The following is a 53,128-nucleotide window of genomic DNA, read 5'->3' as shown; positions in this document are numbered from 1 at the left end:
GCCCGGGCGGCGGGGCTGCACGCCGAGCAGTGGGACTTCACCCAGGGGCACGCCGCCCTGCATGCCCTGTTCGCGGATCACGGCGTGGATGCGAGCGTCACCGCTTCCTGAACGACCTCGACGGAGATGTTGCCGGCAGTCGCGCGCGAGTACGGGCAGGTGTTGTGGGTTGCCTCGAGCAACTTCGTGCCGGTCTCGCCCTGAAGGTGCTCGGGCAGTGCGACCCGCAGTACGGCGGCCAGGTCGAACCGTCCTTTGCCCGGCACGAGGCTGACCTCGGCGGTGACGGCGACGTCCTTGGCGTCGAGGTGCTGCTGCTCGGCGAGGATCTGCAGCACGGTCGAGAAGCACGCGGCCCAGCCGGCTGCGAGGAACTGTTCGGGGTTGAGACCGTCGCCGGTACCGCCCAGCTCCTTCGGCATGGCGAGCTGTACGTCGAGCTTGCCGTCGGCGGTGACGGCGCGGGCATTGCGGCCGGTCGAGGTGGCGACGGCTGTGTAGACGGGGTTCATGGTGCTGCCTTCCCGGTTGACTACCACCAACGATCGGGGCACCAGGGAGGCGGCTCAATTACCTCCTTGTTAATGGCTGCGCCGCGGAGCATCGCCGTACGCTGAGCTCGTGACCGTGCTCGAGGAGAACGTGGGGGAGCTGCTGCGTTTCTGGCGGACGCACCGGCGGCTGAGCCAGCTCGACCTGGCGCTCGAGGCCGAGGTGTCGACGAAACACCTCAGCTTCGTGGAGACCGGCCGTGCGCAGCCGAGCCGGCAGTTGCTCGTGCACCTGTCGAACCATCTCGACCTTCCGATCGCCGAACGCAACCGGCTGCTGCTGGCCGGCGGCTTCGCGCCGCTGTACCTCGACGAGCCGTACGACTCCGAGTCGATGCTGCCGCTGCGCGCCTCGCTGCACGCCCTGCTCGACGCGCACCTGCCGAACCCGGCGCTGATCGTCGACGGCCTATGGAACCTGATCGACGCCAACGCGGCCGCCTCCCTGCTCTGGGAAGGCGTCGACCCGGAACTGCTGAAGCCGCCGATGAACATGCTGCGCCTGTCCGTGCATCCCGGCGGCCTGCCGAGCATCTCGTCGATGACCGCCGCCTGCAGTCTCGGGCTGATCCACCAACTCAAACGCAAGAGCCGCGACACGGCCGACGAGGCGCTGTCGAACCTTGTCACCGAGGTCGAGGCCTATCTCCCGGACCAGGCGCCGACGGCCCCTGCCCAGCAGCCCATGGTCACCCTCGACCTGAACACCCGCCTCGGCCCGGTCCGTCTCTTCACCCTGATCGCCACCATCGGCGCGCCCCTCGAGGTCACCGCCGCCAACCTCGCCATCGAAACCTTCCTCCCCGCCGACCCCACCAGCGCCACCCGCCTCCACGACCTCGCCTCCTGACCCGATATGCGGTTGCGACGCTGTGAGGTCCGGCGTTGACTGCTCGGCGTGACTGATCACGTGGCGCGGAATCAGGCGGTGTGGGCGGGGCATCACAGCGATTGGTTCGGCAGTCGCGCCGAGCTGCAATGGACGGCCGAGCCGCATTGGGGGATCTGGGCGACGCCCGAGTCGGAGCTGCACGTCCTACCCGAGTTGAAGGACAAGGACGTGATCGACCTCGGGTGCGGTACGGCTTACATCGGGGCGTGGGTGACGCGTGCCGGTGGGCGGCCCGTCGGTGTGGACACGTCGGGGGAGCAGTTGGCGACGGCTGCGGGGCTTCAGGAGAAGTTCGGGCTGCGGTTTCCGTTGCTGCGGGCGAATGCCGAGAGCGTGCCGCTGCCCGACGACAGCTTCGACGTGGCGATCAGTGAGTACGGCGCCAGTAGTTGGTGCGATCCCGCGTTGTGGATCCCGGAGGCGGCGCGGCTGCTTCGGCCCGGCGGTCAGCTGGTCTTCCTGCGCAATTCCACTCTCGTAGAGCTCTGCACACCGCCTGACGCGCCCGCCGCCACCCGCGAGTTGAGTCGCCCGTACGCCGACGTCGCCCGGATCGAACGCGCCGACGGCGGCACCCACTTCCAGCTCCCGACCGGTCGGTTGATCGGAGTCCTCCGCGCCGCCGGCTTCACGATCGAGGAGCTGACCGAGTACGTCGTACCGCCGGGCACCCGCTCGGAGTACGACTACGTCACGCCTGAATGGGCCGCGAACTGGCCGTCCGTCGAACTATGGAAGGCCACCTACCGCGGCTAGCGTCCTGATCGGCTCGGGCAGTGCGAGGGTCGGGTCCTCGGACTGTTTGTCCGCGATCGCGCGGCGCAGCAGCGGGAGGTCGAGGGCGGCCGGGTCGACGGCGGCAAGGGTCGCCGCGAGGCGGGCGTCCTGGTGTCGCGCGATCATAGTGACGAGCTGGACCTCCAGCGGGACGACCGGGATCGGCTGACCGTGACAGTCCAGGTTCTGTCGATGCGCCCACACCAGCGGGCTGCGGGTTTCGAGCATCAGGCCGTCGACAGCGGGTGCGTCGATGTGCGCCAGCTCGACCTTGACGCCGTCGATCATCCATCGGCCGAACGTCCACCGTTCCTCGGCGCCGCCGAAGTGCAGGACGGGTGCTGCCGCCGTACTGATCCAGTCAGCAGGCCCGTCTGCCGGGGCCGACTGCGGCGTCGGCAGGATCGCCGCCGCGCGCACGATGTCGTCCTCCGTGCGGCCGGCGATGTCGATGTCACCCGGCACCACGGCTGCACCCCGCAGCGCGGTCGCAGCGCTGCCCAGCAGCATCCAATCGACACCATGAGCGTTCAGCTGCTCGGCGACTCGTGCCAGCACCGTGGTCCAAGGGGCGGTCATGGCACCGAAGCTAGCCGCCACCACCGACACTTCCGCCGGGCGAGCGTGCCACAGCGTCTTTCCGGAACATTTCTGCCGCCGGGTGCAACATTGTTTCCGAAGAGGCGGGGGGTCACCCGAAACGCTCGGGGCGGAAGTCCGCGAGGAGGTTGTCCCGCTCGCCCGTGAGGATCTCGGCGGCGAGGAGCCGGCCGAGCAGTGGACCGAGCGTGATGCCGCTGTGCGACACGGCCTCGTAGTACCCGGCCAACGCTGCTCCCACCGATGGGAACGTATCGGCGGGGATCGGCCGTTCGACCGCACGCACCGCAGCGACGCGAGCCTCGCTCAGCTCCGGTACGACGGCGCCCGCCAGCGTGTGGAGCAGCTGGCCCAGATCAGCGTCCGTGTCGACGAGCGCATCGACCTCCCGGCTGTGCAGAACCACCGACGCATCGCCATCGGGGCGGATCTCGACGTGCGGCGTGTGCATCGCTCGTTCGATCGGGACCCGTTCACACGCGAGTCGAGCGACTGCGCCAGGCTCGCGACGCATCGGCAGGTGCCGCCCGACGAGTCCTGCAACCTCAGCAGCACCAGGTCCCGCGGCGTTCACGACGGCGTCGACCTCGAGCCGGGTCCCGTCGGACAACACAACGCTCGGATGGTGCCCGAGCTCGATGGCGCGAACGGCCGTACCGGATCGATGATCGGCGCCGGAGGCAACGGCTTCACCCACCAAACGCCGGACGAGACGACGCCCGTGCACCCAGGCTTCGTCCGGGTAGTGCACGACCGCGACCTCATCGGGCAGTACGAGTGCAGACTCCAGACAGCGACGTACCTCGGCGCCCGTCCACACCTCGGCCCGATAGTTCCGGCCGGCCAATAGCTCGGCCGTCGCCAAGAGCTCGCTCTCCGCCGCGGGATCGTCCGTCCAACGCACATGACCGGTCGGATGCCACCAGGAGCCGGGCCCGAGCGTCTTGACGAGCTCACCGTACGTGGTCATCGCGGCGACACTGAGGTCGAAGTACGATCGGCGGGCTGTTTTGGCGCTGGCGTTCACCCATGCGAACGACCAGTTGGTGACGCCCTCGCCCGGCGCGAGCAGGTCGACGAAGATCACCTCGGCGCCGCGACGGGACAGGTTCCAGCCGACGCAGGCGCCAAGGATTCCGGTGCCGATGACGGCTACGCGCGGCTTCATCGATCCCTCGTCACGGTGCGTACCCAGCGTTGTACGTCAGGGCCGAGCAGTCGGTCGGCGACGAATCCCATCAGGACAAGGAGAACCACGAATCCGGCGGTCAGGAGTAGTGCGAGCAGCATGTTCCGATCGTCGATGAGATTGACAGAGAGTAACAGTGGCAAGAATGCCTATCTCCGATAGATTATGGTCATGCATCGAGTGGCGGTGGTGGCGTTCGACGGGATCCATGCGTTCGACCTGGCGATGCCGCTCCAGGTTTTCAGTACGGCACACTCACAAGAGCGCGAGCCAGGTGAGCTGTTCGGACCGCGGTTGTACGACGTACGGGTGTGCGGCGACGGCCGTGACCTGACCGTCACGGGCGTCGGCGGCGTGGAGATGTACCGGTACACCCCGGCGTACCCGCTGGCCGATGCGATCGACGCCGACACGATCATCGTCGTCGGCGTCGCGGGCGGTGACGACCCGCCCACGGACGTACTCGATCTGCTCCGCGCGGCGCACGAGCGCGGGATCCGGCTGGCGTCGATCAGTTCCGGGGGAGCGCGGGTGATGGCGGCGTCCGGGCTGCTGGACGGCCGGCGGACGGCCACGCACTGGTCGCGCGCCTGGCTCCTCGCCGAGCGTTATCCACAGGTCCACGTCGACACAGACGTACTGTTCATCGATCACGGCGACATCCTCACCTCGGCCGGCGCCGCCAGCGGGATCGACCTGTGTCTGCACATGATCCACCAGGATTTCGGATCAGCCGTCTCCGCCGACGTCGCCCGGCACATGGTCGTGCCGCCGCAACGGGAGGGCGGCCAGGCCCCGTACATCGCGCACCCGGTCCCCGCGGACGACCACGGGTCACTCGAGCCGACGATGCGCTGGCTCCGCGAACGTCTGGGCGAGCCGGTGACGCTGGCCGAGATCGCGTCGTACCTCGGGACCAGCCCGCGGACCGTCAACCGGCGCTTCCGTGAGCAGACCGGCACCACCCCACTCCAGTGGCTACTCCGCCAACGCGTCCACCGCGCCCAGGAACTCCTCGAGACCACCGACCTCTCCATCGAAGCCATCTCCAGCCATTGCGGCTTCGGCACCTCGATCGCCATGCGCCAGCAGTTCAGCAAGCACATCAAAACGTCCCCCAGCACCTATCGCCAGAACTTCCGCACCCGCACCGACTAGCCGGCCCTCACAAGATGCGCGGGAACGGACTGGCGGTCGGGCCGTGGGCGAGGCGGTCGGCTCCCGCCGGGCAGAACGGTGCCAGCTCGTTGGTGACTGTGCGGCAGGCCTGGATGACTTGGGTGAGGAGGCGGTGGGGGAGCCGGGGGTCGGCTGCGGGGTCTTTGAGGAGCTTCCAGGGCTCAGCCGCGTTCAGGAGCTGGTTGGCACCGTTGACAGTGGCAACTAGTTGGGCGGTTGCCGCGCGGAAGTCGGCCGTGCTGAGGGCTGCGTCGATCTTCGAGGGCAATGCAGCCGTGGCTGCGTCCAGGGCGCGGCTGTCCCAGGTCGGACCGGTCACCGGCGCGTCGTCGAGAAGCAGGCGCCCGTCGTAGTGCTTGTGCAGCAACGTCGCCGTACGGCCGGCGAGATTACCGAGGCCGTTGGCCAGATCCGTGTTGTACGCCTGAACCAGACGCGCCTCGCTGAACTCCGTGTCGCCGAGCAGCGGGACCTCGCGGGTGAGCCACCAGCGCAGCGCATCCGTACCGTACGCATCGACCAACTCGACGGGATCGACGACGTTGCCGGTGCTCTTCGAGAGTTTGACGCCGCCGACGTTGACGTAGTCGTGCACGTGGATCGTCGTCGGCAGCGGCAGGCCGGCGGAGAGCAGCAGCCCGATCCAGTACACGGCGTGGAACCGGGTGATGCCCTTGCCGATCACGTGCACCCGTTCGCCGTCTCCCGCCCACCAGTACTGGTAGTCGCGACCGGGGCGGTCGACGCCGAGGGCGGTGAGGTAGTTCGTGAGAGCGTCCCACCAGACGTAGATCACCTGGCTGGGGTCGTTGGGGACAGGTATGCCCCAGCCGCCTGCCCGTACGGCCGGGCGCGAGACGCTGAAGTCGTTGAGGCCGGACTTGAGCAATGCGAGTACTTCGTTGCGCTTCTGCGGCGGGTTGATGGTCAGGGTGCCCGAGCCGATCGCATCCTCGATCCGATCGCGGTACTTGCTGAGCCGGAAGAACCAGTTGGTCTCGGTCACGTGCTCCGGCTCAGTACCGTGCTCGGGGCAACGTCCGCCGATCAGCGCGTCCTGCTCGTAGAACTGCTCGCAGCCAACGCAGTACAGGCCGGTGTAGCTCTGCTGGTAGAAATCGCCCGCCTCGGCGCAGCGCTGCCACAGATACTCGACGCCGGTTCGATGACGCGGGTCCGAGGACGTACGGATGTAGTCGTCACAGGTGAGATCGAGGACGCCGAGCAGCGACTGGAAACGGTCGGCGGCTGCGTCGACATACTGCTCCACCGGTTCGCCGGCGGTCCGGGCCGCGAGCACGTTCTTCAGCGCATGGTCGTCCGTACCGGACAGGAACCGGACGGGTTGGCCGCGCAACCTGCGATGGCGGGCGAGTACGTCAGCCTGCACGAACTCGAGCGCATGACCGAGATGCGGCGCCGCGTTCACGTACGGGATCGCTGTGGTGATGTAGTACGAATTCATGAGTGGGCCCTTCTTGTACAGGGCTCCACCTCGCGTCGAGCCCACTGGACGTGAGGCTCGACCGGCTGGAATCAGCGCACGACGAAATGCCCCATCGAGGGGCGCATCATTCGCTGAACGGTCTTCATGAACAGCCACTGTACGGGTGTACGCGGCGCGCGGCCACCGGGTTTCAGGTTGCGGAGTACTCGAGGAAGATCTCGTCGAGAGTGTGTTTCGCCCTCGCGAACACGGCAGCGTCCTCGGGATCGTCATGGGTGTACGAACAGGTGGCGAGTGCTTTCCACAGCGCCCAGCCGCGCCCGCGCGCCCAGGTGACCTCGTCGACCGACAGCCGGTCCCGGAACGCCTCGCGGCCGTCGGCGGTCAGCAAGGTCCACGCGATCGCGAGATCACACGCCGGGTCGCCGACACCGCAGGTCCCGAAGTCGATCACAGCCGTCAACTGCCCGTCGCCGAGCAGAAGGTTGCCTTCCGCAACGTCTCCGTGGAACCAACGGTCGACCCGGTCCCAGGAGGCGTCGAGGGCTGTCTTCCAGATCTCCCGCGCGAGCCCGACGTCGACCTGGCCGTCGAGTACCTCAACCGCGCTGTCGATGGTCTTGTCGTACGTACGCAGCGTGCCGCCGCGGAACCAGTTGTGGATGCCCGGCTGGGGACCGTCGCTCGCGTCGACGCCCTGCAGCGCAGCCAGGAAGCCGGCCAGGTCGAGAGCGAACTGCACCGGATCGGCGATGCCCTCCGGGGTCGCAGTCACCCCGTCGAGCCACCCGTAGACCGACCACGGATGCGGATAGTCCTCGCTCGGACGACCCATCGCCAACGGTACCGGGATCGGCAGGGGCAACTGCGGTGCAAGCACCGGAAGCCACCGGTGCTCCTTCTCGACCGCCTGGGCGTACTCCGATGCGCTCGGCATCCGTACGAGCAGGTCATCGCCGAGATGGAACGTCCGGTTGTCCCAGCCGCCGTTCGCCACCGACCGGACCGGCAGCCCGCTCCACTGCGGGAACTGCTGCTCCACGAGCCGGCGTACCTGCTCCGCCTCGACCTCGATCCGCTGCGGCACAGGCCCCATGTCCGGTACGTCGCTCATCCAGCCATCCTCTCTTCGCTGTTCGCCAGTGTTGGCTAGTGTGCTTCGCTATGAGTTCACGTGAGGCGATCATCCTCCCCGGCGGCCAATTCGGGCCGTACGCACCATTGCTGATGTTCTCCGCAGACGCCGCCGACCAACGCGGCGCCGCGCTGACGCGAGTGTGGTGGGACGACTACGACCGCCCACTCACGCTGTCGCCCGAAGAGCGTGGCCCGTGGGTCGTGGATCAGGTCGAGCGCACCGTGCCTTCACTCCGTAGTTCCGAACGCGCCCCGCTGCTCATCGGCAAGTCCCTCGGCTCGCACGCCGCCGTCCTCGCCGCCGAGCTCGGACTGCCCGCGATCTGGTTGACGCCCGTGCTGACGAGCGACTGGGTCGTCGACGCGCTCCGCCGGTGCACAGCGCCGTTCCTGCTGGTCGGCGGGACGGCCGATTCGCTGTGGATCCCGTCCCTTGCGCGCGAGCTGACCCGGCATGTGCTGGAGGTCGACGGTGCGGACCACGGCATGTACGTACCGGGGCCGCTGGCCGCGTCGACCGACGTACTCGGCCAGGTGGCGACCGCCGTCGAAGAGTTCCTGGACCTGGTGATCTGGCCGAACTCTGAGCGGGATGGCGGCGTCTGAGAAGGCGGAAGCTGTTCTCGCTACGCAAAGGAGCGCTCGGTGCCGAAGACCGACTACGACGAGTTCGCTGAGGCGTACTCAGCCGACAACGAGACCAACCTGCTGAACGGTCACTACGAACGGCCGGCGATGGTGAAACTCGCCGGCGACGTGGACGGCCGGCGCATCCTCGACGTCGGCTGCGGATCCGGTCCACTGACAGCGATGCTGCGTGACAAGGGCGCGATCGTGAGCGGCTTCGACCGCAGTACGGCGATGCTCGACCTGGCCCGTCGACGGCTGGGGGAGGACGCCGACCTGACCGTCGGCGACCTGGCCAAGCCGCTCCCGTACGACGACGCGGCCTTCGACGACGTAGTTGCCTCCCTCGTCCTGCACTACTTGAAGGACTGGGCCGAGCCGCTCGCGGAGCTCCGCCGCGTATTGAAGCCCGGCGGCCGCCTCATCCTGTCCGTCAACCACCCGATCGTCTACACGGCGCTGAACCCGGACGGCGAGTACTACGACCTCACCGAGTTCACCTACGACGCCGAGCACGCCGGCCGCACGGTCATCTACACCAACTGGCACCGCCCGCTCCAGTCGATGACCGACGCATTCACAGCCGCCGGCTTCCGCCTCACAGCCGTCACCGAGCCGCCGATCTCCCCGGACACCCCGGTCGAACTCCGCCCCCCCGAACCAACCCCACCCAGCACGCTTCATCTGCTTCATCTTCTTCACCCTCGAGGCCTGCTGACCTCGTCGTCCAGGACGCTTTTCAGAACGTTCGGCAGACCGGCCGGGTGCGCCAGCTTCAAGCCCGCAAGCTCGCCAGGCCGGAACCAGCGAAGCTCATCGTGCTCCTCAGGCGCGGCATTGACCGGCTCGCCCTCCCACCGCGTGACGAGGAACGCGTGCATCTCCAGCGCAGAGTCCTCGACAGTCATCGCGATGGGCACCGGGTCGAGGACGTACACCCCAACCTCCTCAAGGCACTCCCGCCGAACGGCCTCCTCCGGCAATTCCCCCGCCTCAACATGCCCACCGACAAACCCCCAACAGTCCGGATACGCCTCCCGCCCCGAATGCCGATGCGCCAACAGCACCAGCCCATCCCGCACCAACACACCCGTAGCAATCCGAACCCGCTCAACCATCCCAACACCCTAAACACCCCCACCGACAACTACTGGTCGTTCGCGAACGCGGGGAAGAGTTTCGGTGGGGGCTTGGTCGCGTCGGTCCAACGCTCGGTCATGGAGTCGGCCAGCTCGCGGCACCAGTACGCCAACTCCAGCAGGGCGTCTGCGCGGACGGCGAGCCGATTGAACACCTCGATCTGTTGTACGAGCTGAGCGCGGCGACGCCAACTGTCGTACGGAGATTGGTCGCTGCGGGCGATCACCGGGAGCCGGGTGACCCTGCTGGCAAGGGCGGCTGCCGCACCGACCGCGAGCATCTTGTCGTAGCCATCCATCGCATCAGCGGGCAGGGCAGTTGCGAGCTCGTTGCGGTAGGCGTGGTCCGCAGCCGCGGTGATGGACTCCGGCAGTACGGACCAGTTCGCGCTGTGGTGCGGGAAGGGATAGTGCAGAAACGAGGCGTCGAAGCCGAGATGCCCGAAGCCCGAGCCTTCGAAGTCGACGAGCCGGACACCACGATCGGTGACCAGAGCGTTCGTGGGATTGAGGTCGTCATGCACCAGGGCGGCGTACGGACCTGGGTCGTCCAGTTGCGAGCGTACGAAGGCGATGTCGGCTCGCGCCGTACGGGCGTCCGGGAATCCCAGGTCAGTACAGGCATGTTCGACGACGTGCCAGCGGCGAGTGCCTCTGGTTCCGGCTCCGGCCCCAGTCGTCACGTCGCCGAGCTCTGCCACCGCCAACTCGTACTCGGCGCGGCAGCCCAGCGTGCTGGCGTGGAGCCGCCCCATCGTCCGCGCGAAGTCCACCATCGCAGCCGTGGCGCGCTCAGAGTCCTGCCCGTGCAGTACTGCCTCGAGCGTCGGCCAAATCCCGAGATCTGACTGGACAGCGACGCCGACCAGGTCATCCATCAGGATCACACGCGCGGCGACACCACTCGGCCCCGCGGTGCGCAGCCCGGCGACCTCCCGCCGCAGATAGGCCGGCCCCCCGTGCCCCTCGCCGTCCACCCGCCTGGTCTTGACGATGACCGTTCGACCCGTATCGAGCCCGACCAACTCACGATCGAACACCAACCGAGTGACAGGCGCCCAGTCATGCCCGACCTGCTGCACATCAACGACGACAGGCCGCCGCCCGCAAACGGATGTAAGCCCCTCCAACACCGCCTCGAGCCGCTGAGCCGTCAACGGATAGTGCACAGCGCACCTCTCTGTCTGTTCGTCGCCGGGCCCCAGATCGTAGCCGTCCAGCCCGGGGAAGCGCTGTGCTAAATCGATGGCGGTGGTTGTCGGTGAGGTGTCAGGGTGCTGGGATGGCTGAGGTTGTGGTGCCGCTGACTGTTCGCGATCTGACCGAGGCGGACCTGCCGGCCTGCGCTTGGTACGGGAACGCCACCGGTCTCGCGAGCGTCGCCGAGGCGGTCCAACGTGCTCGCCGTGGCGAGGTCGACTACCTGGCCGTGTGCCCGCCCTCCGGTCTGCCCGTCGCAGTCGGTGGAATCGACTACACGAAACCACCAGGCGGCGCGACCATCTGGCAACTGTCGGTCCAGGCAGAACTGCGCTCCTGTGGCATCGGCACCGTACTGATCGAAGCGCTGGAACAACGAGCCCGAAACCGCGGACTCACCTGGGTCGAGCTAGGCGTGGACGACAACAGATCCCGCCCACAAGCCCTGTACGAACGCCTCGGCTACACCGTAACCGGCACCGAACCCGGCTCCTGGAACGAAGAAGCAGCCGACGGCTCCACAACCCTCTACAAAACAACAATCACCCTCCTACGCAAGCAACTCACGTAGTTTCCATCAGTTGCCGCGTCAGGCGCCGGGATACTCGGCTCGCAGATCGCCGCCGAACAGCCGGCGGTAGAGAGCATTCATTCGTACGGCGACTCGCGAGTGCCGTGCAAGGACAGCGGCTACGGTGGGCGGCACGTCGGCTGGAATGTCGCCGGCGGCACTTCGCATGACGTACTCGTCCCGGGCGACAGGTGCGGCGTTGGCTGGTACGGCCACCCCACAGACCTCAGTCACCAGCCAGTTCACGAGCCGCATGACCGCGTAGTCGGTGTCGTGCTGAGCATTGCGCCGTACGAAGTCCTGCTCGGCGTCGGTCAGTTCAAGGCCCGCAGACGTCGCCAGCCCGAAGTCGGTGAGGTAGATCCGCCCACCGTCAACGCGCATGTTGTCGAAGTGGCCGTCCATGTGCAGCAGCCCACGCCCGCGGAGAAAGCGCGTGATCTCCAGGAGTTGCTGCTCCACCGAGACCGCCTTGCCGACTGGATCGTCGGCCAGCCACGGCCCGAGCGGGTGCGGAAGGTGTTCCCAAATCATGACCAGGCTCGAGGACGCCGCAGCCAGCGCTTGGAGCCGCGCCCGGACGGCAGGACCACCGCCCAGCGCCGCGGCCGCCTCCTCGATGTCGGCGTGCTCGTCGGCGACGGGTGGTCGGCCGGGGAGGACACGCCAATGGTGCAGCAGCGGGAACGCGTCAGTCTCGCCGGACAGCACGGCCGCGGTCACTGTCGAGTTCGCAGCCAGCTCGCGCCAGGCGTTGAATCCGGGACTGCCGATGCCGTACTGACAATGCAGCGGCAGCCCGAAGAGATTCGCCGTGGAACGTGGGTGGGCGAGCTCGAGATCGGTGAGCGGAACCCGCTTCGCGAACACGCTCGTACCATCAACCTCGACAACGACCGAGCCGCCCCCAACGCCCACACGTCCACGTCGTCCCGCATCAAGCAGCGCAGCAAGCTCGCGGTTGCCGAACGATCCAAGCCGATCAGACAACCTCCCGTGCACACCCGCCCGATCGGACTCCATCCCTCGGCACCCCTTCTCCACGTCAACGCGACCCTAGCTGGAGATCCAGTTCTCGTTGGAGCTGCCGCCGGACAAGCTGGTCAGCAAAGCGATGGGTACGTCTGATCGGTTCGGGTTGAGTTGTCTGCGGGTGTGTAAGGGTGTGGGTGTGGAGCGTGTCTTTCCTGCGGGTGGTGCTGATGAGCGTGGGGTGCTGACGGGGTTCCTTGATTGGCAGCGGGCGACCGTGCATCGCAAGGTGGACGGGTTGGCTAGTGAGCTGGCTGATCGGGCGCTACTGGAGACATCTCCGCGGATGACGGTCGCCGGGGTCGTGTCGCATCTCCGGCAGACCGAGTACGACTGGTTTGCCGGCAGCTTTCCGTCGCTTGCCGACGAGCCGTTCGAGCGGGACGAGTACGGAGGTTGGCCGACCGGCGGTCGCACCATCGCCGAGCTGGTGAGCGAGTACGACGCCGAGTGCGCGCAGTCACGCCGCATCGTTGCCCGCCTGACTCTCGACACCATGCAGTACTTCACGCCACCCCAGTTCACGCCGGTATCGCTGCGATGGATCCTGACCCACATGATCGAAGAAACGGCCCGCCACCTGGGCCACCTCGACATCCTGCGCGAGCAACTGGACGGCGCCCGCGGCTACTGACCCCAGTCCTACCGTCCGGCCAACTCGGCCACGACCGGCGCGAGTGTCTCGGCGAAGTCGGCGCCGATGACGAAATAGGTGAAGCCGATCTCTTCGCGCCGGCGCTGGATTTCTTCGGCGGCTGCGCCAGGGTCACTCGGAAGGATGACGAGCGAGTCGGCCGCGCGGAGCGCCGCGGTGTCGAGATTGGGCCCCGCCATGAACGGAGCGACCCCGTCGCCGACGACCGAGACGTGCAGAGCGAGTTCGATGTCCCGGCGGCCGGCGAAGTCACGTACCCGATCCGTGGTCGCGGCCCGATCAGCGTCCGGTGGAAGTACGAACGTGGCTGCGTCAGCGACCTCGAGCGCCAGCGCCTCCGACTTCGGTCCGCTCACCGCCATGACCACCGGCGTGTGCAGCTCGGGCCCGTCGAACGTACGGAGGGCGGCGACAGTCCCGCGCATTCTGGCCCGGCGCTCGGCGGGGGAGACGGCAGGCCGGCCGAGTTCGACTTCGATCCCGGGGCGGCCGGCGCCGAGGCCCATTTCGAAGCGGCCTTCGGTGAGTACTGAGAGTGAGTGAGCCTCCCAAGCCATACTCGACGGTTCGTGGAGCGCGGCGGCGTAGACCCACGAGCCGATCCGCAGGTCAGTGAGCGCGGCCGCGGTCGCGAGCGTGGGCGCGAGTGCTGGTTGCCAGGTGGGGACGTCGGGCATCAGCAACGTTGAGTAACCGCTGTCGGCGATCCGGCGTACGCGCTCTCGCCAGGTCGGCAGGTCAGAGGTGAGCGGAGCAACGACCCCGAAACGGATCGGTCGGGTTGCTCGCCTGGCCTGGTCGGGCATCTTGGTTCTCCTTGGGTCTGCAGTGTCGTTCGGTCCGGTTGCTGACTCAACGAACCGAGCACCGCGAATCCGACATGGCTGCGACAAGAATGTCGGCTGGGGGAGTCGTAGGCTCCTGCGTTATGGCGGAGGCAACTCAGACGGTACGGATTCGAGCTGCAGCACCCGGCGAGGGCGATGCGCTTGCGGAGTTGCATGCTCGGTCGCGGGCTGTGTATTACGCGGCCGGCGGGCATGAGGTGGCAGCGGTTCCTGATGAGCGGTACCGGGAGACGTGGCGCGAGATGGTGGCGGATGCTCGACTGGCCGTACTGGTGGCTGTCCTGGGTGATGACGTCGTCGGTCTGATCACGGTCGATGCCAACGGGGTGCTTCCGAGCAATGCGCCTGACGAGACACGGGTCCGGCTCGTCGGGATTTTCGTCGAGCCGGGCCGATGGTCTGGTGGCGTTGGTAGTGCCTTGATGGATCGCTTCGTCTCCATCACGCGCCAGGCCGACGCTGTGGGCGAGGTGGATGTCTGGGAGCGGAACACGCGAGCCATCCGGTTCTACGAGCGCCACGGCTGGACCCGCGACGGAACTTCACGCCCCGGACCGGCCGGAGCGGACTACGTCGGCTTCGTACTAGCTGCTGGTCTTTGAGTGATGTTGTCGGCACCGGACCGCCAGGCCATCACAGTCGGTCCGTCGCCCGGGACTCCCGCCTGGCGAGGCCGGTAGGTCGCGATTGTGATGGCCTGGAGATCCGCACCCTTGGTTCAGGCGAGTTGTCGGAGGTCGCTGGCAGACTCGCGCACCATGACCTCCACGGCCCTTCGCCCAGCACTGCTCTCGCCGCACCTCAACCCAGGTGATCGCGTTCGCTTTGTCTCCCCGGCCAGCACCCCCGACCGCGAACTGGTGGCGAAAGGCGTGGAACTCGTGACGAGTTGGGGTCTCCAGGTCGAGCTCAGCGATCACGCGTTCGACCGCCACGGCTACCTGGCCGGCACCGACGAGGACCGGCTGGCCGACCTCAACGACGCCTTCAACGATGGGGGAGTACGCGCAATCTTCGCCACCCGCGGCGGCAAGGGTGCTGCCCGGATCGCCGACGATCTCGACTTCGACGCCGTACGCCGCGACCCGAAGCCGCTGATCGGTTTCAGCGACATCACCGCCTTGCACCTCGCGCTCTGGAACCGAGCCGGCCTGGTCGGAATCCACGGGCCGTCGATGAGTTGGTACGAGCCGAACTGTGGTCCCGACTGCGCCGAGGCCTTACGCCGCGCCTTGATGACGACTGACGAGATCGTCGTCCGCCAGGATCCGAACGAGCTCAGCGCCGCCCTCACCACAGGCGAACCAGCGACCGGATTCCTGATGGGCGGCAACCTCGAAACCATTCGCTGCTCCATCGGCGCGGACCTGCGAAGCCTGGCCGGCGGCATCCTCCTGATCGAGGAAAACCGGGGCACCGGTCTCGGCATGGTCGACCGCCAACTCACCCAGCTGATGAGATCAGGTGTACTCAACGGCCTGCGCGGCGTCGCAGTAGGCCAAATCACCGGGTTCGAGGACGACCTGAGCAACGGATGGACCGTACTCGACGTTCTCCGCGACCGCCTGGCAAACCTCAACGTTCCAATCCTCGGCGGGCTCCCCATCGGCCACGGCCCCCAACCCGCCACCGTCCCGCTCGGCACCCAAGCAACGATCGACCCCACAACAGGCACCCTCACCGTCGCACCAGGCGTGAGACCCGCGCCCTGACGCGACTGAACCAGGGGGAGACCTAAGCTCGGCGCGTGGCATTCGGCGACGACCTCGAGCAGTACCGTCATGAGTTGCGGGTGCACTGCTATCGGATGCTCGGTTCGTTCGACGAGGCCGAGGATCTCGTCCAGGAGACATTTCTGAAGGCCTGGCGCGGACAGGACAGCTTCGCGGGACGTTCAAGCCTGCCGACGGACTCGCCCCAACCGACCTGACCCTCCTCAACACCCGACCGTCACATCCCGGCCACGTCCTACTGACCTACACCCAACAAGAACCCGGCCCTGACCAACCCGCCGTACGTCGGCGTTCAGACCAGATGGAACGACAGCAACGACGTGCGTGCGACATCCGCAAGACCCGCGTAACTCGCCGCCGGACAGCTGAAGGTGACCGTGTACTGCTTGCCCGCAGCCATCAGAAGAAGCTGCAGATTCTCGACGTGTACGGAGTTGTAGTCGAATGTGCCGCCGAGCAACCACGCCGCCTGGCCGTTTGCCGTCGCCGGCTCGTCGACCACCGAGCGATAGGACGGCACCAAGGTCCGGTAACCGAGCTTGGTATTCGCGACCGTCGTCTCCAGGTCCTGCTGAGGGGGATGAATCCCGACCAGGATGTTGTCCACGAACTTCGCGGCGGGATCGATCGAAGGCGCGAAGAACACCACGGACGCCTGACTCGCAGCCCGCGCAGACCCCTCTTGCCAGCCCTTCGGCGGGTTGAACGAGTACCCATCAGGCGAAGTGAACGGCCTCGCCTTCGCTGTCCAGGTGCCGTCCCTGTCGGACTTGCCCGGTGCGATCACCGAGCAGCCGACCAGCGTCCCGACGAGCGACACCGCTGCGAGCAGGGTCACGGCTCTGCGCATACCAGCGTTATACCCGATTCCGTCGTCAAACTGCCGTGTCAGCGACGAATTCGAGGGTGCCGATCAGTTCGCTTCGCAGACGTAGAGTTGGAGCGGTGCGTCGGCGGTGAGTCGTGTACGGGACCAGGTGCCGAAGCGTTCGACGACGCGGAGACCGCCGAGCGAGAGCAAGAGCGGCAACTCCTGGGGGAAGATGCTCCTGATCTCGAGTGGCGCGACGGCGAAGTCGGCCTCGGTTGCGGTTGAGAAGTACCAGGTCCCGCGAGTCACCTGCGCGGCCGCGTCGTACGTCTCCGCGACGTCGACGTGCACCACGCCACGATCCGGATCCACGAACGACAACGCGTCACGCCTGCGTCGAACGCCGTCGGCCTGGGCGAGCATGCGTACGCTCGGGTTGAACACGTCGAAGACGAGCCGCGCCCCGGGCGCCAGGTGCCTTCGTACCGACCGAAAGCACCCCACCAGGTCGTCAGCCTCGTGCAGATGGAGCAACGAGTTGGCGGCGACGAAGACGAGGTCGAAACTGCGGCCCAGGTCGAACTCGCGCATGTCGCCCTGCACCCACTCGACCTCAACGCGGCGCTCGTCCGCCTTGCGCCGAGCCTCCGCGAGCATGTGCGGCGAGAGCTCGAGACCCACGCATGGATGCCCGTCGGACGCAATCGGGATCAGCTTCTGCCCGGTCCCACATCCAAGTTCCAACACACAGCCGCCTTGCCGATCGGCCGCGGCCCTGTAGAAGTCGACAGCCTGTACGCCGCCGGGGAACAACCGGTCGTACAACGCCGCATCCGAGTAGAACCGCTCGCTCATCGAGGCACACCTTCCTGACTCGTTAGACACAGACGCATTCGACAACTGCTGAAGGTCTGAGCGGAGTACTGCGGAAGGTTCAGGGTTGGGTATTCAGGTAGGTGACGGATCGCAGGACCTTCGCCGGGGCGCCGGCCGCGACGGAGTACGGGGGGATGTCCTGCGTGACAACGCTGTTGGCGCCGATCACGCACCTCTCGCCGATCGTCACCCCGCTCGTGACGACCACGTTCGCGCCCAGCCAGACGTTGTCGCCGATCCGCGTCGGCCCCTTGGAATCGAACCCCTGCCACGGAACTGGCCGATCCGGATCGTCGAACCGGTGATTGGCATCCGTCACGAAGCACCCGTTCGCCAGCATGCAATGGGATCCGATCTCCACCCGGTCGAGCGCGGCGACCATCACCGCGATGTTCAGAAACGTGCCTTCCCCGATCCGCACCCGCGCGTCGTCGCCGACGGTGATCCAGACGTTGGGCTCGAACATCGTGTTGGCCCCGACCTCGAGCCGCCCGTCCTGCAAAGCCTCCAGTACGTTCCCGTGCAACGGCCACCGCGCGAACGCACCGCGCCGCATCAGCTCCCAGTTGATCCGCGCCCGGTTCCAAGGCAGCGAACTCCGCTGGTACCAACGCCACTTCTGCACCCAGACCTTCAGCTGCCCACGAAGCTCCTCCACCCGCGCCAGCGTACGCGGCAGGCACCACATCAACCGTCAAGTCGTGCGGGGGAGTAGCCGCGGAAGAGCCAGTTGCTGTTTGGGTCTGCTGAGGGCGTACTAGGCGCGGCTGGAGTCGAGTACTGACCTGAGGATGTTTTCCATCTCGTCGAGGCTGTCTTGCTGGCCGTCGAACCTGGACATGTGGTCGCGTCCCGCCTTGTCACGGAACGCAAAGCTCCACGTCAGCGTGGTCACGCCATTGCTCTCCTGCAGTGCCATGGTCTCGACCGCCTCCGCGTCGGGCCAGTAGCTGAACAGCCACGTCTCCACGGTCCGCGTCGGCGGCTCGACCTCAAGGTACGTCCCGCTGAACGAGAACACGTCTCCTTCTCCGGTGGTGAAGGAAGAACGGTAGTTCCCGCCGACCCGCAGGTCGATCGAGCACTCCGTCATCCGGTCCGGGGGAGTCGCACCCCATTGGCGCACATGCTCGGGCTTGGTCAACACGTCGAAGACAAGCGCGATCGGAGCGTAGAACTCTCGTGTGATGACAACCTCGAGCTCGTTCGGGAAGGTGATGACTGCAGAACCGTGCCGATCAGGTATCACTGTCGTGTCCTTGTCGTTGCAGCTCCTCGAGGTAGTCCTCGAGGCGATCCAGTCGGTTGTTGATCGCCCGCTCGTACTTGGCCACCCAGTCGTGCAACGGCCGAAGATGCTCCGGCGCCAAGCGGTAGAGGCGGCGACGACCTTCGGCCCGGCAGTTGACGAGTCCGACGTCACCGAGCACCCGCAGATGCCTCGAGACCTGAGGCTGAGACATCGAGACATCCCCTGCAATCGCCCCAACCGCCTTCTCGCCCGTGAGCAGCACATCGAGGATTGCGCGGCGGTGAACATCACCAACTGCGTTGAACACATCCGACGTCGTCGATGCCCGGGCCACCACTCGATCATATTTCCATATGGATATATGTCAACGCTCCGGAAACAGCTGACCTGAGCTAACGATGCTGGAGCAGGGTGAATTCGCCGGCGAACGGGGTGATGACCACGACGGCAATGGCGTAGAACCACCAGAGCCAGCGGAAGCTGCTGATGCGGCCGAGGATGGCGGCCGCCGGGGCCGCGAACATCGCGCTGCCGACGCAGTAGGCGGCCGAGACCTCCATGTCGTCGATCAGGAAGTACAGCACGACGAAGAGGACCGCGACCGTCGCATAGGCGAGGCCGAAACCGCGGCCGAACGGATTGAGCGGTTTGTAGAGCTTCCAACCGGGTGGCGGCGGTCCCCAGCGCGGATCCGGCTGCCAGCCCGGACCCGGCATCCAGCGCGGATCCGGCGGTGTCGGCCAGTTCGGCGGTGGGTTGAATCTCGTGCCTGCCATCGTGATCCCTTCCTCGCGGTTCAAGGTAGGACGGGATCCACGCGGCCGGCCCGCACTGGCACCAACCGGTCAGCAACCCAACCAGGAGCCGTGCAGGCCTTCGGAAGGTCGTCCTCAGCAGGTGGAACTGGGCCGGTGGTGCGTTGGCTTCACTCATACGCTCGTTCCTGCGCAAGCGCTCGCTGATCGCGTGGGCCTCGTCATGGCGTCACGTCTTTGCGCATCTCGATCTGGACCGGCCGGAAGCCCTGCTGCTGGTAGGAGCTTCCAGCCGTTTCGTTCTGGCTATGCACCTGCAGCGTGATCGCAACGGCCCCCTCCTGATGCGCCACCTGTTCCAACTGTCCAATGAGCATGGCGCCGATCCCTCGTCGGCGATATGACGCGCTGACGACGAGGTCATTGACCTGCATCACGGGAACGTCATAGGGAGCGATGGCCTGCGGCGGCCGAACGGAGCCGGATACGAGCCCAGCGAGCCTGCCTCCGTCAGCCTCGGCAACCAGGAGGCGCAGCCCGCTGTCTCCGTCGGTCTGAGACAGGTCTTCGCGCACCGACCCTCGGACGTCGACCTTCCTGAAGTCGGCCGGCCACTTCTCGGCGTGCCAGTCGACCGTCTCGGCATACAGATCGCAGATCTGGTCAAGATCCTCCGGCAGCCTGGCTGTGCTACTCACGGCTGATGGTTCCGTCGAGCGCCACCCGACACGTGGGATGGGACTTCAGAGTTGCTACCGTCCGTGGTCATGAAGTCGCGAATGATTCACGTCGGCGACGTTGAGCTGCATGTTGGCGTGACCGGCGAGGGCCGCGATGTGGTTGTGCTGACTGGTGGGCCGGGGTGCGTGCAGTACCTCGAACGGGACGAGATCTCGCCGGCCGGCCACCGGGCCTGGTATCCAGAACCGCGTGGAGTCGGCCGCTCGGGCGGCGGGCCGCACAGCATCGAACGAGCGATCGCTGATCTTGAAGGTATTCGTGTGGCGGTCGGTGTCGACCGTTGGATCGTGATGGGTCACTCGTGGGGTTGTGATCTGGGCGTCCGGTACGCGGTCGAACATCCGGACTCGGTGGTTGGTGTCGTCGGCGTCGCCGGGCGCGGACCCCAACGTGATCGCAGTTGGTCCGAGGCGTACGAAGCAGGCAATGCCTCGGAGCCGGTCGCGACCTGCCCGACCGACCGGTCGCCGCGCTGACACAGCTGGACAATCTCGGCCTTGAACTCAGCAGTGAACGAACGACGAGACCGCGGCTTCTTCTTGCCCATGGACTCCATGATGAACGTCCTTCCGGAGCACAAGCTCCTGATCTCGGATGTCCGTCAAAACGGGGCATGCCCAGCAGTAGTCACCGCTGATGGGTGTTGGACCGCATCATCCCTCTGACCGTTCAGGTGACTGTGGGCGGGTGGTCGGGCCATGAAACCGAGTAGGCAGTGTCAGATGAGCCAGAGCAGAGCCGCGAGTACCGCAGTAGTTCGCGGACGATTCCAGCGGTGCCCATGGCCCATCCGGCCAGGGGTGCCAGATCCGGAGGTGTGTTGCGGTGTTCAAGGTTCGACCAACGAGCGCCGTCCCCATCGATGGTCGCGCGCGAAGCCAGGTCGTCGTACAGCACGTCGGCAAACGCGAATCCGTCGCCCCGTTCGATGATCCGGTCGCAGGCAAGCGCGAGGACGCCGGCTGTCCCGCAGCAGCGTCCGTTGTTGTCCCAGAAGCCCGGACGTACGCGCTCGGGCAATCCCGACGAGACGACCGTCTGCCAGCACCTGTCTCCCAACGACGTCCACTGCTTTCCTTGGGTGACTTGCTCCAGCAGTCTGAAGACCTGAGCGTCGCCGGCCGGTCCGTTGCACCACCCCAAGCTGAATCGCTCGATGATGTCTGGGCGGTGCGGGGGATCAGAGTGAGGCACAAGGAAGCCGTCGGGGCCTGCCTGGTTCCGAGCTACGACGTCCGTTGCGCCCTCGACGGCCAGCTCCAGCAGGTCCGAACGTCCTGCTGCGTCCCCGACGGCCGCGAGTGCGAAGACGATTCCAAGAGTCCCGTGTGCCATGTGATGCGACCGTGGGGGCGTCGGCCGCACGGGCCAGTTCACTCCGTTCGGCGTCTTGCTCCAGGTCGAGAGATAAGGAGTCACCGCATCCACGGCCAGTTCCAGGTCACCTACTTTGAGAGCGCCGAGTCCGATTCCGGCGTTGCCGGCAAGAAGCTCGAACATTGGGCCCCAACGACCGGCTTCGGCGCGATCCCTGACGCGCTGTAGGGCACGGCGTGCGGCATCCTCTCGGCCAAGACTGTTCAGAGTGAACGCGATGCCGGACAGCCCGAAGTACAGCGAGCAGTCATCCACACGCTCGACTTCTTCTGTCAGCCTGTCGAGGCCAGATTGAATCGTGTCGTCCAGTTCGTGCCCTCCGGCCATCTCTGCCGTCTCGTGCAGCGCAAGAACGATGCCCGAGCGACCGTGATACAGCGAGTAGTCGTCCCAGTCGCTGTCCCTGGCGTTGAGCAGCCACTGAACGCCGAGACCAGCAAGTTCCGAGGCAGCCTCGGCACGAACGTGATGCGCTGACAACTCCACGTTGCCGATCGTAATCGACGGCGGCACTGACGGGATCGAGCGCGCTTGTCGCCCATTGGCGGAGGGAGTACTTGCATCTACTTCTACCCGCGCTGATTAAGCGCCGATAAGGGACATTATGTCAACTAGGTCCTGTTCGCTACTCCTCCGGTGTCTGTGCTTTGCTCGCGACAACCATGTAGTTCTCGGCCTTGGGATCGAACGTGCTCGCGTCCGTCTGGAGGCCGAGGCGGTGCAGGTCGGCTTCGAGTTCCTCGTACCGGTAGGGCCAGCAGGACAGCAGTTCTGAGCGGACAAGAACCAGCCCAGTGGTATCAACTTGCGCGATCGCAATCTCGATGTGGTGCTCCTCGTCCCAATGCGGCGCGATCTCCCAGCGGTAGACCACGACGGCGTCGCGACCGTTCCGGCGGACGAGTCGGTTACTGATATCGAGCCGGGAACCTCTGGCCCTCACGAGTTCCCAAGTACGGGATGTGAGTACCAAGCGCCCGCCAGGACGCAGAAGGCGTGACATCGACTCCAGAGCAGCGACCCTGCCTGTCGCGCCCGAGGCATGGTGGAGCGAGTTGCCAACGCAGAACACCATGTCGAACATGCCGTCCTCGAAATGGTCGGGCAACTCTTCCCAGTTCGCCCGCACGGCCAGGACGGCTACCCCGAACTCCTCAGACAACTCTGCAGTCCGTCGAACCATCGCCTCGCTCGCGTCGGTAGCGACAACCTGGATGCCACGACCGGCGAGACCAACCGCCAACTGTCCGGTTCCGCACGAACAGTCGAGGACGTGAGCGTTCGGCGGCAGGAGACCGAGGACGTCATCAAACGACGCCGCGAACTCGGCTGGAGGCAATTTTGCATCCGAGATGAGCCATTCGTACACCTCGGCAAGCACGTCATAATCCGTCACAACCACTACCTCCGTCACGCACCATTGTCGCGGTTGGCGCTGACTATTAGGAAGTTTGGTAGGGCTACGTAGGAGTCGAGTGCGTCGTTTCCGGTGGCTTGTGCGATCTGTGGATCGAGTCTTGGTTCGCAGAGTTCGGTTACGCGACAGCCGAGGCTGATGAGTTCATTGATGTACGTGGACAGCGGGCGGTGGAAGTCGGATGCGTGACCCTGAGGCATCTCGTACTCGTCCAGGTACCGATCAAGTTGGTAGTGACCGTGGTCCCGCCAGGTTCCGTACAGATTCTCGAACGCTGGATGAGTGATCGAGAAGACGAAGCGGCCGCCCGGCTTCAGTGCGTTGACACACGCTGCCATCGCCGACTGCCAATCAGGTATGGCGAGGAGCACCATGCTGCAGACCACCGCGTCGAACGGCTGACCAACCTCCGGCAGCATCGAGAGGTCAGCCTGCACGTACCTGATCCCCTGACACCGCTGCTGCTCGAGATTCTGAGCACGCGCCAGCAGTGCGGTGGCCGGCTCCACACCAACCACCTCTGCTCCCCCGTCGGCCAGCAGCCGGCTCAAGTAGCCTTCGCCACTGCCTGCATCGAGAATCTTCCGACCAGCGAGGGGCCCCAGCATCCGGAGCACATTCCCGTTCATCAGATGACGCTTGGGAAAGTCGCCCTGATCGTCGTACGCCTCAATGGCGTCAGCCGGCATCGCCGACCACGCTGCGATCGCCTCTGAGTTACTGATCGTGGACATCCGGTCACACCTCTCCGACGACAGACGGTCAGGAACAGCCATGTAATCTACCGCCGCGGCGAGGGGTCGGCGGACGAGGTTGGGGAGGATTTTGCTCCCGGATCGGCACGAAATCCTCCCCAGTGTGGGCCATCAGCCAGTACGCCGGAAGCACTCCCCTGTCTTCCGGACATAATCACATTTGATGGACGGTTCGATTCTAAGGAATGAGTTGTGGCTGAGCGACCTGAGGTTGTGTGTATTTGTGGGTCTGTGCGGTTTATGGACGAGATGCTCGTGGCGAATCGGGAGTTGACGCTGGCGGGTGTCATTGTTGTTGCGCCGGGGGTCTTCGGGCGGGCCGATGATCGCGAGGTTTACGAGAAGATCACTGACGAGCAGAGGGCCGCATTGGGCACGCTCCACCTGCGGAAGATCGATCTGGCTGACCGGGTTCTGGTTGTGAATCCGGGTGGGTATATCGGCGAGTCCACGAGTCGGGAGATTGCGTACGCTCGCGCAGCAGGCAAGCCGGTTTCATTCACCGATGTTGTCTGACCGCTTGCGGAGTTTGAAGATGAGGATGCCCAGGTACTTGTTCATCCACGCCTGTTTGTGGGGATAGCGGCGTCGGGAATCCTCTGACAACTGGGGTTCGGTTGCGCTCTCGATCCACAGCCCTGCCGCGCTGAACGAGTTGATCAGGTCGGAGATGGTGTAAGGGCGCTGCGCGAGAGTGATTTTGTCGTTCCAGCCGCTCACGTACGAGAACGGCTTTGTGGAGAAATACTCTTCGCCCAAGGACGTGCCGTTTTGCTCGGTGCGTTCGACGGCGTACCGGATCGGGTGTGTTCTGGTCAGCAGGATGAAGCCGTCGGCGGTCAGCATTGTGCTTGCTGTTTGCAGGGTGCGGACCGGGTCTTTTGCGTAGCCGAAGGACTGCAGGAACAGGATGCGGTCGAACTTGCGGCCGGACAGCTCAGGCAGGGAATCCAGCTCGGACAGGTCGCCTTGAATGTAGCTCGTACCGGCCGGTGGGTCTTTGAGAAAGTTGCCGGTGATGTCGATGCCTACGGAGGCGGTCGCACCGTCTCGCGTCAGTTCAGCGAGTTTGGCGCCGTTGCCGCAGCCGACGTCGAGGACTGAGAGTCCGGTGACGTCGCCGAGAAGGGCTCGCTGGGCGGGCCACTCGACGAGGCGATCGAGTGAGTCCTCCTTGGAGCGGGCGCGCTCGTAGTCGGGAGCGAGTTCGCGCCACGCCTCGCTCTGATCACCAGGACTGGCTGGCCGTGAGTCGTCTGACGTTGCCACGACACAGACCATAGTCGCGCCCAACGGATGGCTGTGGGAGATGCGCTTATAGGAGGGTTTCGAGGTCGGGCAGGTGGTTGAAGAGGTTTGGGAGGCCGGTCAGGGCGTTGTGGACGGACTCGTGGGATAGGGAACGCTCCGGGCCGGTGGGCGCGTCGGTGGTGGAGAGGCAGCGGAGGATGTTCCACCGCGTGTGGCCGAGCCAGCCTTCGATCATGAACACGAACCAACTGGGCCCGGCCGGCGGCAGGACTCCCCCGGCGGCGACGTATCCATCGAGGACCGAGCGGAAGATGCTCGCGTCGATGTCGTCGAGTCCGGGACCCTTGGCCAGGCTCAGGGCGGTCGAGCCGAGCTCGCCGGACAGGTCGAGCAGCCCTGACAGTTCCCAGTCCAGCACGACCGGTCGGCCGTCGCGAGCCAGCAGGTTCCACGGCTGGATGTCTTTGTGCGTCAGTACGACAGGCCCGGGCCTGTCGCAGTCGCTGACGAATTGAGCGATCGCCAGGAACACCTCGACGCGCGCGGCGAGCTCGTCGGCCCACGGCTGCCCGGTCGCCGCGGCTCGCTCGGCGAGATCAGGCCAGTCCCGCGCAACCGGTTCTGCGATCGCCCCATGAGACCACGAGACGTCGAGCGCGTGGATGCGCGCGAGGATCTCGCCGATCTCGAACGCGTACGCCGCCGATACCGGTGCTTCAGGCACCTTCTCCCCCGCGACCCACCGGTGTACGAGCAGGTCGGGATCGGCCGCGATCGGTTCTGGCATCGGTACGCCGGCAGCAAAGGCCGCCCGCTCGAACCTGAACACGTCCTCGACGTGGTACGGCCAGCGGCGATCGACGCGATTCAATTCCTTCACCGCGAACGAACCCTGGTCGGTGTCGAGCCGGTACATCCGGTTGGCGAAGCCGCCGTCGACGCGGGTCATCGGTCGGACCGGCGTACCGAACTGCGAGAGATCCATCGACGCAATCTAAAGGGCGCCGTTGCGCGATGCACCCGGATTCTTGGCTTTGAGGCGGGCCTTCTTCTGCTGGTTGCCGCAGGTGTTCATGTCGCACCATCTGCGGGTACGGCTCTGACTGGTGTCGAAGAACGCGGCCTGGCAGGTCGGGGACGCGCATAGGGCGAGCTTTCCGTCGCGTTCGCCGGCGATGATGCTGATCGCGTCGGCGGCGATCACGCCCAGGGCATCTTCCACGGAGGAGGCCGAGCCGAGTCGCCAGCGCCGCTCGCCGTCGGGCGTCAAGGCAGCCGCAGCCTGGCCCTGAGCACTGCGGTCGTTGATGACTCGGACCGCCGGCGCGGGAAGGGTTTCATGGAGCGCGGCCGCGGTCGCCGCGGCGTGGATCGACTCCCTCAGTTCCCGAGCGAGCGCGAGTTGGGCATCAGTGCACGACTCCACCGCGAGGCCACTCACTGCCAGCCAGTCGGCGAGCCGCTGCGGCGTCGGAATGCGCTCCACAGCGCCGCCGCGACGCTCCGTCAGGGTCGCGGTGAAGCTCGTCGCCAGCACCTTGCCGAGCCGGAAGTCAGGGAACTGAGTACGCATGGAACCACCTTAGCCGGTTGCGCGCCCCTCGAAGAGTCTGTTAGAACCGTCTTAGCCGGTTCCATCGAAGGAGGCTTCGTGAGCAGCCCAACCAGAGCTGTACGGCCGTTCGAGACCACCACGAGTGACGGCGAACTGGACGAGTTGCGCGCGCGATTGGCCGCAGCGCGCCTGCCGGAGGCCGAGACCGTACATGATCCGCGCCGATGGAATCAGGGCGTTCCGCTCGCCGATCTCGTGGACCTCGTGACGTACTGGCGCACCGAGTACGACTGGCGGCCGTTCGAAGCGCGCCTCAACCAGATCGGTCAGTTCCGCACCACCATCGACGAGCTCGGAATCCATTTCCTGCACCGCCGCTCGGAGCGTGCCGACGCCACTCCCCTGATCCTGACGCACGGCTGGCCGGGCAGCATTGCCGAGTTCGTCGACCACATCGACGAACTGGCAGACCCCAAAACCGAAGACACACCGGCCTTTCACGTCGTGGTCCCGTCGCTACCCGGCTTCGGTTACAGCGACAAGCCGACCAAGACCGGATGGGGAACCGAAAAGATCGCAGCCTCCTGGGTCGAACTCATGGGGCGGCTCGGCTACAGCAAATTCGTGGCGCACGGCGGCGACTGGGGCGGCAATATCACCACAGTGCTCGCCGGCAGGTTCCCGCAGCACGTTCTAGGTATCCACACAACGTTCGCCGAAGGTCTCCCGGGGGCGACCACGGACGGGCTGACCGAGACAGAGCGCAAGTGGGCCGAGGAGACCCACAACTTCTGGCATCACCGGGCCGCGTATGCGAAGCAGCAAGCGACCCGGCCGCAGACCATCGGGTATTCGCTCGTCGACTCACCGGTCGGGCTGCTGGCCTGGATCCTCGACAAATTCGCCGACTGGTCGGACACCGCGGACAGCCCGTTCGAGACGATCTCCCGCGACCGAATTCTCGACGACGTCACCCTGTACTGGCTGACACGCACCGGGGCGTCAGCGGCACGCATCTACTACGAGAGCCACGACTCGCTCGACCCCGATCTGCGCGTCGACGTGCCGGCGGCCGTCACCATGTATCCCCGCGACATCGAGAAGTACCCGCGCGCCTGGGCGCAGGAGCGGTACCGGCGGATCGTCCGCTGGCAGGAACCCGAACACGGTGGGCACTTCCCATCCCTGGAGGTTCCGCAGTACTTCGTGAACGACCTGCAGGAAGGCCTCGCACAAGTGCTCGCAGCGGACCGGTAGGATCCGAGCTCTTGACCACTGATGGAGTGGTTGATACGAATAAGCCCGTAACAACCGAGTGAGGAGGCGGCCCATGTCACGGCGAGGCAATCCACGTCAGAGCGACATCGCGCGGGCCGCGGGCGTCAGTCAGGCCACCGTTTCCTATGTCCTGACGGGCAAGGGGAAGGGCATCATCCTCGACAGCACACGGCAGCGAGTGCTCGACGCCGTCGCCGAGCTCGGTTACGTGCCCAACGTTGCTGCGCAGTCGCTGCGCGGTGGGCGCACCAGCCTGATCGGCGTCTACACGTTCGAGCCGGTCTTCCCGGTCTCGGCCGACGACTACTACCACGAGTTCCTGGTCGGGATCGAGGAGCAAGCGGTGGAGGCACGACTGGATCTGGTGCTGTTCGCCTCGACCCAGACTCCCGACGGACGGCGCAGCATCTACGCGAGCGGATCGAACCGCCTCCGGCTCGCCGACGGTGCGGTCCTGCTGGGTCTGCAAGACACCGATCAAGAGCTCGAGCGGCTCGCGGCCGAGGAGTTCCCGGTCGTGTTCATCGGCCGTCGCGAAGGCGTGGTCGGCAAGATGCCGTACGTCTCCCTCGACTACGACGGCGCGCTCGCCGGTGTGCTCGATCAACTGCACGGCGCGGGACATCGGCAGATCGGCTACCTCGGCGACGCGGACCGTACCGGGCCGGACGAGGAGCGGCTGAACGGGTTCCTCCGGCACTCCGAGCGGCTGAACGTCCAAGCCGGCGAGCCAGTTCTGGTCGATGCCGAGCAGTTCGACCCGGCGCTCGTGGCCAAGCTGATCGCCGACGGCGTGACGGCGATGGTCGTGGAGAGCTACGCACTGATCGACGCCCTCACCGCGGCGTGCACGGCGGCCGGCCTCTCGATTCCACGCGACCTGTCGATCGTGGGTCTCGACGTCGGACGCCATCGAGCCATGGCCCCCGGCGGCAGCCACATCGAGGTACCACGCCGAGCTCTCGGCCGGCGCGCCGTCGCCGTCCTCATCGAGCTGCTCGAAGGCCGCGTGGATCGCGAGTACCACGAGGAACTCGCCTGCCTGCCGGCCGACAACTCGACGATCGCACCACCGGCCTCCTGAACTCCCGCGGGTCCCACCCGCGCTGCACTCATGTCGTCCATTGATACGAATAAGGAGAGAGATCATGCATCGTTCCGGCAGCCCTTTCCGCGTCTTGCCACGGCTGGCCGCCGGGCTCGCGGTCGGGACACTGGTCCTCGCCGGGTGCAGCTCCGGCCACGGCGCCGAGGGCGGCAGTTCGGCGTCCAACGAGCTCACAGTGTGGTTCCCCGGCAACAACCAGGCCGAGATCGACCTGGTGAAGGGCCCGATCGCGAAGCGGTTCCAGGACGAGACCGGGGCCAAGCTCAACATCACGTTCGTTGACTGGGGAGACATCTCCACGAAGCTCAACACCGCGTTCGCCGCCGGGACCGCGCCTGACCTGTTCGGGCACGGTCCGGCAGCCGCAGCGGACTTCGTGGCCAACGATCGCCTCGAGTCGCTCGACAAGTACGTTGACACGCTCGACGCCGCGGACAAGAAGGACCTGGCGGCGGCGCTGCCCGGCGGTCAGGTGGACGGGCATCAGTACCTGGTCCCGCTGTCGATGCAGGGCAGCCTGCTGATCTACGACGCGGACGACTTCAAGAAGGCGGGCCTCGACCCGGGCGCTCCGCCGAAGACGTGGGAAGAGGTCAAGGCCGCGGCCGAGAAGCTGACCGTACGCAAGGACGGGCGGATCACCCGCGCCGGTCTGCTGCTGCCGAGTCAGGCGATCGGGCGTCAGCAGACGTTCGCGAGCCTGCTCGCGTCCGACGGCGGGCAGCAGCTCGACGACAGCGGCAAGCCTGCCGTCGACTCCGACGCCGGTGTGAAGGCGCTCGGCTTCTTCCGCAGTCTGTACGACGGTGCCGGCGCGGTGTCGACGAACCTCGGCGCGGACTACGTCAACGCTCCCCCGCAGCAGCAGCCGATCGTCACCGATCAGGCAGCCATGGAACTCCAGTCGAGCGCCGGCGCCGTACAGATCGCCAAGGCCGACCCCAAGCTGGATCTGCGCGTCATGGACGCGGTGCCGTTCGCAGGTCAGGCGAAAGGCCAGGTCGTGGGCGGGGCCGGGCCGGGTCTGATGATGAATGCCGACAGCAAGCACAAGGACCTCGCCTGGAAGTTCATCAGCTACATGGTGTCCCCGGAGACGAGCAACCAGTACGCGCAAGGTGTCGGCCAGATCCCGACCAGGGCCTCGGCGAGCAGCTCGGCGTACGTCAAGCAGAGCCCGATCCTGCAGGCCTTCGTCCGCAACGCCGGCAGCTTCTTCCCGAATCCGAACGTGCCGGGCTGGGTCCAGGCCCGCGACCAGCTCGACAAGCAGCTCGAGCAGTCGCTCAAGGGCGGGACCGATCCAGCCAAGGCGCTCGGCGACGCGTCCAAGGCGATGCAGTCCGTACTGGCCCGCTGAACAGGGACGCCATGACGACCACCTCCTCTCCGCCACGGATCGCGGCCGCCACCGTGCGACTCAAGCCTCCGCGGCGCCGGCCGCGCTGGACACGCAAGCAGCGAGCAGGACTGCTGCTCGTTGCTCCGGCTGCGCTCTACGTGCTCGTGTTCCAGTTCGTCCCAGTCGTGTACGGGCTGAGTCTGAGCTTCAGCGACTACAGCCCGCTGTCCCGCGGCGGACCGAAGTTCGTTGGCCTGAGCAACTACACGGACCTGGTCCGGGATGGCGACTTCCTGAAGGCGCTGCTGGTCACCGGCCGCTACGTCCTCCAGGTGCTGCCGATCACCGTGATCGTGGCCCTGGTCCTGGCGCTCCTGGTCAGCCGCCCGTTCCGCGGCGTCGGAGTCTTCCGGTCCGCACTGTACGTACCGCACATCGTCTCGCTGACGGCCGTCAGCCTGGTCTGGCTCTGGATGTACTCACAGAACGGCCTGGTCAACGAGCTGCTGAAGGGCATCGGCCTCGCGCCCCAGACGTGGCTGCTCGAATCGGGCACGGCGCTCTGGGCGGCGTCCGCGATGCGGATCTGGAAGGCGCTCGGGAGCAACATGGTGCTGCTGCTCGCCGGTCTCCAGTCCGTCCCCCATGAGTTGTACGAGGCGGCCCGCGTGGACGGAGCCGGCCGCTGGCAGCAGTTCCGGTACGTCACCCTGCCCGGTCTCCGGCCGATGCTCGTGTACGTCGTCGCGATGGACATCATCTTCCTGGCGCAGGGCTTCGCCGAGATCTTCGTGCTGACCCAAGGTGGCCCGCTCGGCAGTACGACGACGGTCAACTACCTGGTCTACACCGAGGCGTTCCAGTACAACTCGCTCGGCTCGGCGTCGGCGATGGCGTTCGTGCTGTTCGCGTTCATCGTCGGCGCGTCCGTGCTGTCGGTCCGATCGGTCCTCGGAGGTCGGCGATGAGCAGTCCGCGACTTCGCGTGCGTACGAGAGGACTCTCGAAACTGCTGATCCTCGGCGCCATGACGTTGCTCGTCCTGGTGCCGTTCGCGTGGATGATCAGCCTGGCGTTCACGCCCGAGAACGACGCGTTCGGCAGCGTGTCGCTGATCCCTGCGCACCCCACGCTGGAGAACTTCCGCACCGCCTGGGTCGACGCGGTCCTCGGTCGCGCGCTGCTCAATTCCGGAGTGGTCGCGATCGTGGTCGTGATCTGCAATTGCTTCGTAGCTGTTCTGGCCGGGTACGGATTTGCGCTGCTGCCTTTCAAGGGCAGCTTCCAGTTGTTCCTGGTACTGGTCTCGACGAGTGCGATTCCGGCGTCCGTGACGCTCATTCCACTGTTCTTGATGGCACGCGGCATTCCGCTGATGGGCGGAAACGACTTGGTCGGCCACGGCGGCAGCGGAGCTCTCGACACGCTCTTCGGCCTGATGTTGCCGTACCTGGTGATGCCGATGAACATCTTTCTCGCGCGGCAGTACTTCCTCTCGGCCAGTCCTGAACTCGGCGAAGCCGCCCGGGTCGACGGCGCCGGCGAGCTGCGGATCTTCTTGTCGGTCTATCTCCCGTTGGCCAGACCGCTCCTTGCCGTGGTTTCGGTCTTCGCCTTCGTCGGCGTCTGGGACGACTTCCTCTGGCCCTTGGTCGTGACGAACTCCGAGTCGGCGCAGACCGTCCAGCTCGCGCTGGCCAAGTTCCTTGCCTCCGGCAATGTCCAGTACGCCCCGCTGATGGCCGGCGCCGTACTGGTGACCATTCCCGTTCTCACCCTGTTCCTGGTGAACCAGCGAGCCTTCGTCTCCGGCCTGGCCGAGGGAAGCCTCAAAGGCTGATGCCAATCTATGGAAGGAAATCTGTGACCTCACCGACGCTTCATGCCGACCTCCTCGTGCTTGGCGGAGGTCTCGGCGGCGTCGCTGCCTGCCTCACCGCAGCGCGGCTCGGGCGCTCCGTGATTCTCGTCGAGCGCTCAGAGTGGCTGGGCGGCCAGCTCACGACGCAGGGAGTGCCTCCGGACGAGCATTCGTGGATCGAGACCGACCTTGCCTCCCGCAGCTACCGCGAACTGCGGGACGCGATCCGCGACCACTATCGCCGCCGCTATCCGCTCCGCGAGCAGTACCGCGAGGTCGAGGCGCTCAATCCCGGTCTGGGCAACGTCTCCCGGCTCTGCCACGAGCCACGCGTCGGTGCCCTGGTGTTGGAGGAGCTCCTCTCCCCCTACCTGGCCTCGGGTCTGGTCACGGTACTGCGTTCGCACACCCTGCGCGCGGTCGAGCGTGACGGTCGGCGCATCACGCACGTCGTCGTACAGGGACCTGCGGGCATCGACGTACGGCTGGAAGGCCGGCTCGTCGCTGATGCGACCGAGGACGGCGAGCCGCTCGTACTGGCCGGTCTCCCGCTCCGAATCGGTGCTGAGGCACGCGCCGAAACCGGCGAACTGCACGCTCCGGCCGACGCGGACCCGCTCAATCATCAGGCGGTCACTTGGTGCTGCGCGGTGGAGTACCGGCCCGGCGAGGACCACACGATCGACCGTCCGGCCGAGTACGACTACTGGCGTACGCAGGTGGCTCCGTTCTGGCCGGGGCCGCAGCTGTCCTGGACCGATGTCGTCCCGCACACGCTGCAGGAACGCACACGCCCACTGTTCGCGCAGTCGCCGGAGCAGGCGGTGTCGCACTGGGCCGACGATCTGTGGCAGTACCGCCGCATTCTGAGTCGTGAGGTCCTCGACGGCGGGTTCACCGGCGGCGAGGTCACGCTCGTCAACTGGCCACAGGTCGACTACTGGGACCTTCCCGTCGTCGTCGACGATCCTGACGCCAAGGAGCGAGCCTTGCAGGGGGCTCGGGCGCTGACCTTGAGCTTCGTGTACTGGATGCAGACCGAGGCGCCCCGGCACGACGGCGGAACCGGCTACCCCGAGCTGCGGCTCCGCGGCGACGTGATGGGGACCGCTGACGGTCTGGCCAAGGAGCCGTACCTGCGCGAGAGCCGCCGGATCGTCCCGCTCTTCACCGTGACCGAGGCGCACATCGGACGCGCGATGCGTGGCGACCGCGCAGGGTCCGAGGTGTTCGCCGACAGCGTCGGGACCGGGTACTACCGCATCGATCTGCATCCGAGTACGGCGGGACGCAGCTACGTCGACATCGATTGCTTCCCGTTCCAGATCCCGCTCGGTGCGCTGATCCCGCAGGACGCGGACAACCTCGTCGCGGCCGCCAAGAACATCGGGACGACGCACATCACCAACGGCGCGTACCGGCTGCACCCCGTCGAATGGTCGATCGGCGAGGCGGTCGGAGCCCTCGCGGACAGCGTCGTTCGTACCGGAGAAACCCCGGACACGATCCGCGAACGGCCCGAGCTGCTCGCCGCTCTGCAGCAGACGCTCCGCGGACTGGGCGTCAATCTCGCCTGGCCCGAGGAGATCCGGACCGGCGGAGCCCAGTTCGACCGCATCCGCAAGCCTGTCGAGGCGAACGATGCCTCGCCCGTGAAGCACCTGACGAAGGAGACGCGATGAGACAGCACAGCCGCCGGTTCGCCGCCGGAGCAGCAGTCGCCGGCGTACTGATGGTGGGCCTCTCCGCCACAGGGTGGCAGCCCGCTTCCGCCGCGGCCTCGGGCGTTCAGGTCACGCCCGGGCCTGCGGATCGGGTCGACCGGCCTTGGCTCGGGTACGGCATCAACTACGAGCCCGAGCCCAACGGCGGGACCAACACCGGCGTGTACACCGATGCCATGGCCGCGCTCGAGGCCGGCCGGATGGACGAGATCCGGCCGCAGGTGGCGAGGGTGACGTGGCTGACGACCGGGTTCGCGCCCGGCAACAAGGTCGGCGAGTACGACTGGAGCAGCAACTGGGCGCAGAACGAGTTCAAGGCGCTGGACTACCTGAAGGCGCGCAACATTCCGGTCATGATCGGGTTCTGGACGACGCCTTGGGATGCGACCGGTCCCGACTACGCGACCGCGGCCGCCGACCTGCTCGAGCATCTGGTCAAGGACAAGGGCTACACGAACATCAAGTGGTGGAACGGCGTCAACGAACCCAACCACCGCGACCCGCGCACGTACGCCCGGTGGCGCGACTCTCAGGTGAACGTCGCCGCCGAACTCAAGCAGCGCGGACTCGACGTCACGACCATCGGCCCAGGCACCCAGGACTTCGGGGCGACGCAGGATTGGCTCGGCGCCGCGTCCACCGAGCTGGCGGGGACCACGTCCGGCTACTCCATCCACTACTACCCGACCGCCGCCGACAGCATCAGTTCCGGACGGGTCGAGCCGGCCATCAAGGACCTCGTGGACAAGGTCGACGCGAACGACCCGGAGCGGAAGCCGTTCTTCGTCGAGGAACTCGGTGACAAGAGCGGGTGGGACCCGGCGACCGACCGGCAGCCGCGGGTCACGACGTACGGGTACGGCCTCGACATGGCCGATCTGGGCATCCAGCTGGGGCGCGCCGGGGTGTCCTCTCCGATGGCTTGGCGGCTGAGCGATGTCGGGAGTCCGAAGTTGTGGGGGATGTGGAACGGTGTCGCGGGCGACGAGGACGTGCGGCCTTGGGCGTACAGCTGGGCGATGCTCTCGCGGGCCTTTCCGGCTGGGAGCCGGCTGTTCGCGCCCGTCCAGCCTGATGGTCTGCGGGTGCTCGCGGCGGAGATCCCGGCCGGTGCCGGGCGAGGGCATGGTGCGCGATCGGATTGGTCGTTTGCGCTGGTCAACAGGTCGGACCAGAGCGTCTCGACCACTGTGCGGGTACCTGGAGTCGGTCGCACTGTCGTGACGACTTACAAGTACAGCGACGGGGACCGGCCGTCGACCGCGGATGGCCTGCCCGTCCCGGAGGCGGTGAAGTCGGACAACTTGAGCCGAGGCGTCGAGGTCGAGGTGCCTGCCGGATCGTTCGTTGTTGTCACGACGCTGGAGCACTGACATCTCGTAGGGTGCGGTGATGCGAGATGAGCGATTGGCTGATGGGTGGGACGTCAACGCCGGGGCGTGGATCCAGTGGACCCGGCGAGGGCTGGACAGTTACAGCTCGCACAAGGTGGCGTTCCTGCCGTTGATCCCGCCACCTGGGCGGCTCACGGTCGACGTCGGTGCGGGCGAGGGCCGGGTCAGTCGTGAGTTGCGGGCACGAGGTCATCGGGTACTGGCGATCGACAGGTCGCCGACGATGACCCGGTCCGCGGCGACGCATCCCGACGTACCGGTGCCGGCTGTCGTCGCGGATGCAGTCAGTCTGCCTTTGCCGGACGCGGTTGCCGACTGCGCGGTGGCGTTCATGTGCTTGCACGACATGGACGACGTCGTCCCGGCGATCCGGGAAGTCGGCAGGATTCTCGTGGACGGCGGGAGATTCGTGATCGCGATCGCGCATCCGCTGAGTTCGGCCGGCCGTTTCGATCAGGACACCACCGACGAGAACCCGCCGTTCGTCATTCGCGATTCCTACACCGCGCCGCGGCACTTCACCACTGTCCGCACCCGCGAGGACCTTTCCATGACGTACCACGGAATTCACCGCCCTCTGCAGACCTACACCGACGCCCTCACCGCCGCCGGCTTCGTCATCGAACAACTCCGAGAACACTCAGCCGAAGACCCCACCAACAAATGGTCCCGAATCCCCTCGTTCCTCCACCTGGTCTGTCGTTCAGGTGCGGGGACCGCTGTGCACGTGGATGTGTAGGTGCTTGGAGTCCTGGTAGTCGCCGAGGTTCGTCAGGACGGCGGCAGCGCCCGTCGTACGCTCCGTCTCCGTCGCGATCGCCTGGACAACCGCGAACAGCCGACGTGCAACCTTCTCGTCGGCCGAGGTCAGTGTGGTGAATGAGGGGATGTGCTGCTTCGGTACGACCACGATGTGGGTCCGCCAGTACGGCCGGGTGTGGTGGAACGCGAGGACCAGGTCGTCCTCGTGCACCACGTCCAGCCGCTCGGGTGCCGGGATCGCCACGTCGCAGTAGAAGTCGTCGCCGCTGTACTGGGAAGCCACCGTCGCAGCCTATCCGCAGCTCCGGCAGCGAATGGGGTGGTTGTGTAGTAGGTTTGTGAAACGGATCACGAGCTGGCGGCCTGGGGGTGGTGGGGTGGCGGGCGTTCGTGGGTGGTTGGACCGGATGGGTGAGACGTGGGCGCCGCCGGGGGCTCGGGATCTGGCGGGGCCGGTTCGGTTCATGTGGTGGCTTACGCGGTCGCAGGGGCGGCGGGTCGCGTTGGGCACTGTGTTCGGGGTGTGCTGGACGGTCGGGCTTGCTGTGCCGCCGTGGGTGTTGTCGCGGGCGGTGGATGACGGACTGGTCGCAAGCGATACGCCGGCGCTGGTCAAGTGGGCTCTCGTACTGCTCGCAGTCAGCGTGCTCAACGCGCTGCTCGGGATTGCCCGGCATCGGACGATGACGAAGATCCGGATGGACGCATCGTTCCGTTCGGTCCGCGCTACGGTCTGGCACACGTCGCGTCTCGGTGCATCGCTGAGTCGGCGGATGAGTGCCGGCGAGGTGGTCACGGTCGGCATCAGCGACGTCTACACGGTCGCACAGGCGCTCACCGTCACCGGTCCCGGCGTCGGGGCAGTCGTCGCGTACGCGGTCATCGCCGTCGTACTGTTCGCCACCTCCCCGTTGCTCGCCGCGGTCATCCTTGCCGGCGTACCACTGCTCGCCCTCGCGGTCGGCCCGTTCCTGCAGCGCATCGAACGCACCGGCGGCACGTACCGCGTGCACCAAGGAAGCCTGACAACCCGCCTCGTCGACGTACTCGCCGGACTTCGCGTCCTCAACGGCCTCGGCGGCAAGACGTTCGTCGCCGAACGCTACGGCGAGGAATCCCAAAGGCTGGTAGGTCACGGCTACCGCGTCGCCGGCCCCGCGAGCTGGGTCGGCGCGCTGTCGACCGGCCTGCCCGCACTGTTCCTCGCCGCGGTCGTCTGGCTGTCCGCGCGGATGGCAGCCACCGGCGACATCACGATCGGCGAACTCGTGGCCGTGTACGGGTACGTCGCCGTGCTGGTCGTCCCCGTGTCCTTCTTCATCGAGGGTGGCGGCGACATCGCCCGCGCCCGCGTCGCCGGTCGGCGCATCATCGATCTCCTCAACCTGCCGCTCCCCCACGACGACACCCGCGCTGCAGCCTCGATCCCGTACGGCAGCGGCCCGTTGATCGATCCGGTATCCGGTGTCGTGGTTCGTCCCGGCCTGCTGACGGCACTGGTCGCGGCCCGCCCCGCGGAGGCGATCGCGGTCGTCGAGCGGCTCGGGCAACTCAGCACCGATGCAGGCGTGACGTGGTCAGGGGTGCGACTCACCGAGGTCACCCGCGAGGACCTCCGGCACCGATTGGTTGTCGCCGACAACGATGCCGAGATCTTCGCCGGCACAATCCGGGACGTCGTCTCCGGACGCCTCGACCCTGACGACGACAAGATCCGTACGGCGCTCCGCATCGCCGTCGCCGATGACGTCGTGGAGGCCTTGCCCGACGGCCTCGACGCGCCTCTCGCCGCGGGCGGTACGGACCTGTCCGGCGGGCAGCGACAGCGCATCCGGCTCGCCCGCGCCGTCTACGCAGCACCCGACGTACTGCTCGCGGTCGACCCGACCTCGGCCCTCGACGCGAACACCGAATCCGCTGTCATCGACCGGATCCGCGCGGCCCGCGAGGACCGCACCACCCTGATCACGACCTCATCGCCACTCGTGCTCGACCGCGCCGACGAGGTGATCGTGCTCGTCGACGGCAAGCTCTCGGCGGCCGGGACGCACACGGACCTCCTGCGCACCGATCCGTACTACCGCGATCTGGTGTCCCGCGCCCAGGACGACGATGAGTAGGCAACTGCCGGTCGCGGAACCGGCCGAGGTGCGGACGGCGGCGTTGCGCGATCTGGGCGCGGACCGTCGCGCCGTCGTCGCGATCGTCGTGGTGAACGGCCTCGCGTCCGCGGCCGGCCTGATCGCTCCGTGGCTGCTCGGCCGGATCATCGACACGATCCGGGCCGGCAACGGCAACGTCCTCGGTACGGTCGATCGGCTCGCGTTCGGGGCGCTGGTGTTCACGATCGTGCAGACGCTGCTGACCTGGTGGGCGCTGACGATCGGCTACCGGTTCGGCGAACGGACGGCGGCGCGGGTCCGGGAACGGTTCCTGCGCCGGACCCTCTCATTGCCGCCGCGCACCGCGGATCATCTCCCTGCGGGCGACCTGATCGCGCGTGGCAGTACTGATGCGTCGCTGGTCGCATCGACGATGCGCTCGGCCGTGCCTGAGGTTCTGGTGGCGATCATCCACGCGCTGTTCCTGATCGTCGCCGTGCTCATCCTTGATCCGCGGCTCGGGTTGTGCGGGCTCGTCTGCCTGATCGGAGTCGGCGTCGCGGTGCGCTGGTACCTGCGGCGCGCCCGTCCGGCGTATCTCGCCGTCGCCGCTACCGGTGCAGACCTGGCCGATGTCGTCGCGAGTACGGCGAAGGGCGCCCGTACGGTCGAGCTGCTCGCGCTGGAGCATCGCCGGACCGAGACGACCGAGGCCGCGATCGCACAAGCGCGGACGGCGCGGCTCGGCGCGTTGTGGCTGCGTACCGTCCTGTTCCCGTGGTCCGAGGTCTCGCTCGCGCTGCCGATGGTGATGGTGCTCCTCGTCGGCGGCGCGCTGTACGCGAACGACCTGGTCAGCCTGGGAGCCGTGGTGACCGCAACGGTGTATCTGCGTCAGCTCATCGGTCCGCTCGACACCTTGATGCTCTGGATCGAGCAGCTGCAGGGCGCCGGTGCTTCGTACGCCCGCGTCGAGGGTCTGGCCGACGTCCAGCAGGACGAGTCCCAAACTGCCCCGCAGGTCCGCGGCGATCGCATCCACGTGAGCAACGCGCACTACAGCTACACAGGCGCCCGCGACGTACTGCGTGGTGTCGAGTTGCAGGTGCAACCTGGGGAGCGGCTGGCGATCGTCGGTACGTCCGGTGCGGGCAAGTCCACGCTCGCACGGCTACTCGCGGGCCTCGACCGTCCGCACACCGGGTCGGTGACGATCGGAGGCACGCCCGTCGCGGATCTGCCGCCCGAGCAGTTGCGCGAGCACGTCGTACTGATCACCCAGGACCAGCACGTCTTCCACGACACGGTGCGCGACAACCTGCGGATCGCCCGGCCGGACGCGACGGACGACGAGCTGTACGCCGCACTGGATTCCGTCGGCGCAGCATGGCGGCACGACCTCCCGGAAGGGCTCGACACCGAGATCGGACCCGACGTGAATCTCGACGACGCGAGCGCGCAGCAACTCTCGCTCGCTCGGGTCGTGCTCGCCGATCCACACACGCTGATCCTCGACGAGGCGACCGCACTCCTGGACCCGAAGACAGCACGCCGTACGGAGCAGTCGCTGGCCGGTGTCCTGCGAGGCCGCACGGTGATCGCGATCGCGCACCGCTTGCAGACGGCGCACGACGCCGACAGGATCGCGGTCATGGAGGCCGGCGAACTCGTCGAGCTCGGCACGCACGACGAACTGGTCAGCGCCGGCGGCGTCTACGGCCGGCTCTGGCGGACCTGGCACGCCGACCCTGAACCTCCGGGGAGGTAGAAGAGGGTCATGAGCGAGCGTGTGGTCGCGGATCTGCAGCAGCGCGTGCCTGGGCTGCTCGAGGAGCATCGGCTGCCGGGGATGGCGATCGGGATTTGTGACGCGGACTCGGTGGTGTGGTCGGCCGGGTTCGGGTCCACGCGTACCGGCGGTCTGCCGATCGAGAGTGGGACGCGGTTCAGCGTCCAGTCGTGTTCCAAGATGTACACGGCGACGGCGGTCCTGCTTGCCGTACAGGAAGGGCTCGTCGAGCTGGACGCGCCGATCCTGCGGTATCTGCCGGAGTTCCGGGTGAACAGCTCGTTCGAGGAACATCCCGAACGCCGGATCACGCTGCGGCACCTCCTCGGTCACACCGCGGGATTCACGCACGAGGCGCCGGTCGGGTCGAATTACCTGGTCGGGAACGAGTCGTTCGAGGCGCATTGCCGGAGCATCTGCGAGACCTGGCTGCGGTTCCCGGTCGGGCATCACTACGAGTATTCGAACCTCGGGATCGATCTGGCCGGATATGTCCTGCAGCGATGCAGCGGAATGCCGTTCCACGAGTTCGTGCGGCGAACGTTGCTGGAGCCGCTCGGGCTGGAACGGACGACCTTCGACGCACGGGTGATCGCCCGCGACGCCGGGCGGGCGATCGGGCATTCGACCGGGTACAAACGGCTGCCGGTGCGGGTGCCGATGGTGGCCGCGGGCGGGCTGTACACAAGCGCGGAGGATGCGTGCCGCTATCTGCGGTTCCATCTCAACGGTGGCGAGTCGCTGCTCTCGTCCGAGTTGCTGGCGGAGATGTATCGGGTGCCCGGGCGCGATGAGGGGTACGGGCTGGGTGTCGCGGTGTGGCGGATGCGGGGCGTTCCGATCCGTGGTCACGGCGGTGGCGGGTTCGGGTTCCTGTCCGACATGTCCTGGGCGCCGGAGGACGGCGTCGGCGTTGTCGTACTGACGAACTCGACTGCACATCAACTGCAGCGGCAGGTCGCGACCGACATCCTGACGGACCTGATCGGGTCCGGGGCGTCGCCCAAGTCGGCACCCGTTGCGGCCCGGCATGGCGCTGCTCCGTCGGCCGCTGTCGATGGTGGTTATGTGGGCGGTGGTGACCAGGTGACGCTCACTGGAGGCTTCCTGATCGCCGGTGAGTCGCGCATGGCGGTCGAGTTCGTCAGCGCGGACGAGTTCACCGCGGACGGCGAGTTGTACCGGTTGCGGGACTTCGACAGTGAGGGCCGTCCGGCGTACCTCGAGTCGGTCAAGGACGGGTCCGTACGGTACCGGAACGACCTGCCCGATCGGGCGCCGGCCGACGTCGACGGACCGTGGAACCAGGACTACGCGATCCACGTCAGCGGCGTCCGCGACGGAACGGCCAGGCTGCGCAAGGAGAACGGCGTCCACCTGTTCGACCACTGGAACGGCAGAACCGTCCGCGTCCGCGAACACCGCCCCGGCCTCTACATCGCGGCGAACGGCGAGACCCTCGACCTCACCCGCACACCCCCGACCTACGCCAACGTCCGCCTCGACGCGCTGTAATTTGGGGGCGCGTGTCGGAATCGGACGGTCCGGGTCGTTGGGTGGGTGTAAGCGGGTTCGGGCGAGTGGACTGGAGCTGATGATGCGGTACTTGGTTTCTGTGATCGACGATGCGACCACGTCGGCGACGGACGAGGAACTGGAAGCGGTCGGGGAGTTCAACGAGCGGCTGCAGGCGGACGGGCACTGGGTGTTCGCAGGCGGGCTCAGCTCCCCCAGCGACGCGACCGTGATCGACGCGCGCGGTGTGGAGCCGATCGTCACCGACGGGCCGTTCGTGGAGGCGAAGGAGTACATGGGCGGGCTCTGGGTGCTCGAGGCACCGGATCTGGACGTGGCGCTCAAGCTGGCGTCCGGTGCGTCCAAGGTGTGCAACCGGCGGCTCGAGGTGCGGCCGTTTCTGTGACTGCCGTCGAGGAAGCGATCACCCGGGCCCATCGCGACGAATGGGCGCGGGTCGTCGCCTCGTTGGCGAAACGGTTCGGCGACCTCGACATCGCCGAGGAGTCGGCCGCGGAGGCGTACGCGACGGCGGTCGAACGCTGGCCCGCGGACGGCGTACCGCCGAACCCCGGCGCCTGGCTGACCACCACCGCGAACCGCAAGGCGATCGACCGGATCCGCCGCGAGAACAAGCGTGACGACAAGCAGAAGGAGGCTCAGATGTCGTACGACGACCAGCCCGAGCCTCTCGGTGTGATCGACGACGAGCGGCTGCGGCTGATCTTCACGTGCTGCCACCCGGCGCTCGCGATGGAGACCCGGGTCGCGCTGACGCTGCGGATGGTCGGCGGACTGACCGTGCCGGAGATCGCCCGCGCCTTCCTGGTCCAGGAGACCGCGATGGGCCAGCGGATCACGCGGGCGAAGGCGAAGATCAAGGCCGCGCGGATCCCGTACCGGGTCCCGGCCGCGGAGGATCTGCCGAGCCGCGTCTCCGGCGTGCTCGCGGTGCTGTTCCTGGTGTTCAACGAGGGGTACCTGGCGACCAGCGCCGACACCGACCCGGTGCGGCACGAGCTGACCGCCGAGGCGATCCGCCTCGCCCGCCTGATCCGCGCGCTGCTCCCGGCCGACGGCGAGGTTGCCGGTCTGCTCGCGCTGATGCTGCTCACCGAGGCGCGTCGTACGGCACGGGTGTCGCAGAGCGGCGAGCTCGTCGCTCTCGACCAGCAGGACCGTGGCGCCTGGGACCCGACGATGATTGCCGAAGGCCACGACCTGGTCCGTGAGCGGCTCGCGACCCGGCGACCGCCCGGCCGGTACCAGATCCTCGCCGCGATCAACGCCGTGCACACCTCGGCGCGCGACGTCCGCGACACCGACTGGTCGCAGGTGGTCGCGCTGTACGACCAGTTGGCCCGCATCGACCACTCCCCGATCGTCGCGCTGAACCGGGCGATCGCGGTCGCCGAGCTGGACGGTCCGGAGGTCGCGCTGGCGATCATCGACGGTCTCGACGACAAGCTGTCCGCGTATCACGCCTACCACGCGACCCGCGCCGACCTGCTGCGCCGGCTCGGCCGCAGCCGGGAGTCACGCGCGGCCTACGACGCGGCGATCGAGCACGCCGCGAACACCGCCGAGATCGCCTACCTCACCCGTCGCCGCGACCAGTTGGCGTGAAGGGGTTGCACCTAGACGTCTTACCATGAGGTAATGCATTACCAAATGGTAAGGAGTTTGATCATGCCTGAAGTGACCCGCCGGATCACGATCGCCCGCCCACCGAGCGTCGTGTGGCACCAGTTCGGGACGCAGGACGCACTGCGCCGCTGGCTCTCGTCGACGCTGACGATCGAACTGAAGGAGGGCGGCCGGTACCGGATGCTCGGCGCGGACGGCGTCACCTGGATCAGCGGTGTCGTACTCGAGCTCGTACCGGAAGGGCGCCTCGTACTGTCCTGGATGGAAGAGGACGCGGGGTGGGAGCATCCTGGGCGGCTGCTGATCGAGTTGCGCGCGACCGGAGACGGTACAGAGGTGTCGCTGACGCACGACGGCTTTGCCGGCATCGGTACGTCGACGTGGCAGCGGACCCGGGATGCGTACGAGCGAGGCGCCGCCAAGCATCAGGTGCTCGAGCGGCTCGCGGACGTGGTGAACGGTGTTGGCTGACGAGTCCGCCACGGACCCGTTCCGGGCGATCGCGGACCCGACGCGGCGGCGGATGCTGGAGTTGCTGATGGAACGCGGCAGCCTCACGGTCGGCGAGCTCGCGGCCGAGTTCCCTGAGCTGGTGACATCGGGGATCTCCAAGCACCTGATGACCCTGCGCGCGGCCGGCCTCGTCGTGGCGGTGAAGGCCGGCCGCCACCAGCACTACCGCATCGACGACGACGGCCTGGACGGCGCTTTCGGCTCGTGGGTTGCCCAGTACGAGGCGTACTGGACGAACGCACTCGACAAGCTGCGGCAGCTGTCCGAGGAGGCTAGCGACGACCGAAGCGGGCCAGGGAGTGCCATACGTACTTGATCTCCTGCGGCGGATAACGGCGGGCTGCCTCGCCGAGGGCGTACGGGGTCAGCTCGCTCGCAATGCGCCGCGCTAGGGCAACAGTCTCGGCGCCTCGGTAGGCCGGGTCCAGGTCGGCCGACGTCGCGCGGAACCCTCGGTGGTATTCGATCGGGCAGCCGAGCCGACCGGCCGCTGCCTCGACGGTTGTGCCGGCGAAGGACGGGTCGAGGACGAGCGCGTCGACATCGCCGGCGAACGTGACCGGACCGTGGATGTGGGCCTCGACGTAGTCGTCGAGCGGGTCGAGCTCCGCCACATCGGCCAGGCGGCAGAGATGTGGCAGGGCGCCCCGGTCACCGAAGTCGGCCGGGTCGCGGGCAGAGTCGGGGAAGCAGAACGTGGACCGTTCGATCGCCTCAGGTTTCAGTCGCAGGTACGAAGACCCGAAGCGGATCGCGCCGCCGTAGACGTCCGCGTGCCGGTTCCAGACGCCGTAGATCGGGCGGGCCGTGGCAGGTTGCGTGTCGTACCGGCCGGAGAACAGCCGGCTCTCCCATCGCCATCGATCCCCACCTGGGAACGCCGTCAATCCACCGTTGGAGATGCCGGTGGTGAACTGCGACCGGTAAGCCCCGTCCCCCGCCATCGACTCGATCACCGTCTGTTCGGCGGCCGGCCAGTTCGGATGGAATTGGACAGTGATCACTAGATCGTCCCCGCCGGACGCCCGTTGGCGTCGACGGCGATCAAGCGGAGCTCGCGGTCGTGGCGGCCGGTTGTGAGCCAGTGCGTGAAGGCGATCTTCGCGGTCGGCGGCATGTCCAGCCCGGTTGCATCGGCGGAGAGGTCGAACCAGTCGAGATCGCCCTCGGCGCATTGCGCTGGAATCGGTGCGCCGGCGGCGAGTTCGGCGGTGAAGTAGTAGGTCGTGCGGATCTCGGTACCGGTGTCGCGGACGGCGACGTACCGCAGGGCGAGGTCGGCGAGTTGCCCGGCAGTAACGCCGATCTCCTCGTGCAGTTCACGCAGCGCTGCTGCGGTCGGATCGGCGAGTTCGTGAGGCTCGAAGTGGCCGCCGATCCCGACCCACGAGTCTGCGATCGCGCGGGAGCCACGGCGGTAGAGCAGGAGCACACGTTCGTCGCGGACGAGGAAGAGCGAGGTCAGGTGGCGGGCCGTGCGGAGGGTCATTGTCGGACAGTGTCAGACGTTGATGTCGAAGCCGAGGTCGAGGTCGGAGGCTGCTTGGCCGCCACGCAGGCCCCAGTTCGTGGTGGGGTGGTCGCGGACCAGGATCGTGATGTGGTCGGGCGGGATGTTGAACGCCTTGAGGTTCGTGACGATCTCGCTGTAGAGCGCGCGCTTGGCGTCGACGGAGCGGCCGGCGAAGCAGTCGATGGTGACGAGCGTGAAGTACTCGGGCTTCGTGAGCTGCGGCGAGCAGGCGAACCGGTGCGGCGCGTGCACCAGCAGGCGGATGTCCTTGTCCTGCGGCGGGATCCGGAACGCGCTGACCAGTGCGTCGTGCACCGCGTCGATCAGCCCGGCCTCGTCCGCCGCGGAGTACTCCCGGCGCACCTCGATCATCGCATTCGGCATCAGACTTCCTTCCCACAGGCGACAGTTCGTCCTCGACGACCTCATCACGAAGCGCCCACCAGGGCGATCGATAATGTCCGTGGCGACCGTCAAACTTCTGCCATGAGCATTCCACGCGGAGCCGCGGTCGTTCTTCGTGCCGGCAAGGTCCTGGTCGTCAAGCGGTACTTGCGGCAGGCAACCGCGGCCGAGTGCGTGATGTGTGAGTACGCCGGCGCGCGCGGGCCGCAGTGCGACGGCCATCGCTATGCCGTACTTCCCGGAGGGCACGTGGAGGAGGGCGAGTCGGCTGCGACGGCCGCGCTGCGGGAGCTCGAGGAGGAGACATCGCTGACCGGGACGCTCGACCGGCTGTTGTGGACCGGCACGCACAACGGACGCCCGGCCTACTACTTCCACGTCAAGGATGTGGAAGGGGTGCCGGAGTTGTCCGGCGACGAAGCGATCGAGCACTCCCCGACCAACCACTTCGAGCTGCGGTGGGCCGGTCCGGGCGAGCTGGAGGAGTTCGGGATCTATCCGGCGGATCTGCTGCCGAGGCTGAGTGAGCTGACCGCGTGAGTGAGCTGACCGATTAGGTGAGTTGAGCGACCAGGCGGGTCAGGCCGAGGAGGTCTCCGCCGTCGGCTTCGAGCAGTTGCTCGTCGGGTTCGTAGCCGCGGCCGACCCGGGCGCAGACCTTGAGCCAGTGCAGCCAGTCCTCCCACCCGTGCGGGACGAAGTCGGCAGTCTCCACGCTGACCAGGTTTGTGCGCTCCCACAGCTTGCGCCACCAGTCCGGCGGCAGCCAGGTGCACAGGTCGGGACCCCAGCGCGCCGCGACGTACGGCGGCGGGGTGAAATCCGGAGCCGTACGGATGCCGGGGGCGATGACGCCGAGGGTCCCGTTCGGGCGGAGGAACTGGGTGAGGTACGCGAGGTAGTCGACGCCGGTGCCGAAGTAGTTGTACGCGCCGACGCTGACGATCGCGTCGAAGAAGCCCTGCGAGAACGGGAGCTTGTGCGCGTCGGCCTGGATCGGGTGCACGCGACCTGCCGCGCCGGCGTCCTGGATGCGTTGCCAGTTCTCGGTCGGGTCGACCCACAGATCGGTCGCCCAGACTTCGACGTCGTACTCACGGGCCAGGAAGATCGACGTCAGGGCCGTACCGCAGCCGAGGTCGAGGACGCGCATCCCGGGCCGCAGCGTCAGCACCTGCAGCAGGCTCTCCGCACTCCATAGCGGATGCGGGCCCATCAGGTTGTCGACGACCCAGCGCTGGTCGTACGTGTTCGAGCGCGGATAGCGGTCGATGGTGAGCGCCTCGCCGAGCAGATCGTTGAGCATCACCTGACGATCGCAGCGCGACCGGGGAGCTGACAACGGGATTTTCAGCGAAAGAAGTCCGCGGAAAAGGTGGACGAAATTCCCGGAAGCATTTATCCTGACCAAATGCAGAATTCACAGGAAAATACCACTACAACAACAAACCTATCATCAGAAATTGCGGAAAGCAAGTCCAGCGAATTCTGGCAGCTCGGGACCGACCGGGTGCGGCGGATCGGGTTCGGGGCCAAGCGGCTGGCGGGGTCCGCCCAGGCCGATGGTGTTGAGGTCCGCGAGCGGGCGGCCGCGCTGCTGCGGCGCGTCGTCGAGCTGGGGGTGAACCACATCGACACCGCTGCGTTCTACCCGAGCTACGGCGGAGCCGGTCAGACCAGTTTCGAGAGCCTGGACTGGGCGAACGACGTGATCTGGAGCGCGCTCGCTCCGTACCCGAAGGATCTGGTGATCGCGACCAAGGTCGGCCCGACACCGCTCGGGCTGGCGCGGCCGGACGAGCTGCGCGGGTTGGTGGAGGCCGATCTGCGCGCGCTCGGCGTGGATTGTCTCGATCTCGTGTATCTGCGGCAAATGCGGCTCGACTCGATCGCGGAGCATTTCGGCGTACTGGCGGAACTGCAGACGAAGGGGCTGATCCGGCAGCTCGGCATTTCGAATGTTCGCGTCCACCACTTGCACGAGGCGCGCGAGATTGCGCCGGTGGTCGCGGTGCAGAACCGGTACAGCGTCGGATTCGGGCGGGTGAACGACGAGATCCTGCAACTGTGCGGTGAGCTGGGGATCGCGTTCATCCCGTTCTTCGCGGTCACCGCCGAGTCACGCGAGGCCGGCGGAGTTCCCGATTCGGATCCGGTCCAGCAGATCGCGGCCCGTCACGGCGCGACCGAAGCGCAGGTCCGGCTCGCCTGGACCCTCAGCCGCGGACCCCACGTCCTGGCCATCCCAGGCACCTCGAGCCGGCACCACCTGGAACAAAACCTCGAAGCGGGAAACCTCACCCTGACCCCCGAAGACCTAACCACCCTCAACGCCCTCACCGACTGACCCGCCACTGGCCGCCTGCCCGCTGGGCCGCCTGATTCACCCGACCGCTGGTGGGTTGTTGCGCCGCTGGCCTGCTGCAACCCGCCAGCGATCAAACAACCCGTCAGCAGCCGGACTCAGAAGGCTCAGAAGGCTCAGAAGGTTAGGTCTGCGGTTTTCGTGACTGTGGCTGTGCGGTTGGGGGCTTCGTGGTTGTCCCAGTACAGGTTGGTGTGCGCGATGACCTTGTCCGGGGTGGGGGCGCCCCACTCCGACAGGTCCTCGGTCGTGTGTGCGTCGCCGACCAGCGTCACGTCATAGCCGCGGGTCATCGCGCCGTGGATGGTCGACCGGATGCACTCATCGGTCTGAGCACCACTGACCACCAGGTGCCCGACGCCGGCCGCGGCGAGCACGTCCTCCAGATCGGTCCCCTCGAACGAGTCCGGGTACTTCTTGTGAACCAGCGCCTCCGGCTCCTCACGCGACAACTCCGGAACCAGTTGCCACTCGTCGGAGTCCTTCTGCAGGTTATCGCTCGAGTGCTGCACCCAAACCACCGGCACTCCCCCAGCGCGCGCCTTCCCCACCACCGCGCCGATGTTGCCGACCACCAGATCCCGCTCGTACGCCCCACTCACAACACCGTTCTGCACATCAACAACCAGAACAGCCGTATTAGACCGCCCAGACAACGTAGCCATCACCCACTCCTCCCACTAGAACCTCCACCGCGAACGCTAACCCCACCGACCGACAGTCCGCGGCACTTCGACAGGAAGTATCCGGTCCCGACCTAGTGCACTTGAGCGCGGAAGTGCTGCGCGCGTACGGTGTCTCGGGGTGTACTACCTGTCGAACTGCAGATCGTCCAGCGCTTCGAGGAACTCTTCGAGATGCCCGTACCAGACGCAGTGACCGGCCCCGGCGACCGAACGGACCGCAAATCCCAGGTCCTCGAGCTCGCGCGCCCGCGCCCGCGACACGTACCGGCTCGGATCGGCGTGGATCAGTAGGGCTACGCGGTCGGCAGTACCCCACGTGAGCATCAGGTGTCGGGGGTGGCGGAGAGGAGGCGGTGGGCGAGGGTTCGGGCGGCGGATTGGAGTTCGGGGGCGGCGAGGATGCGGTAGGGGGCGCGGATTGCGAGGAGTTGGGTGGCGTACCAGTCGGGCTCGTCGGTGCTCGCGAGGAGGCGGGTGTGGGTGTCGTCGATGGGTTCCAGACGGCCCATGCTGCGGGGGATCCAGCAGGCGGCGTCCTCGCGGGAAGCGTCGATCTCGACTTCGATCGGATAGCGCCAGCCCATGGCCAAGTGTTCTTCGACGGCCGCCAGCGGGTCGAGGTCGGCAGGTGGGGTGAAGAGGCCGGCCTGCGGTTCCACCTGGGTGATCTTGTCGACGCGGAGGACGCGTTGGGCGTCCTTGGTGTGGGACCAGCAGAGCAGGTACCAGCGTCCGCGCCGTACGACGACGGCCCACGGGTCGACGTCCATCGGCCAGGCGTTCTGGTGCCGCTGGTACTGGATGGTGATCCGCCGGCAGTCGGTGCTGTGCGTGACGAGGGCAGCGGTAATCTCCGGGTCCGGCGTCCGGGCGCCCGGATCGGGTCCGCGGGCACTCACGCGCCGGATCGCGTCGGTGGATCGGGCGACCGGTTCGGGCAGTACGCGGATGATCTTGCCGAGCGCGGTCTCGACCGGGTCGGCGGCGCCGCGCGGCCCTTCGAGGACGGCCATCACCAGGCCGAGCGCCTCGGTCGGGCTGAACATCAGCGGCGGCAGCCGCAGTCCGCGCCCGACGCGGTACCCGCCGTACGGGCCGCGCATCGACTCGATCGGGATGTCGGCCTCGCGCAGGATCGCGACGTACCGGCGGGCCGCGCGCTCGGACACCCCGAGCTTGTCGCCGAGTTGCTCCGCGGTGATGCCGGGACTGTTCTGGATCAGCTCCAGGACCATCAGGGTCCGCGCGGTCGGGCTCACGTCGTACGCCATCGCTCACCATTCCGGAAGAAGTCCGTCCGGTTCTGAGGGTAACCCACCGGAAGTGCTCACCAGGTGAGCGCTTTGTCTGCGACGATCGGCGCGTGCGGGCTGATCGGTTGGTGGCGCTGCTGTTGCTGATGCAGGCGCGCGGGCGGGTGACCGCGAGCGAGGTCGCCGGCGAGCTGGAGATCTCGGTCGCGACCGCGCGCCGCGATCTCGAGGCGTTGTCCACAGCCGGCATCCCGGTCTATCCACAGCCCGGCCGGAACGGCGGCTGGCAGCTCGTCGGCGGCGCACGCACCGATCTGAGCGGCCTGACAGCGGCTGAGGCGCAAGCACTGTTCCTACTCGTCGGCCCCGCGGCAGCGGTCGCACCGGAGGCCAAGGCAGCCCTTCGCAAACTCGTCGGCGCATTGCCGGGCACCTTCCGTGAGTCCGCGCAGGCCGCAGCCGACGCGGTGGTCATCGACCCGGCGCGCTGGGGCGAGAACGTGAAGGAGCGTCCCGAGCTGGTGCGTCGCCTGCAGGACGCCGTCGTACGCCGGGAACAGGTCCGACTGGTCTACTCAGGACGCGGCGGCAGCGGTACGTCGGAACGCACCGTCGACCCGCTCGGTCTCGTCGACAAGGACGACGTCTGGTACCTGATCGCGGGGACCCCCAACGGCCGGCGGACGTTCCGGATCGACCGGATCGGTACGGCGGCACCGACCGGTGACTCCTTCGAGCGACCGGACGACTTCGAACTGTCATCGGCGTGGGCGGAGATCGTCGAGCGGATGGAGGAACGCCGATCGGGGCTGACGGCAACGGTTCTGCTGGACGAGCGGTTCGTGTGGGTGATGCAGGACCGGCTCGGCCGGAACTGCGAGGTCGACGGTCCGGACGGTGATCGCGTCCGGATCAGGGTGACGGCGCCGACACCGTTGATGATCGCCCAGCACCTCGCCGGTTGGGGCGGATCGATCGAAGTGCTCGGTCCGCCGTCGGTTCAGGCGGAGCTGGCACGTCTTGGCCGAGAATTGACCGACCGGTACGGCTCGATGGACCACCCGGGTGAGTAAGGTGCCATGGTTCAGCGTGTCCCGACGAAGCCTCAGGAACGATTCGTGACCACATCCCCTCCCCAGCCGCCGCAGAACCCGCAGTCCGGTCAGCCGGGCGGCTACGGTCCGCCGCCGCAGCAGTTCCCGCAGTACAGCCAGCCGGGTCAGCAGCCTCCGTACCCGGGCCAGCAGGACCAGCAGTACGGTGGCCAGCCCGGTCAGCAGTACCAGCAGGAATACCAGCAGCAGTACGCCGGCCAGCAGCAGGCACCCCAGCAGCAGGCACCGCAGTACGGCCAGTACCAGCAGCCGGGCCAGCACCAGCAGGGACAGTCGTTCCCGCAGCAGGGCTTCGCACCGCAGGGCCAGATGGTCTGCCGCTTCTGCGGTGGCTACCCGGCCGTCGAGGCGACCGTCCGCGGGCACCAGGGCCTGATCATCTTGATGCGGTTCCTCAAGCTGCAGGGCCCGTTCTGCCGTACCTGCGGGGTCGCGTCGGTTCGCGACATGACCTCGAAGAGCCTCTGGCAGGGCTGGTGGGGCATCGGCTCGTCGATCATCAACCCGATCACGATGCTGATGAACATCGGCCCGATGCAGAAGTTCAAGGGTCTCCCCGAGCCGACGCCCGGTCCGGGCCGGCCGATGAACCCGGGCAAGCCGCTGTTCCAGCGCCCGGCGATCCTCGGCCTGCTGCTGCCGGTCGCCCTGATCGCGGTGATCGTGTTCGCGAACCTGAACTCGACCGAGTCCAAGGCCAAGATCGGTGCCTGCGTCGTGAACAACGGCACCTCGGCGAAGCCGGACGTGAAGGTCGTCGACTGCGGCTCGTCCGACGCGGCGTACAAGATCGTGGACAAGATCGACGACTCCACCGACGACAGCCAGTGCGGTGACAACGCCGACGCGTCGTACGTCTACGAGCACGGCTCGACGAAGTACACCCTCTGCCTCACGAAACTCCGCTGACGCGCGCGGGGTCCCGGTAACCGGGACCCCGCACCATCAGCCGGAGAAGCCCGGCCCGCTTGATTCCGCTGCGATCCGCTCCCACTCCGGTACGCCGCCGCGCAACGGCCATCCCCGCGTACGCACTGCGAACCCCTCCGACACGAGGTCCTCGAAGGCCCGCTGCATCCGCTCGGCCGCACGCTCGGCGCCTGGTACGCCGGCCGCGATCTGGCGCTCGATCGACGCCATCGTCTGCTCGTGCCGAGCGGTCGCGGAGTGGATGACGTCTGCGTGGTCAGCCGGCTCCATGGCCAGGGACAGTTGCACGACGCGCGGCTCGATCCCTTCCGCATGCGCCGCGACGAGGCGGCAGTGGCCGTCGAGAATCAGCCAGCCGTCGAACGCACTCACCCACCACAGCAGCAACGGCGGCAGTGTCCCGTCGACGGCCTGCTTCCGGTACGCCTTCACACGACCAGCGTCCTCGCGAGGCAGCTCCCGCAGCGGCAGCAGCCCGTTCCACCCGTCGCCGAACCAGTCCAAGTACGCGGACGGGTACGAGCGCACCAAGTCGGCGTGCATGCTGTATGCCGGAAGCGGCCGCGTCTCCAGCGTCCACGTGCCGGCGTGCAGCGGACCGACGGACGACGCACGCAGCCACGCCTCGTACTGGTGCAGCCAGCTGGGCTCGCGGCGTACCAAGTCCGCGTGCAGTGGAGGCAGGGGCGACTCGTAGCCACCTGTCCGATGCACCTGCAGGCCGTAGTTGCGCAGGTCGCCCCGTACGAGCAGCACGACTCGCTCCCGCTGCCGCAGCAAGACCCGCTGCCCGGACGCGACCTCGAGTCGGAGTGCAGGTAGTACAGGCTCTGTCACCTGCATCAGTTGTAGAAGCCGTCCAGTGGGACTCGTGCCTCGTCGTACAGTGCTGGGCCTTCGAGGGGTACGTCGGTGAAGCCGCCGGTTGTTTTGAGGCCGTTGAGCTGGTCGTTCGAGAGTGCGAACACCACCTTGCCGAGCCCGGACCGCGCCAGTGCGCCGGTGCACATCTCGCACGGCTGGCAGCTCGTGTACATGGTCGTGCCGGCCGCGACCTCCGGGGTCAGGTGCTGCGCAGCCCACACCGCGAGCTTCAGCTCCGGGTGGAAGCTGATGTTGTTCTCACTGTGCGTGGTGTTGTGGTCCTCGGCCAGTACGTTCCCGTCCGGCCCGACCAGCAGCGAACCGAACGGCGCGTCGCCGTCCGCCCGCGACGCGGCGGCCAGCGCGATCGCGCGGCGCAGGAATCCTTCTGCCTCAGGTGTCACTTCGTCTCCAGTTCTCCACAGTCGTAGCCAAAGCCTGCCAAGCCGTCTCCGGCCGTTCCGTCTCGGCGGGATCACCGACGAACGGATCGAACACGACGCTCCGCGCGCCGAGATCCCGCAGTACGGCGAGGTCCTGCAGCACCTGGTCGATCGATCCTTCGCCCGCGCTCCGATCATCGTCGGGCAACGGG

At 67.0% G+C, this 53,128-nt stretch carries 64 protein-coding genes and 2 pseudogenes (2 of these 66 only partly in view); 32 read left to right on the top strand and 34 right to left on the bottom strand.

Features of this window, described 5'->3' with window-relative positions:
- Positions 1–111, top strand: partial view of an HAD family hydrolase gene (locus ACGFI6_RS23990; protein WP_393122048.1) — the final stretch only. Its footprint begins 963 nt before the window's first position; 111 of the gene's 1,074 nt are visible here — the last part of the coding sequence; its start codon lies beyond the left edge, outside the window; it ends in the stop codon at positions 109–111.
- Here the strand turns inward: ACGFI6_RS23990 and ACGFI6_RS23985 are convergent.
- Complete coding sequence (locus ACGFI6_RS23985; RefSeq protein WP_393122046.1) at positions 78–512, bottom strand: Ohr family peroxiredoxin; 435 nt, start codon at positions 510–512, stop codon at positions 78–80. The two genes, ACGFI6_RS23990 and ACGFI6_RS23985, sit on opposite strands and share 34 nt — an antisense overlap.
- Before the next feature lie 109 nt (positions 513–621).
- Between ACGFI6_RS23985 and ACGFI6_RS23980 the strand changes: the two genes are divergently transcribed.
- Together ACGFI6_RS23980 and ACGFI6_RS23975 are read left to right on the top strand one after the other, a co-directional pair.
- Complete coding sequence (locus ACGFI6_RS23980) at positions 622–1,401, top strand: helix-turn-helix domain-containing protein (RefSeq protein ID WP_393122044.1); 780 nt, start codon at positions 622–624, stop codon at positions 1,399–1,401.
- A gap of 48 nt (positions 1,402–1,449) precedes the next feature.
- Positions 1,450–2,199 carry a class I SAM-dependent methyltransferase gene (locus tag ACGFI6_RS23975; protein WP_393122042.1) on the top strand — a complete coding sequence of 250 codons (750 nt, stop codon included), beginning with the start codon at positions 1,450–1,452 and terminating at the stop codon, positions 2,197–2,199.
- On the opposite strand, the gene ACGFI6_RS23970 is transcribed toward ACGFI6_RS23975, so the two are convergent.
- From ACGFI6_RS23970 to ACGFI6_RS23960, 3 genes are all read right to left on the bottom strand, one after another.
- Positions 2,173–2,799 carry a hypothetical protein gene (locus ACGFI6_RS23970; RefSeq protein ID WP_393122040.1) on the bottom strand — a complete coding sequence of 209 codons (627 nt, stop codon included), beginning with the start codon at positions 2,797–2,799 and terminating at the stop codon, positions 2,173–2,175. The genes ACGFI6_RS23975 and ACGFI6_RS23970 overlap by 27 nt on opposite strands.
- 112 nt (positions 2,800–2,911) lie before the next feature.
- The gene (locus tag ACGFI6_RS23965; RefSeq protein WP_393122038.1) at positions 2,912–3,988 is read right to left on the bottom strand and encodes an NAD(P)/FAD-dependent oxidoreductase; all 1,077 of its coding nucleotides are present in this window, start codon (positions 3,986–3,988) and stop codon (positions 2,912–2,914) included.
- Entirely contained in the window at positions 3,985–4,110 is a 126-nt protein-coding gene (locus ACGFI6_RS23960; protein WP_393122036.1) for a hypothetical protein, read from the bottom strand. The genes ACGFI6_RS23965 and ACGFI6_RS23960 overlap by 4 nt, the downstream gene beginning before the upstream one ends.
- A 70-nt stretch (positions 4,111–4,180) precedes the next feature.
- Here ACGFI6_RS23960 and ACGFI6_RS23955 point away from each other — a divergent pair, with 70 nt between their 5' ends.
- On the top strand, positions 4,181–5,167 hold the full coding sequence (locus ACGFI6_RS23955) for a GlxA family transcriptional regulator (RefSeq protein ID WP_393122034.1): 987 nt from the start codon (positions 4,181–4,183) through the stop codon (positions 5,165–5,167).
- 7 nt (positions 5,168–5,174) lie between these two features.
- Here ACGFI6_RS23955 and ACGFI6_RS23950 read toward each other — a convergent pair whose 3' ends face one another.
- Both ACGFI6_RS23950 and ACGFI6_RS23945 read right to left on the bottom strand, forming a co-directional pair.
- A complete protein-coding gene (locus ACGFI6_RS23950; RefSeq protein ID WP_393122032.1) occupies positions 5,175–6,653 on the bottom strand; it encodes a methionine--tRNA ligase in 1,479 nt (492 codons plus the stop codon).
- Positions 6,654–6,825: 172 nt separating this feature from the next.
- Complete coding sequence (locus tag ACGFI6_RS23945) at positions 6,826–7,749, bottom strand: aminoglycoside phosphotransferase family protein (RefSeq protein WP_393122030.1); 924 nt, start codon at positions 7,747–7,749, stop codon at positions 6,826–6,828.
- A gap of 50 nt (positions 7,750–7,799) precedes the next feature.
- On the opposite strand from ACGFI6_RS23945, the gene ACGFI6_RS23940 reads away from it, so the two are divergent.
- Together ACGFI6_RS23940 and ACGFI6_RS23935 are read left to right on the top strand one after the other, a co-directional pair.
- Positions 7,800–8,378 carry an alpha/beta fold hydrolase gene (locus ACGFI6_RS23940; protein WP_393122029.1) on the top strand — a complete coding sequence of 193 codons (579 nt, stop codon included), beginning with the start codon at positions 7,800–7,802 and terminating at the stop codon, positions 8,376–8,378.
- Positions 8,379–8,417: 39 nt separating this feature from the next.
- Positions 8,418–8,945, top strand: a pseudogene (locus tag ACGFI6_RS23935) (class I SAM-dependent methyltransferase); the annotation flags it as partial.
- A 152-nt stretch (positions 8,946–9,097) separates the two neighbouring features.
- Here the strand turns inward: ACGFI6_RS23935 and ACGFI6_RS23930 are convergent.
- Both ACGFI6_RS23930 and ACGFI6_RS23925 read right to left on the bottom strand, forming a co-directional pair.
- Entirely contained in the window at positions 9,098–9,517 is a 420-nt protein-coding gene (locus ACGFI6_RS23930; protein WP_393122534.1) for an NUDIX domain-containing protein, read from the bottom strand.
- A gap of 29 nt (positions 9,518–9,546) precedes the next feature.
- The gene (locus ACGFI6_RS23925) at positions 9,547–10,578 is read right to left on the bottom strand and encodes a phosphotransferase family protein (protein WP_393122027.1); all 1,032 of its coding nucleotides are present in this window, start codon (positions 10,576–10,578) and stop codon (positions 9,547–9,549) included.
- Positions 10,579–10,820: 242 nt separating this feature from the next.
- Here ACGFI6_RS23925 and ACGFI6_RS23920 point away from each other — a divergent pair, with 242 nt between their 5' ends.
- A complete protein-coding gene (locus tag ACGFI6_RS23920) occupies positions 10,821–11,309 on the top strand; it encodes a GNAT family N-acetyltransferase (RefSeq protein WP_393122025.1) in 489 nt (162 codons plus the stop codon).
- A gap of 18 nt (positions 11,310–11,327) precedes the next feature.
- Here ACGFI6_RS23920 and ACGFI6_RS23915 read toward each other — a convergent pair whose 3' ends face one another.
- Positions 11,328–12,179, bottom strand: coding sequence for a hypothetical protein (locus tag ACGFI6_RS23915; RefSeq protein ID WP_393122023.1), 852 nt, complete (start codon positions 12,177–12,179; stop codon positions 11,328–11,330).
- A gap of 301 nt (positions 12,180–12,480) precedes the next feature.
- On the opposite strand from ACGFI6_RS23915, the gene ACGFI6_RS23910 reads away from it, so the two are divergent.
- Complete coding sequence (locus ACGFI6_RS23910) at positions 12,481–12,975, top strand: DinB family protein (protein WP_393122022.1); 495 nt, start codon at positions 12,481–12,483, stop codon at positions 12,973–12,975.
- 8 nt (positions 12,976–12,983) lie between these two features.
- Here ACGFI6_RS23910 and ACGFI6_RS23905 read toward each other — a convergent pair whose 3' ends face one another.
- Positions 12,984–13,802, bottom strand: a complete 819-nt coding sequence (locus ACGFI6_RS23905) for an LLM class flavin-dependent oxidoreductase (protein ID WP_393122020.1) — start codon at positions 13,800–13,802, stop codon at positions 12,984–12,986.
- A gap of 122 nt (positions 13,803–13,924) precedes the next feature.
- Between ACGFI6_RS23905 and ACGFI6_RS23900 the strand changes: the two genes are divergently transcribed.
- The 3 genes and pseudogenes from ACGFI6_RS23900 to ACGFI6_RS23890 form a co-directional block, all read left to right on the top strand.
- Positions 13,925–14,446, top strand: a complete 522-nt coding sequence (locus ACGFI6_RS23900; RefSeq protein WP_393122018.1) for a GNAT family N-acetyltransferase — start codon at positions 13,925–13,927, stop codon at positions 14,444–14,446.
- Positions 14,447–14,536: 90 nt separating this feature from the next.
- Positions 14,537–15,556: an LD-carboxypeptidase gene (locus ACGFI6_RS23895; RefSeq protein WP_393122016.1), complete on the top strand. Its 1,020-nt coding sequence runs from the start codon at positions 14,537–14,539 to the stop codon at positions 15,554–15,556.
- 35 nt (positions 15,557–15,591) lie between these two features.
- Positions 15,592–15,747, top strand: a pseudogene (locus ACGFI6_RS23890) (sigma factor); the annotation flags it as partial.
- A 122-nt stretch (positions 15,748–15,869) separates the two neighbouring features.
- Here the strand turns inward: ACGFI6_RS23890 and ACGFI6_RS23885 are convergent.
- From ACGFI6_RS23885 to ACGFI6_RS23855, 7 genes are all read right to left on the bottom strand, one after another.
- A complete protein-coding gene (locus ACGFI6_RS23885) occupies positions 15,870–16,427 on the bottom strand; it encodes a hypothetical protein (RefSeq protein WP_393122014.1) in 558 nt (185 codons plus the stop codon).
- A 63-nt stretch (positions 16,428–16,490) separates the two neighbouring features.
- On the bottom strand, positions 16,491–17,243 hold the full coding sequence (locus ACGFI6_RS23880; RefSeq protein WP_393122013.1) for a class I SAM-dependent methyltransferase: 753 nt from the start codon (positions 17,241–17,243) through the stop codon (positions 16,491–16,493).
- 79 nt (positions 17,244–17,322) lie between these two features.
- The gene (locus tag ACGFI6_RS23875; protein WP_393122011.1) at positions 17,323–17,922 is read right to left on the bottom strand and encodes an acyltransferase; all 600 of its coding nucleotides are present in this window, start codon (positions 17,920–17,922) and stop codon (positions 17,323–17,325) included.
- Positions 17,923–18,021: 99 nt separating this feature from the next.
- Entirely contained in the window at positions 18,022–18,513 is a 492-nt protein-coding gene (locus ACGFI6_RS23870; protein WP_393122009.1) for an SRPBCC domain-containing protein, read from the bottom strand.
- Positions 18,503–18,823, bottom strand: a complete 321-nt coding sequence (locus tag ACGFI6_RS23865) for an ArsR/SmtB family transcription factor (RefSeq protein ID WP_393122532.1) — start codon at positions 18,821–18,823, stop codon at positions 18,503–18,505. The genes ACGFI6_RS23870 and ACGFI6_RS23865 overlap by 11 nt, the downstream gene beginning before the upstream one ends.
- A gap of 85 nt (positions 18,824–18,908) precedes the next feature.
- Complete coding sequence (locus ACGFI6_RS23860) at positions 18,909–19,292, bottom strand: hypothetical protein (protein ID WP_393122007.1); 384 nt, start codon at positions 19,290–19,292, stop codon at positions 18,909–18,911.
- A gap of 200 nt (positions 19,293–19,492) precedes the next feature.
- Positions 19,493–19,969 carry a GNAT family N-acetyltransferase gene (locus ACGFI6_RS23855; protein ID WP_393122005.1) on the bottom strand — a complete coding sequence of 159 codons (477 nt, stop codon included), beginning with the start codon at positions 19,967–19,969 and terminating at the stop codon, positions 19,493–19,495.
- 69 nt (positions 19,970–20,038) lie between these two features.
- Between ACGFI6_RS23855 and ACGFI6_RS23850 the strand changes: the two genes are divergently transcribed.
- Positions 20,039–20,488, top strand: coding sequence for an alpha/beta fold hydrolase (locus ACGFI6_RS23850; RefSeq protein WP_393122003.1), 450 nt, complete (start codon positions 20,039–20,041; stop codon positions 20,486–20,488).
- A 193-nt stretch (positions 20,489–20,681) separates the two neighbouring features.
- Here the strand turns inward: ACGFI6_RS23850 and ACGFI6_RS23845 are convergent, their stop codons facing one another.
- The 3 genes from ACGFI6_RS23845 to ACGFI6_RS23835 form a co-directional block, all read right to left on the bottom strand.
- A complete protein-coding gene (locus ACGFI6_RS23845) occupies positions 20,682–21,875 on the bottom strand; it encodes a lanthionine synthetase LanC family protein (RefSeq protein WP_393122002.1) in 1,194 nt (397 codons plus the stop codon).
- Positions 21,876–22,014: 139 nt separating this feature from the next.
- Positions 22,015–22,785 (bottom strand): class I SAM-dependent methyltransferase, encoded by a 771-nt coding sequence (locus tag ACGFI6_RS23840; RefSeq protein WP_393122000.1) that lies wholly within the window; start codon positions 22,783–22,785, stop codon positions 22,015–22,017.
- A gap of 14 nt (positions 22,786–22,799) precedes the next feature.
- On the bottom strand, positions 22,800–23,540 hold the full coding sequence (locus tag ACGFI6_RS23835; protein WP_393121999.1) for a class I SAM-dependent methyltransferase: 741 nt from the start codon (positions 23,538–23,540) through the stop codon (positions 22,800–22,802).
- A 261-nt stretch (positions 23,541–23,801) separates the two neighbouring features.
- On the opposite strand from ACGFI6_RS23835, the gene ACGFI6_RS23830 reads away from it, so the two are divergent.
- Positions 23,802–24,077: a hypothetical protein gene (locus ACGFI6_RS23830; RefSeq protein ID WP_393121997.1), complete on the top strand. Its 276-nt coding sequence runs from the start codon at positions 23,802–23,804 to the stop codon at positions 24,075–24,077.
- On the opposite strand, the gene ACGFI6_RS23825 is transcribed toward ACGFI6_RS23830, so the two are convergent.
- The 3 genes from ACGFI6_RS23825 to ACGFI6_RS23815 are packed head-to-tail and all read right to left on the bottom strand — an operon-like array spanning position 24,057 to position 26,385.
- Positions 24,057–24,830 carry a class I SAM-dependent methyltransferase gene (locus ACGFI6_RS23825; protein ID WP_393121995.1) on the bottom strand — a complete coding sequence of 258 codons (774 nt, stop codon included), beginning with the start codon at positions 24,828–24,830 and terminating at the stop codon, positions 24,057–24,059. The genes ACGFI6_RS23830 and ACGFI6_RS23825 overlap by 21 nt on opposite strands.
- 46 nt (positions 24,831–24,876) lie before the next feature.
- Positions 24,877–25,797 carry a phosphotransferase family protein gene (locus ACGFI6_RS23820; protein WP_393121993.1) on the bottom strand — a complete coding sequence of 307 codons (921 nt, stop codon included), beginning with the start codon at positions 25,795–25,797 and terminating at the stop codon, positions 24,877–24,879.
- Positions 25,798–25,806: 9 nt separating this feature from the next.
- The gene (locus tag ACGFI6_RS23815; protein ID WP_393121991.1) at positions 25,807–26,385 is read right to left on the bottom strand and encodes a CGNR zinc finger domain-containing protein; all 579 of its coding nucleotides are present in this window, start codon (positions 26,383–26,385) and stop codon (positions 25,807–25,809) included.
- Between the two features lie 78 nt (positions 26,386–26,463).
- Here ACGFI6_RS23815 and ACGFI6_RS23810 point away from each other — a divergent pair, with 78 nt between their 5' ends.
- The 8 genes from ACGFI6_RS23810 (at position 26,464) to ACGFI6_RS23775 (ending at position 35,813) form a co-directional block, all read left to right on the top strand.
- Positions 26,464–27,624, top strand: a complete 1,161-nt coding sequence (locus ACGFI6_RS23810) for an epoxide hydrolase family protein (RefSeq protein ID WP_393121989.1) — start codon at positions 26,464–26,466, stop codon at positions 27,622–27,624.
- 73 nt (positions 27,625–27,697) lie between these two features.
- Entirely contained in the window at positions 27,698–28,729 is a 1,032-nt protein-coding gene (locus ACGFI6_RS23805) for a LacI family DNA-binding transcriptional regulator (protein WP_393121987.1), read from the top strand.
- Between the two features lie 64 nt (positions 28,730–28,793).
- Entirely contained in the window at positions 28,794–30,113 is a 1,320-nt protein-coding gene (locus ACGFI6_RS23800; protein WP_393121985.1) for an ABC transporter substrate-binding protein, read from the top strand.
- Between the two features lie 11 nt (positions 30,114–30,124).
- Positions 30,125–31,063, top strand: coding sequence for a carbohydrate ABC transporter permease (locus ACGFI6_RS23795; RefSeq protein WP_393121983.1), 939 nt, complete (start codon positions 30,125–30,127; stop codon positions 31,061–31,063).
- Positions 31,060–31,935 (top strand): carbohydrate ABC transporter permease, encoded by an 876-nt coding sequence (locus ACGFI6_RS23790; RefSeq protein ID WP_393121981.1) that lies wholly within the window; start codon positions 31,060–31,062, stop codon positions 31,933–31,935. Before ACGFI6_RS23795 ends, ACGFI6_RS23790 begins: the two co-directional genes overlap by 4 nt.
- 23 nt (positions 31,936–31,958) lie before the next feature.
- Positions 31,959–33,638, top strand: coding sequence for an FAD-dependent oxidoreductase (locus ACGFI6_RS23785; RefSeq protein WP_393121979.1), 1,680 nt, complete (start codon positions 31,959–31,961; stop codon positions 33,636–33,638).
- Entirely contained in the window at positions 33,635–35,053 is a 1,419-nt protein-coding gene (locus ACGFI6_RS23780) for a hypothetical protein (protein ID WP_393121977.1), read from the top strand. Before ACGFI6_RS23785 ends, ACGFI6_RS23780 begins: the two co-directional genes overlap by 4 nt.
- 19 nt (positions 35,054–35,072) lie before the next feature.
- Positions 35,073–35,813, top strand: coding sequence for a class I SAM-dependent methyltransferase (locus ACGFI6_RS23775; protein ID WP_393121975.1), 741 nt, complete (start codon positions 35,073–35,075; stop codon positions 35,811–35,813).
- Here the strand turns inward: ACGFI6_RS23775 and ACGFI6_RS23770 are convergent.
- The gene (locus ACGFI6_RS23770) at positions 35,778–36,119 is read right to left on the bottom strand and encodes an HIT domain-containing protein (RefSeq protein WP_393121973.1); all 342 of its coding nucleotides are present in this window, start codon (positions 36,117–36,119) and stop codon (positions 35,778–35,780) included. The genes ACGFI6_RS23775 and ACGFI6_RS23770 overlap by 36 nt on opposite strands.
- Positions 36,120–36,243: 124 nt before the next feature.
- On the opposite strand from ACGFI6_RS23770, the gene ACGFI6_RS23765 reads away from it, so the two are divergent.
- From ACGFI6_RS23765 to ACGFI6_RS23735, 7 genes are all read left to right on the top strand, one after another.
- On the top strand, positions 36,244–37,956 hold the full coding sequence (locus tag ACGFI6_RS23765; protein WP_393121971.1) for an ABC transporter ATP-binding protein: 1,713 nt from the start codon (positions 36,244–36,246) through the stop codon (positions 37,954–37,956).
- Positions 37,949–39,706 (top strand): ABC transporter ATP-binding protein, encoded by a 1,758-nt coding sequence (locus tag ACGFI6_RS23760; protein ID WP_393121970.1) that lies wholly within the window; start codon positions 37,949–37,951, stop codon positions 39,704–39,706. Before ACGFI6_RS23765 ends, ACGFI6_RS23760 begins: the two co-directional genes overlap by 8 nt.
- 9 nt (positions 39,707–39,715) lie before the next feature.
- On the top strand, positions 39,716–41,242 hold the full coding sequence (locus ACGFI6_RS23755; RefSeq protein ID WP_393121968.1) for a serine hydrolase domain-containing protein: 1,527 nt from the start codon (positions 39,716–39,718) through the stop codon (positions 41,240–41,242).
- An 82-nt stretch (positions 41,243–41,324) separates the two neighbouring features.
- The gene (locus ACGFI6_RS23750; RefSeq protein ID WP_393122530.1) at positions 41,325–41,648 is read left to right on the top strand and encodes a YciI family protein; all 324 of its coding nucleotides are present in this window, start codon (positions 41,325–41,327) and stop codon (positions 41,646–41,648) included.
- Positions 41,645–42,868: an RNA polymerase sigma factor gene (locus ACGFI6_RS23745; protein WP_393121966.1), complete on the top strand. Its 1,224-nt coding sequence runs from the start codon at positions 41,645–41,647 to the stop codon at positions 42,866–42,868. The genes ACGFI6_RS23750 and ACGFI6_RS23745 overlap by 4 nt, the downstream gene beginning before the upstream one ends.
- 63 nt (positions 42,869–42,931) lie before the next feature.
- Positions 42,932–43,360 (top strand): SRPBCC domain-containing protein, encoded by a 429-nt coding sequence (locus ACGFI6_RS23740; protein WP_393121964.1) that lies wholly within the window; start codon positions 42,932–42,934, stop codon positions 43,358–43,360.
- Positions 43,353–43,718 (top strand): ArsR/SmtB family transcription factor, encoded by a 366-nt coding sequence (locus tag ACGFI6_RS23735; RefSeq protein WP_393121962.1) that lies wholly within the window; start codon positions 43,353–43,355, stop codon positions 43,716–43,718. The genes ACGFI6_RS23740 and ACGFI6_RS23735 overlap by 8 nt, the downstream gene beginning before the upstream one ends.
- Here the strand turns inward: ACGFI6_RS23735 and ACGFI6_RS23730 are convergent.
- From ACGFI6_RS23730 to ACGFI6_RS23720, 3 genes are read right to left on the bottom strand one after another with little or no spacing between them, the layout of a single operon-like run.
- A complete protein-coding gene (locus ACGFI6_RS23730) occupies positions 43,675–44,406 on the bottom strand; it encodes a DUF3626 domain-containing protein (RefSeq protein ID WP_393121960.1) in 732 nt (243 codons plus the stop codon). The genes ACGFI6_RS23735 and ACGFI6_RS23730 overlap by 44 nt on opposite strands.
- The gene (locus ACGFI6_RS23725) at positions 44,406–44,891 is read right to left on the bottom strand and encodes an NUDIX domain-containing protein (protein ID WP_393121958.1); all 486 of its coding nucleotides are present in this window, start codon (positions 44,889–44,891) and stop codon (positions 44,406–44,408) included. The genes ACGFI6_RS23730 and ACGFI6_RS23725 overlap by 1 nt, the downstream gene beginning before the upstream one ends.
- Positions 44,892–44,903: 12 nt before the next feature.
- Complete coding sequence (locus tag ACGFI6_RS23720; RefSeq protein WP_393121956.1) at positions 44,904–45,299, bottom strand: tautomerase family protein; 396 nt, start codon at positions 45,297–45,299, stop codon at positions 44,904–44,906.
- A 102-nt stretch (positions 45,300–45,401) separates the two neighbouring features.
- On the opposite strand from ACGFI6_RS23720, the gene ACGFI6_RS23715 reads away from it, so the two are divergent.
- Positions 45,402–45,860 carry an NUDIX hydrolase gene (locus ACGFI6_RS23715; protein WP_393121954.1) on the top strand — a complete coding sequence of 153 codons (459 nt, stop codon included), beginning with the start codon at positions 45,402–45,404 and terminating at the stop codon, positions 45,858–45,860.
- A gap of 13 nt (positions 45,861–45,873) precedes the next feature.
- Here the strand turns inward: ACGFI6_RS23715 and ACGFI6_RS23710 are convergent, their stop codons facing one another.
- Positions 45,874–46,626 carry an SAM-dependent methyltransferase gene (locus ACGFI6_RS23710; protein WP_393121952.1) on the bottom strand — a complete coding sequence of 251 codons (753 nt, stop codon included), beginning with the start codon at positions 46,624–46,626 and terminating at the stop codon, positions 45,874–45,876.
- A 105-nt stretch (positions 46,627–46,731) separates the two neighbouring features.
- On the opposite strand from ACGFI6_RS23710, the gene ACGFI6_RS23705 reads away from it, so the two are divergent.
- Complete coding sequence (locus ACGFI6_RS23705) at positions 46,732–47,667, top strand: aldo/keto reductase (protein ID WP_393121950.1); 936 nt, start codon at positions 46,732–46,734, stop codon at positions 47,665–47,667.
- Between the two features lie 134 nt (positions 47,668–47,801).
- Here ACGFI6_RS23705 and ACGFI6_RS23700 read toward each other — a convergent pair whose 3' ends face one another.
- The 3 genes from ACGFI6_RS23700 to ACGFI6_RS23690 all read right to left on the bottom strand — a co-directional run bounded on the left by ACGFI6_RS23700 (position 47,802) and on the right by ACGFI6_RS23690 (position 49,642).
- Positions 47,802–48,350, bottom strand: coding sequence for an isochorismatase family protein (locus tag ACGFI6_RS23700; protein WP_393121948.1), 549 nt, complete (start codon positions 48,348–48,350; stop codon positions 47,802–47,804).
- Positions 48,351–48,494: 144 nt separating this feature from the next.
- Entirely contained in the window at positions 48,495–48,695 is a 201-nt protein-coding gene (locus ACGFI6_RS23695; RefSeq protein ID WP_393121946.1) for a hypothetical protein, read from the bottom strand.
- On the bottom strand, positions 48,695–49,642 hold the full coding sequence (locus ACGFI6_RS23690) for a helix-turn-helix transcriptional regulator (RefSeq protein WP_393121944.1): 948 nt from the start codon (positions 49,640–49,642) through the stop codon (positions 48,695–48,697). The genes ACGFI6_RS23695 and ACGFI6_RS23690 overlap by 1 nt, the downstream gene beginning before the upstream one ends.
- A 92-nt stretch (positions 49,643–49,734) precedes the next feature.
- Between ACGFI6_RS23690 and ACGFI6_RS23685 the strand changes: the two genes are divergently transcribed.
- The gene (locus ACGFI6_RS23685; RefSeq protein ID WP_393121942.1) at positions 49,735–50,697 is read left to right on the top strand and encodes a helix-turn-helix transcriptional regulator; all 963 of its coding nucleotides are present in this window, start codon (positions 49,735–49,737) and stop codon (positions 50,695–50,697) included.
- 45 nt (positions 50,698–50,742) lie between these two features.
- Positions 50,743–51,648: a toxin-antitoxin system, toxin component gene (locus ACGFI6_RS23680; protein ID WP_393121941.1), complete on the top strand. Its 906-nt coding sequence runs from the start codon at positions 50,743–50,745 to the stop codon at positions 51,646–51,648.
- A gap of 36 nt (positions 51,649–51,684) precedes the next feature.
- Here the strand turns inward: ACGFI6_RS23680 and ACGFI6_RS23675 are convergent, their stop codons facing one another.
- The 3 genes in view from ACGFI6_RS23675 to ACGFI6_RS23665 are tightly spaced (at most 5 nt apart) and all read right to left on the bottom strand, a layout consistent with a single transcriptional unit that may run on beyond the window.
- Positions 51,685–52,506, bottom strand: a complete 822-nt coding sequence (locus ACGFI6_RS23675) for a hypothetical protein (RefSeq protein ID WP_393121939.1) — start codon at positions 52,504–52,506, stop codon at positions 51,685–51,687.
- Between the two features lie 5 nt (positions 52,507–52,511).
- A complete protein-coding gene (locus tag ACGFI6_RS23670; RefSeq protein ID WP_393121937.1) occupies positions 52,512–52,937 on the bottom strand; it encodes a nucleoside deaminase in 426 nt (141 codons plus the stop codon).
- Positions 52,927–53,128: the 3' portion of an LLM class flavin-dependent oxidoreductase gene (locus ACGFI6_RS23665; protein WP_393121936.1), read on the bottom strand. The gene runs 632 nt beyond the window's last position; only the last 202 of its 834 coding nucleotides appear in the window; its start codon lies off the right edge, out of view; its stop codon occupies positions 52,927–52,929. The genes ACGFI6_RS23670 and ACGFI6_RS23665 overlap by 11 nt, the downstream gene beginning before the upstream one ends.

It is taken from the genome of Kribbella sp. NPDC048928, from assembly GCF_043197975.1.
Lineage (GTDB): Bacteria > Actinomycetota > Actinomycetes > Propionibacteriales > Kribbellaceae > Kribbella.
This window is presented reverse-complemented; position numbering and strand designations above follow the sequence as displayed.

Excerpts from the sequence above, each read along its gene's own strand:
- ACGFI6_RS23985 (WP_393122046.1), bottom strand. The coding sequence starts at position 512 with ATGAACCCCGTCTACACAGCCGTCGCCACCTCGACCGGCCGCAATGCC.
- ACGFI6_RS23970 (WP_393122040.1), bottom strand. The coding sequence starts at position 2,799 with ATGACCGCCCCTTGGACCACGGTGCTGGCACGAGTCGCCGAGCAGCTG.
- ACGFI6_RS23965 (WP_393122038.1), bottom strand. The coding sequence starts at position 3,988 with ATGAAGCCGCGCGTAGCCGTCATCGGCACCGGAATCCTTGGCGCCTGC.
- ACGFI6_RS23960 (WP_393122036.1), bottom strand. The coding sequence starts at position 4,110 with ATGCTGCTCGCACTACTCCTGACCGCCGGATTCGTGGTTCTCCTTGTC.
- ACGFI6_RS23955 (WP_393122034.1), top strand. The coding sequence starts at position 4,181 with ATGCATCGAGTGGCGGTGGTGGCGTTCGACGGGATCCATGCGTTCGAC.
- ACGFI6_RS23950 (WP_393122032.1), bottom strand. The coding sequence starts at position 6,653 with ATGAATTCGTACTACATCACCACAGCGATCCCGTACGTGAACGCGGCG.
- ACGFI6_RS23945 (WP_393122030.1), bottom strand. The coding sequence starts at position 7,749 with ATGAGCGACGTACCGGACATGGGGCCTGTGCCGCAGCGGATCGAGGTC.
- ACGFI6_RS23940 (WP_393122029.1), top strand. The coding sequence starts at position 7,800 with ATGAGTTCACGTGAGGCGATCATCCTCCCCGGCGGCCAATTCGGGCCG.
- ACGFI6_RS23930 (WP_393122534.1), bottom strand. The coding sequence starts at position 9,517 with ATGGTTGAGCGGGTTCGGATTGCTACGGGTGTGTTGGTGCGGGATGGG.
- ACGFI6_RS23920 (WP_393122025.1), top strand. The coding sequence starts at position 10,821 with ATGGCTGAGGTTGTGGTGCCGCTGACTGTTCGCGATCTGACCGAGGCG.
- ACGFI6_RS23905 (WP_393122020.1), bottom strand. The coding sequence starts at position 13,802 with ATGCCCGACCAGGCCAGGCGAGCAACCCGACCGATCCGTTTCGGGGTC.
- ACGFI6_RS23900 (WP_393122018.1), top strand. The coding sequence starts at position 13,925 with ATGGCGGAGGCAACTCAGACGGTACGGATTCGAGCTGCAGCACCCGGC.
- ACGFI6_RS23895 (WP_393122016.1), top strand. The coding sequence starts at position 14,537 with ATGGCCTGGAGATCCGCACCCTTGGTTCAGGCGAGTTGTCGGAGGTCG.
- ACGFI6_RS23885 (WP_393122014.1), bottom strand. The coding sequence starts at position 16,427 with ATGCGCAGAGCCGTGACCCTGCTCGCAGCGGTGTCGCTCGTCGGGACG.
- ACGFI6_RS23880 (WP_393122013.1), bottom strand. The coding sequence starts at position 17,243 with ATGAGCGAGCGGTTCTACTCGGATGCGGCGTTGTACGACCGGTTGTTC.
- ACGFI6_RS23860 (WP_393122007.1), bottom strand. The coding sequence starts at position 19,292 with ATGGCAGGCACGAGATTCAACCCACCGCCGAACTGGCCGACACCGCCG.
- ACGFI6_RS23850 (WP_393122003.1), top strand. The coding sequence starts at position 20,039 with ATGAAGTCGCGAATGATTCACGTCGGCGACGTTGAGCTGCATGTTGGC.
- ACGFI6_RS23835 (WP_393121999.1), bottom strand. The coding sequence starts at position 23,540 with ATGTCCACGATCAGTAACTCAGAGGCGATCGCAGCGTGGTCGGCGATG.
- ACGFI6_RS23830 (WP_393121997.1), top strand. The coding sequence starts at position 23,802 with ATGGACGAGATGCTCGTGGCGAATCGGGAGTTGACGCTGGCGGGTGTC.
- ACGFI6_RS23820 (WP_393121993.1), bottom strand. The coding sequence starts at position 25,797 with ATGGATCTCTCGCAGTTCGGTACGCCGGTCCGACCGATGACCCGCGTC.
- ACGFI6_RS23815 (WP_393121991.1), bottom strand. The coding sequence starts at position 26,385 with ATGCGTACTCAGTTCCCTGACTTCCGGCTCGGCAAGGTGCTGGCGACG.
- ACGFI6_RS23805 (WP_393121987.1), top strand. The coding sequence starts at position 27,698 with ATGTCACGGCGAGGCAATCCACGTCAGAGCGACATCGCGCGGGCCGCG.
- ACGFI6_RS23800 (WP_393121985.1), top strand. The coding sequence starts at position 28,794 with ATGCATCGTTCCGGCAGCCCTTTCCGCGTCTTGCCACGGCTGGCCGCC.
- ACGFI6_RS23795 (WP_393121983.1), top strand. The coding sequence starts at position 30,125 with ATGACGACCACCTCCTCTCCGCCACGGATCGCGGCCGCCACCGTGCGA.
- ACGFI6_RS23790 (WP_393121981.1), top strand. The coding sequence starts at position 31,060 with ATGAGCAGTCCGCGACTTCGCGTGCGTACGAGAGGACTCTCGAAACTG.
- ACGFI6_RS23780 (WP_393121977.1), top strand. The coding sequence starts at position 33,635 with ATGAGACAGCACAGCCGCCGGTTCGCCGCCGGAGCAGCAGTCGCCGGC.
- ACGFI6_RS23775 (WP_393121975.1), top strand. The coding sequence starts at position 35,073 with ATGCGAGATGAGCGATTGGCTGATGGGTGGGACGTCAACGCCGGGGCG.
- ACGFI6_RS23765 (WP_393121971.1), top strand. The coding sequence starts at position 36,244 with ATGGGTGAGACGTGGGCGCCGCCGGGGGCTCGGGATCTGGCGGGGCCG.
- ACGFI6_RS23760 (WP_393121970.1), top strand. The coding sequence starts at position 37,949 with ATGAGTAGGCAACTGCCGGTCGCGGAACCGGCCGAGGTGCGGACGGCG.
- ACGFI6_RS23755 (WP_393121968.1), top strand. The coding sequence starts at position 39,716 with ATGAGCGAGCGTGTGGTCGCGGATCTGCAGCAGCGCGTGCCTGGGCTG.
- ACGFI6_RS23750 (WP_393122530.1), top strand. The coding sequence starts at position 41,325 with ATGCGGTACTTGGTTTCTGTGATCGACGATGCGACCACGTCGGCGACG.
- ACGFI6_RS23740 (WP_393121964.1), top strand. The coding sequence starts at position 42,932 with ATGCCTGAAGTGACCCGCCGGATCACGATCGCCCGCCCACCGAGCGTC.
- ACGFI6_RS23725 (WP_393121958.1), bottom strand. The coding sequence starts at position 44,891 with ATGACCCTCCGCACGGCCCGCCACCTGACCTCGCTCTTCCTCGTCCGC.
- ACGFI6_RS23720 (WP_393121956.1), bottom strand. The coding sequence starts at position 45,299 with ATGCCGAATGCGATGATCGAGGTGCGCCGGGAGTACTCCGCGGCGGAC.
- ACGFI6_RS23715 (WP_393121954.1), top strand. The coding sequence starts at position 45,402 with ATGAGCATTCCACGCGGAGCCGCGGTCGTTCTTCGTGCCGGCAAGGTC.
- ACGFI6_RS23710 (WP_393121952.1), bottom strand. The coding sequence starts at position 46,626 with ATGCTCAACGATCTGCTCGGCGAGGCGCTCACCATCGACCGCTATCCG.
- ACGFI6_RS23705 (WP_393121950.1), top strand. The coding sequence starts at position 46,732 with ATGCAGAATTCACAGGAAAATACCACTACAACAACAAACCTATCATCA.
- ACGFI6_RS23700 (WP_393121948.1), bottom strand. The coding sequence starts at position 48,350 with ATGGCTACGTTGTCTGGGCGGTCTAATACGGCTGTTCTGGTTGTTGAT.
- ACGFI6_RS23695 (WP_393121946.1), bottom strand. The coding sequence starts at position 48,695 with ATGCTCACGTGGGGTACTGCCGACCGCGTAGCCCTACTGATCCACGCC.
- ACGFI6_RS23690 (WP_393121944.1), bottom strand. The coding sequence starts at position 49,642 with ATGGCGTACGACGTGAGCCCGACCGCGCGGACCCTGATGGTCCTGGAG.